The 57,671-nt window shown below is 39.2% G+C and carries 45 protein-coding genes and 1 pseudogene (1 of these 46 running past the window's edge); 22 read left to right on the forward strand and 24 right to left on the reverse strand.

What is annotated here, in order from left to right; all coding sequences use genetic code 11:
- Window positions 1-146: 146 nt before the first annotated feature.
- Window positions 147-761: a Crp/Fnr family transcriptional regulator gene (locus tag A33Q_RS07255; protein ID WP_009036318.1), complete on the reverse strand. Its 615-nt coding sequence runs from the start codon at window positions 759-761 to the stop codon at window positions 147-149.
- A gap of 107 nt (window positions 762-868) precedes the next feature.
- Here A33Q_RS07255 and A33Q_RS07260 point away from each other — a divergent pair, with 107 nt between their 5' ends.
- The 8 genes from A33Q_RS07260 (at window position 869) to A33Q_RS07295 (ending at window position 8,725) form a co-directional block, all read left to right on the forward strand.
- Window positions 869-1,132, forward strand: coding sequence for a hypothetical protein (locus A33Q_RS07260; protein ID WP_009036317.1), 264 nt, complete (start codon window positions 869-871; stop codon window positions 1,130-1,132).
- Between the two features lie 23 nt (window positions 1,133-1,155).
- The gene (locus A33Q_RS07265) at window positions 1,156-1,386 is read left to right on the forward strand and encodes a hypothetical protein (protein ID WP_152527389.1); all 231 of its coding nucleotides are present in this window, start codon (window positions 1,156-1,158) and stop codon (window positions 1,384-1,386) included.
- A 1,511-nt stretch (window positions 1,387-2,897) separates the two neighbouring features.
- Complete coding sequence (locus A33Q_RS07270; RefSeq protein ID WP_016254858.1) at window positions 2,898-3,116, forward strand: hypothetical protein; 219 nt, start codon at window positions 2,898-2,900, stop codon at window positions 3,114-3,116.
- A gap of 186 nt (window positions 3,117-3,302) precedes the next feature.
- Window positions 3,303-3,710, forward strand: a complete 408-nt coding sequence (locus tag A33Q_RS07275; protein ID WP_009036314.1) for a plasmid mobilization protein — start codon at window positions 3,303-3,305, stop codon at window positions 3,708-3,710.
- Window positions 3,695-4,969 carry a relaxase/mobilization nuclease domain-containing protein gene (locus A33Q_RS07280; protein WP_009036313.1) on the forward strand — a complete coding sequence of 425 codons (1,275 nt, stop codon included), beginning with the start codon at window positions 3,695-3,697 and terminating at the stop codon, window positions 4,967-4,969. Before A33Q_RS07275 ends, A33Q_RS07280 begins: the two co-directional genes overlap by 16 nt.
- Window positions 4,863-6,953 (forward strand): conjugal transfer protein MobC, encoded by a 2,091-nt coding sequence (mobC, locus tag A33Q_RS07285; RefSeq protein ID WP_009036312.1) that lies wholly within the window; start codon window positions 4,863-4,865, stop codon window positions 6,951-6,953. Before A33Q_RS07280 ends, mobC begins: the two co-directional genes overlap by 107 nt.
- A gap of 304 nt (window positions 6,954-7,257) precedes the next feature.
- The gene (locus tag A33Q_RS07290) at window positions 7,258-8,166 is read left to right on the forward strand and encodes an ArdC family protein (protein ID WP_016254861.1); all 909 of its coding nucleotides are present in this window, start codon (window positions 7,258-7,260) and stop codon (window positions 8,164-8,166) included.
- Between the two features lie 115 nt (window positions 8,167-8,281).
- Window positions 8,282-8,725 carry a DUF6508 domain-containing protein gene (locus tag A33Q_RS07295; RefSeq protein WP_009036310.1) on the forward strand — a complete coding sequence of 148 codons (444 nt, stop codon included), beginning with the start codon at window positions 8,282-8,284 and terminating at the stop codon, window positions 8,723-8,725.
- A gap of 17 nt (window positions 8,726-8,742) precedes the next feature.
- Here the strand turns inward: A33Q_RS07295 and A33Q_RS07300 are convergent, their stop codons facing one another.
- The 3 genes from A33Q_RS07300 to A33Q_RS07310 all read right to left on the reverse strand — a co-directional run bounded on the left by A33Q_RS07300 (window position 8,743) and on the right by A33Q_RS07310 (window position 13,950).
- A complete protein-coding gene (locus A33Q_RS07300) occupies window positions 8,743-9,087 on the reverse strand; it encodes a DUF4878 domain-containing protein (protein ID WP_009036309.1) in 345 nt (114 codons plus the stop codon).
- Between the two features lie 171 nt (window positions 9,088-9,258).
- On the reverse strand, window positions 9,259-9,702 hold the full coding sequence (locus A33Q_RS07305; protein WP_009036308.1) for a hypothetical protein: 444 nt from the start codon (window positions 9,700-9,702) through the stop codon (window positions 9,259-9,261).
- A 183-nt stretch (window positions 9,703-9,885) separates the two neighbouring features.
- Complete coding sequence (locus A33Q_RS07310; RefSeq protein WP_152527390.1) at window positions 9,886-13,950, reverse strand: hybrid sensor histidine kinase/response regulator transcription factor; 4,065 nt, start codon at window positions 13,948-13,950, stop codon at window positions 9,886-9,888.
- A 236-nt stretch (window positions 13,951-14,186) separates the two neighbouring features.
- Between A33Q_RS07310 and A33Q_RS07315 the strand changes: the two genes are divergently transcribed.
- From A33Q_RS07315 to A33Q_RS07335, 5 genes are read left to right on the forward strand one after another with little or no spacing between them, the layout of a single operon-like run.
- Window positions 14,187-15,395, forward strand: a complete 1,209-nt coding sequence (locus A33Q_RS07315; protein ID WP_009036306.1) for a glycoside hydrolase family 53 protein — start codon at window positions 14,187-14,189, stop codon at window positions 15,393-15,395.
- The gene (locus A33Q_RS07320; protein WP_009036305.1) at window positions 15,392-17,983 is read left to right on the forward strand and encodes a glycoside hydrolase 5 family protein; all 2,592 of its coding nucleotides are present in this window, start codon (window positions 15,392-15,394) and stop codon (window positions 17,981-17,983) included. Before A33Q_RS07315 ends, A33Q_RS07320 begins: the two co-directional genes overlap by 4 nt.
- A 47-nt stretch (window positions 17,984-18,030) precedes the next feature.
- Window positions 18,031-20,976, forward strand: a complete 2,946-nt coding sequence (locus tag A33Q_RS07325) for a SusC/RagA family TonB-linked outer membrane protein (protein WP_009036304.1) — start codon at window positions 18,031-18,033, stop codon at window positions 20,974-20,976.
- Window positions 20,977-21,010: 34 nt separating this feature from the next.
- Window positions 21,011-22,624 (forward strand): RagB/SusD family nutrient uptake outer membrane protein, encoded by a 1,614-nt coding sequence (locus A33Q_RS07330; RefSeq protein WP_009036303.1) that lies wholly within the window; start codon window positions 21,011-21,013, stop codon window positions 22,622-22,624.
- 15 nt (window positions 22,625-22,639) lie between these two features.
- A complete protein-coding gene (locus tag A33Q_RS07335; RefSeq protein ID WP_009036302.1) occupies window positions 22,640-23,677 on the forward strand; it encodes a SusE domain-containing protein in 1,038 nt (345 codons plus the stop codon).
- 240 nt (window positions 23,678-23,917) lie between these two features.
- Here A33Q_RS07335 and A33Q_RS07340 read toward each other — a convergent pair whose 3' ends face one another.
- The 6 genes from A33Q_RS07340 to A33Q_RS07365 form a co-directional block, all read right to left on the reverse strand.
- Complete coding sequence (locus A33Q_RS07340; protein ID WP_160169343.1) at window positions 23,918-25,312, reverse strand: alpha-amylase family glycosyl hydrolase; 1,395 nt, start codon at window positions 25,310-25,312, stop codon at window positions 23,918-23,920.
- 356 nt (window positions 25,313-25,668) lie between these two features.
- On the reverse strand, window positions 25,669-26,694 hold the full coding sequence (locus A33Q_RS07345) for a LacI family DNA-binding transcriptional regulator (protein WP_009036300.1): 1,026 nt from the start codon (window positions 26,692-26,694) through the stop codon (window positions 25,669-25,671).
- Complete coding sequence (locus tag A33Q_RS07350) at window positions 26,681-27,475, reverse strand: gluconate 5-dehydrogenase (protein ID WP_009036299.1); 795 nt, start codon at window positions 27,473-27,475, stop codon at window positions 26,681-26,683. Before A33Q_RS07350 ends, A33Q_RS07345 begins: the two co-directional genes overlap by 14 nt.
- Entirely contained in the window at window positions 27,472-28,308 is an 837-nt protein-coding gene (kduI, locus tag A33Q_RS07355; protein WP_009036298.1) for a 5-dehydro-4-deoxy-D-glucuronate isomerase, read from the reverse strand. Before kduI ends, A33Q_RS07350 begins: the two co-directional genes overlap by 4 nt.
- Before the next feature lie 266 nt (window positions 28,309-28,574).
- Window positions 28,575-29,819, reverse strand: a complete 1,245-nt coding sequence (locus A33Q_RS07360) for a DUF2264 domain-containing protein (RefSeq protein WP_016254866.1) — start codon at window positions 29,817-29,819, stop codon at window positions 28,575-28,577.
- Window positions 29,812-33,864, reverse strand: coding sequence for a hybrid sensor histidine kinase/response regulator transcription factor (locus A33Q_RS07365; protein ID WP_016254867.1), 4,053 nt, complete (start codon window positions 33,862-33,864; stop codon window positions 29,812-29,814). The genes A33Q_RS07360 and A33Q_RS07365 overlap by 8 nt, the downstream gene beginning before the upstream one ends.
- Window positions 33,865-34,161: 297 nt before the next feature.
- Between A33Q_RS07365 and A33Q_RS07370 the strand changes: the two genes are divergently transcribed.
- The 5 genes from A33Q_RS07370 (at window position 34,162) to A33Q_RS07390 (ending at window position 42,786) form a co-directional block, all read left to right on the forward strand.
- A complete protein-coding gene (locus A33Q_RS07370) occupies window positions 34,162-35,379 on the forward strand; it encodes a glycoside hydrolase family 88 protein (protein ID WP_009036269.1) in 1,218 nt (405 codons plus the stop codon).
- Window positions 35,380-35,416: 37 nt separating this feature from the next.
- Window positions 35,417-38,554, forward strand: a complete 3,138-nt coding sequence (locus A33Q_RS07375; protein ID WP_009036270.1) for a SusC/RagA family TonB-linked outer membrane protein — start codon at window positions 35,417-35,419, stop codon at window positions 38,552-38,554.
- Between the two features lie 25 nt (window positions 38,555-38,579).
- On the forward strand, window positions 38,580-40,202 hold the full coding sequence (locus A33Q_RS07380) for a RagB/SusD family nutrient uptake outer membrane protein (RefSeq protein WP_009036271.1): 1,623 nt from the start codon (window positions 38,580-38,582) through the stop codon (window positions 40,200-40,202).
- Between the two features lie 215 nt (window positions 40,203-40,417).
- Window positions 40,418-41,593: a DUF4861 family protein gene (locus tag A33Q_RS07385; protein WP_040490208.1), complete on the forward strand. Its 1,176-nt coding sequence runs from the start codon at window positions 40,418-40,420 to the stop codon at window positions 41,591-41,593.
- Window positions 41,590-42,786: a glycoside hydrolase family 88 protein gene (locus tag A33Q_RS07390; protein ID WP_009036273.1), complete on the forward strand. Its 1,197-nt coding sequence runs from the start codon at window positions 41,590-41,592 to the stop codon at window positions 42,784-42,786. The genes A33Q_RS07385 and A33Q_RS07390 overlap by 4 nt, the downstream gene beginning before the upstream one ends.
- Window positions 42,787-43,146: 360 nt before the next feature.
- On the opposite strand, the gene A33Q_RS07395 is transcribed toward A33Q_RS07390, so the two are convergent.
- The 5 genes from A33Q_RS07395 to A33Q_RS07415 all read right to left on the reverse strand — a co-directional run bounded on the left by A33Q_RS07395 (window position 43,147) and on the right by A33Q_RS07415 (window position 48,029).
- Complete coding sequence (locus tag A33Q_RS07395) at window positions 43,147-45,309, reverse strand: polysaccharide lyase 8 family protein (RefSeq protein WP_009036274.1); 2,163 nt, start codon at window positions 45,307-45,309, stop codon at window positions 43,147-43,149.
- Between the two features lie 330 nt (window positions 45,310-45,639).
- Window positions 45,640-46,218: an NAD(P)H-dependent oxidoreductase gene (locus tag A33Q_RS07400; RefSeq protein WP_009036275.1), complete on the reverse strand. Its 579-nt coding sequence runs from the start codon at window positions 46,216-46,218 to the stop codon at window positions 45,640-45,642.
- Window positions 46,219-46,223: 5 nt separating this feature from the next.
- Window positions 46,224-46,562 carry a hypothetical protein gene (locus tag A33Q_RS07405; RefSeq protein WP_009036276.1) on the reverse strand — a complete coding sequence of 113 codons (339 nt, stop codon included), beginning with the start codon at window positions 46,560-46,562 and terminating at the stop codon, window positions 46,224-46,226.
- Between the two features lie 56 nt (window positions 46,563-46,618).
- Window positions 46,619-47,257, reverse strand: a complete 639-nt coding sequence (locus A33Q_RS07410; protein WP_009036277.1) for a Crp/Fnr family transcriptional regulator — start codon at window positions 47,255-47,257, stop codon at window positions 46,619-46,621.
- A gap of 70 nt (window positions 47,258-47,327) precedes the next feature.
- Window positions 47,328-48,029 carry a DUF4386 domain-containing protein gene (locus A33Q_RS07415; RefSeq protein ID WP_009036278.1) on the reverse strand — a complete coding sequence of 234 codons (702 nt, stop codon included), beginning with the start codon at window positions 48,027-48,029 and terminating at the stop codon, window positions 47,328-47,330.
- 298 nt (window positions 48,030-48,327) lie between these two features.
- On the opposite strand from A33Q_RS07415, the gene A33Q_RS07420 reads away from it, so the two are divergent.
- A complete protein-coding gene (locus A33Q_RS07420) occupies window positions 48,328-48,513 on the forward strand; it encodes a hypothetical protein (protein ID WP_009036279.1) in 186 nt (61 codons plus the stop codon).
- A gap of 62 nt (window positions 48,514-48,575) precedes the next feature.
- On the opposite strand, the gene A33Q_RS07425 is transcribed toward A33Q_RS07420, so the two are convergent.
- From A33Q_RS07425 to A33Q_RS07445, 5 genes are all read right to left on the reverse strand, one after another.
- A complete protein-coding gene (locus A33Q_RS07425; RefSeq protein ID WP_009036280.1) occupies window positions 48,576-51,053 on the reverse strand; it encodes an ABC transporter permease in 2,478 nt (825 codons plus the stop codon).
- 908 nt (window positions 51,054-51,961) lie between these two features.
- Window positions 51,962-52,174, reverse strand: coding sequence for a DUF4287 domain-containing protein (locus A33Q_RS07430; protein ID WP_009036281.1), 213 nt, complete (start codon window positions 52,172-52,174; stop codon window positions 51,962-51,964).
- A gap of 1 nt (window position 52,175) precedes the next feature.
- The gene (locus tag A33Q_RS07435) at window positions 52,176-52,559 is read right to left on the reverse strand and encodes a DoxX family protein (protein WP_009036282.1); all 384 of its coding nucleotides are present in this window, start codon (window positions 52,557-52,559) and stop codon (window positions 52,176-52,178) included.
- Between the two features lie 5 nt (window positions 52,560-52,564).
- On the reverse strand, window positions 52,565-53,527 hold the full coding sequence (locus A33Q_RS07440; RefSeq protein ID WP_009036283.1) for an SRPBCC domain-containing protein: 963 nt from the start codon (window positions 53,525-53,527) through the stop codon (window positions 52,565-52,567).
- Window positions 53,524-53,850 carry an ArsR/SmtB family transcription factor gene (locus A33Q_RS07445; protein ID WP_009036284.1) on the reverse strand — a complete coding sequence of 109 codons (327 nt, stop codon included), beginning with the start codon at window positions 53,848-53,850 and terminating at the stop codon, window positions 53,524-53,526. The genes A33Q_RS07440 and A33Q_RS07445 overlap by 4 nt, the downstream gene beginning before the upstream one ends.
- Window positions 53,851-53,965: 115 nt before the next feature.
- Here A33Q_RS07445 and A33Q_RS22360 point away from each other — a divergent pair.
- Window positions 53,966-54,208, forward strand: a pseudogene (locus A33Q_RS22360) (rRNA adenine N-6-methyltransferase family protein); the annotation flags it as partial.
- Here the strand turns inward: A33Q_RS22360 and A33Q_RS22365 are convergent.
- The 4 genes from A33Q_RS22365 to A33Q_RS07465 all read right to left on the reverse strand — a co-directional run bounded on the left by A33Q_RS22365 (window position 54,202) and on the right by A33Q_RS07465 (window position 56,414).
- The gene (locus A33Q_RS22365) at window positions 54,202-54,744 is read right to left on the reverse strand and encodes a GNAT family N-acetyltransferase (protein ID WP_009036286.1); all 543 of its coding nucleotides are present in this window, start codon (window positions 54,742-54,744) and stop codon (window positions 54,202-54,204) included. The pseudogene A33Q_RS22360 and the gene A33Q_RS22365 sit on opposite strands and share 7 nt — an antisense overlap.
- Before the next feature lie 37 nt (window positions 54,745-54,781).
- Window positions 54,782-55,315: a dihydrofolate reductase family protein gene (locus tag A33Q_RS07455; protein ID WP_016254871.1), complete on the reverse strand. Its 534-nt coding sequence runs from the start codon at window positions 55,313-55,315 to the stop codon at window positions 54,782-54,784.
- A gap of 81 nt (window positions 55,316-55,396) precedes the next feature.
- Window positions 55,397-56,038: a YdeI/OmpD-associated family protein gene (locus tag A33Q_RS07460; RefSeq protein WP_009036287.1), complete on the reverse strand. Its 642-nt coding sequence runs from the start codon at window positions 56,036-56,038 to the stop codon at window positions 55,397-55,399.
- Window positions 56,025-56,414, reverse strand: coding sequence for a DoxX family protein (locus tag A33Q_RS07465; protein ID WP_009036288.1), 390 nt, complete (start codon window positions 56,412-56,414; stop codon window positions 56,025-56,027). Before A33Q_RS07465 ends, A33Q_RS07460 begins: the two co-directional genes overlap by 14 nt.
- Window positions 56,415-56,816: 402 nt before the next feature.
- Between A33Q_RS07465 and A33Q_RS07470 the strand changes: the two genes are divergently transcribed.
- Both A33Q_RS07470 and A33Q_RS07475 read left to right on the forward strand, forming a co-directional pair.
- A complete protein-coding gene (locus A33Q_RS07470; RefSeq protein WP_009036289.1) occupies window positions 56,817-57,398 on the forward strand; it encodes an RNA polymerase sigma-70 factor in 582 nt (193 codons plus the stop codon).
- A protein-coding gene (locus A33Q_RS07475) for a FecR family protein (RefSeq protein ID WP_009036290.1) crosses the window boundary here: on the forward strand, window positions 57,395-57,671 show its 5' portion. The gene runs 695 nt beyond the window's last position; 277 of the gene's 972 nt are visible here — the first part of the coding sequence; its start codon is at window positions 57,395-57,397; its stop codon lies off the right edge, out of view. Before A33Q_RS07470 ends, A33Q_RS07475 begins: the two co-directional genes overlap by 4 nt.

Consider the following 57,671-nt stretch of genomic DNA (forward strand, 5'->3'; position numbering starts at 1 on the left):
ATTAGATGATGCCCATGTAGGAAAAATGCAATAATCAATAGCGCTTTGGTAGACGTGATTTTTTTCATTTTTGTAACTGTTTGTTTGTCAGCTACAAAGTTGGGGCAAGATGTGGAGTGGGAAATTGACCTATGTTAAGAAGATAACTAGCGCTCCTCAAAAAGTTTTTTTCTAATTCTGCTCAGCGACTCTGGTTTGATGTTGAGATAGGATGCCAGGTATTTTAAGGGCACTTGCTCTAAATATATCGGGTACTTTTGCATCAACCTGAGATACCTTTCCTGCGCAGAATCTGTCATTAGAGAAATTTCCCTTTGTTCTCTCCATATATAATACTGTTCCACAGCAGTCCTTCCAAACTTGTTGCTTTCGGGATAGTGCTGATAAAGCTGCTGCAGGAAATCATGATGGATAGAAGCCAATACGCAATCTTCCAAAGCCTGAATGAAAAAGCGGGATGGCTCCTGTTGGATAAAACTGGAATAGGAACAGTTGAACTCGTGCTGAAATGAAAAGTCGAAAGATTTTTCTTCTCCTTTGACCATGACATAGTGCCTGGTACAACCTGCCAACACAATGGAAAGAAAACGTTCTGTTTCTCCTTCATTTAATATAAAATCTCCTTTATGGTATTTTCTGATTTTGAAACCTTGCTTGAAAACCTCCCATTGTTCATCAGTCAGAGGCAAATAATCATACAGCAACTTTCTGGCTTCATTGAGATGCTTTGAGTATGCTTCTTCTGAAAGAGTTCTATCCATGAGGTCTTGATGTAGAGTATGATTTTCAAGATAAGGATTTACTTAACATAGGTCAATTTTCGTAGGCTGTTGATCCAATACCTTTGCCAAACAAACTAAACATAAACATGATGAAAATTCAATTTACCTTCGGCAAGTTAAAAGGACTATTCAGCATTGCCTACTTATTACTTTTTGGCGGTCTCTTGAGACTGTTTTCGGGTCTCTATGATTTCTTTAAAGTACAGTCAAAGTTGGCCCTCCTAGAAAAGTTTGATTTTTTGGTTGAGAATGCCCTGTTATTTGGGCTCAACGGCTTAATCCTTTTCTTAATATTGAAGTGGATTGCAGGTAACCTGAGAGAGAAAAATTTTGAAATGAGTTTGAAATAATGATGCATCAAAGAGTTAAAATTATGAAACATTCGGAAAAAAATTCTGCCTATCCTTTAGTCAACTTCCTTTCCTACATATTTCTGTTCTGTGGGATAGTATTAATTTCCTTAGAAGTAGTATCGTACTTCAGGGCTGAAGAGTATTCCTTAGTAGAAGCTAGTGACAAATATTTCATCGCCATGATGATGTTTCTATGGTATTGGGGGCTTAGACATTTGAAAAAAAAATATATCAGAAAAGGAGAAAGTTAAGGGACTTGATCATATGGCTGGGGATTGACTACCTTATATCCAGCTACGGATAAAAAATGTCCGAATAAGAACAAGGGTTGTAGTCTCTAAAAGCCCCTTTGACCAATCCAGCCAATTCTCTAAGAAGTGAGTAATTGGCAAATCATGTTGATCCCTAATAAATAATACAAGTGTTTGTTATACTTGAAATTCTATGCATTTCATTGATATGCTAAAAACGTAAAAGCCTGTAAATCAAATGATTTAAAGGCTTTTGATGGGGTTTGAAAACCCATTTTGTCGGGGTGACAGGATTATCACCCTTTCCTGTAAATAGCTTAATATCAATTACTTGTTTGAATAAGTTTCAAGTGGTTCACCGATTAGTTCTCACTTTTATTTATCCACAAAGTTATATAATTTAATTAAATATTTAAATTTATTTCAATAATTTTTCTTGGTATTTGATCTGTTTTTTCTTCCTCTACCAAAATAATTTTTTGCTGTCTAAGGTCATTTGCATTTTGACGTTTCATTACTAAATTCTCAATAGGTTTTCAAGCTCATTTTTTGTTTTGAATTCTACTTATGCCATATGAAGTATTTCAATTTGTGAGCATTAAAACAGGTTCCCTTTATCTGAGAATTTCATAAGTTAAACATGTTTGGGAAAATTTTTAAGGATAATAAAGAGCCATTTGAACTAACATTCACCTGGTCGACTATTCTTCCTCAACAGATATTTTTTTTATTTCATAGAGTGTGAAATTCCCCATTAAGGGTGTTTTTCATCATTTTTTGATAAACTACTTTTGAGTGATTCAATGATAATAATTGCCTAAAGCGTAAATAAAATTTGATAATCCCAGTATTGACTAACTTTACTAAGATAAATATTGAATTGTTCACCCTAATACCATTCCATATTACCCTTGGCTGTATACTGCAAGAGAGGTATTCTCAAATAGGAAAATGACTCCCAATAATTTAAAACATTTGATTTAATGAACAATTAAAGGATGGCGTTTTGCGACTTCTTTTTTATTTTATAAATGCTCTGGATTGGTTTTTAATCATTAATACTATTCTTGAGTTTAGTGAAAATTTATCAAATTCCTGATTCAATTTCTATAAGAGGATAGTGATCCTAGAAGTCGATAAAGAGCTTAAGAAGTATTATCAATCAATTGTTGGTGTCAATTTATAAATGCATTTGAGAACTGTGATGATGCATTCCAAGTCTTAAAAAAAATAAGCCCAATTTAATTCTTCACTGAATTAACTTTTCCGGCGGAATGCTTGGAAAAGAGAATGTGCAAAACCTCAAGTCTGAATATCACTAGGTTGAAATTTTTATTGGTTCAGTTCATGATACTGACAAGCTTGTTTTTGAAGCTATGAGAGCTGGTAAAACAGGTTTTTTTAATGGATTAATACTTGCTCACACTTAAAAATTTCCTTACCCCATTCCTGTCTACATACTGAATAATTTTTTTGTGTGATTTTAAACTTTGGTCAAAAATGATCAAGGTATGAAAACAACAATCGCTCCCAAATCAGAAAATCTCCGGATGAATATTCCCGGAATAGAGCAAGTAAGATCCTATTTCAGTATAAAGGATTATTCAATAGAAGAAGCCGATCTGTTCTTCTTTTACTACCAGTCTTTGGGATGGAGAAATGAAAACGGTACTCCTTTACGGGATTGGAAATCTGCTGCCTCCAGCTGGATGTGGAACCTGGAAAACTGAGACTGAAATGGAAAAAAGTCATGTGTTTTTACAATTGTCATGCCCAGGAATTGGGAAAATTGGAACTGCTGTGATGCAGTTAGCTAGATGTAGTTTTGTCTACGCCAAAACCCTCCTTCAGCTCCGAAGTCGCTTTTTGAAAATCCTCGGAACTCGGATTTTCTGTTTACCTAAAAGAGAATAATCATGAGCATTAAAAATAGAGGACTAGCTAAAAATGCCCTGTCACGAAAGGTAGATTGCAGGATACCTGAAGAGAAATTTCAGGAACTTCAGGAGCTGATATCCAAAGGTCAGGGACTGACCATGAGCGAACTGGTAAGGAACATCATTTTGAATAGGAAAATCAGAATTGTCCACCATGATAACAGCCTTGACCTTATGATGGAAAAATTGTCCCAATACTGTGCTGCAATCCAGTCCATAAGCATTCAGGTCAACCAACTTCTCAGATCCTTTTTAATCAAGGAAGGGAATACGGATAATAAAGGGGGATTCCGGAAAATAGAAAATCTCCTTTCCCAGGTGGATTCCAATCAGAACCTACTCGAAGAACAAATTGCCAAATTCAGTAAAATATGGTTGCAAAAATAACAACAGGTAAATCTCTCCGGGGTCTCATCATCTACAATGAAAAAAAGGTGAAGCTTGGAGAAGCTAAAGTGCTAATGGCAAAAGGCTTTCCAAAGGGAATGGAAAGTTCTTCCACAGATTTTAAGCTTATCAGGTTTAAGAAACTCCTGGATCTGAACAGAAGGACCAAAACAAATGCGGTACATATATCTCTGAATTTTTCCCTGAAAGATAAAATAGATGACAAGCTTCTGGCATTTATAGCCAATGAATATATGGAGCGGATAGGTTTTGGTGCCCAGCCTTGGATGGTCTACAGGCACTTTGATGCAGGACACCCACATATCCATATCGTGTCAGTGAATATTAATGAGGAAGGGAAGAGGATAGAAACGCATAATCTGGGGAAGAACCAGTCGGAAAAGGCAAGGAAAGAACTTGAAATTGAACTGGGGCTAATAAAAGCTGAGGATCAGAAGAAGGATTATTTGCTGAGGGCACCACTGGAAAAGGCCGAATACGGTGTGGCAGAAACCAAATCCCTCATCTCCTCCATTGTGACAGAAGTATATAGGACTTACAGCTTTAGGTCTTTTGCCGCGTATAATGCTGCACTTTCACAGTTTAGAATTGAAGCCGTAAAGGCCGGTAAAACTGATGAATCAGGAAATCAGCATGGGCTGCTTTATTTTATCCTTGACAGCGAAGGCAAAAGATGCAGTGTTCCCGTTAAAGCCAGCTCCATACATTCAAGACCCACTCTATCAAAAATCCAAAAAAAGGCAGATCAGGAAAGAAAAGCCAAACCGGATAAAGGGCTGATCAATAGGTTGGAAGCAGTTAGGAGAAGGGTGAGTGAAAATAATGGAGACCTGGAGGCTTTTATCCTGGAACTGAAAAAGAATGCCATTGGGTTAAAGACAGCCTTCAATGGGGAAGGGAGACTTTATGGCACAACCTATATAGATAACATTCATAGAAAGGTTTATAAAGGTTCAGACCTTGGAAAAGAATATACTGCTGAAGGCTTATCGCAACTGTTTCTAAATGGCCATGACAAAGAAGGGGATGAGTGGACAGACCAAAACCGGTTGGATCATTCAGAGAAACAAACTTATACCCAGAGCAAAGGTACCCTTTCCAAACCCGAAACCGAAAGTTTGGGGCCAGACCTTGAACAAATTGCTTATATGGTTTCATGGAAGATTCCTGAAGGGAACTTTGCAACGCCTGACCCATTCAGAAGGAAGAGAAGAAGGAAAAAGAAAGGACAACTTTGACATGGCCACCGCAGACAATCAGGATGCATTGAGGAAAATACTGGAACTGACTAGAAAGTCTAGCTTAATTTTGTTGGTGCTGCACCTCTATGTAACATGCAGGGGGTTTTTTGCCTCCCTACAACTTGAACATCCCATATTTGATGCTTTGCTCCAAAAAGCGGCCTTGACGGGTATATTTATACCTCCTTTTGATGCGAAGTTTTTTTCCTTTGTCCTTTTACTGATTTCCATATTGGGAGTTCAGGGAAAGAAGTCTACAAAGCTAAAAGCATGGGTGCCCTTACTGCTTTTGATGGTAGGAGTGATGCTTTATTGGAGTGGAGAATTGGTTTACAGCACAGCTTTGGAAGCTGACATAAAGCACATGCTCTACATAATAGTGACAGTGGGTGCTTACCTAATGGTCCTTGCCGGGGCAACGCTTCTGACAAGATACCTCAATGGATATTTTGAACCGGATGTGTTCAATAAAATCAATGAAACATTCCCACAGGAAGAACGAAAGCTTGTCAGTGAATATTCAGTAAACCTTCCTGCTGTTTACAAACTGGCAGGGAAGGTGAGGAAGAGTTGGATAAACTTTATCAATCCATTCAGGGCCATCTTGGTTGTGGGTACTCCTGGTTCTGGGAAAAGTTACTTTGTCATCAGGCACATCATCACCCAGCATATAGCCAAAGGCTTCTCTATGTTTATATATGATTTCAAGTATGATGACCTGTCCAGAATTGCTTACAATGCCCTTCTAAGAAACAAAGGAGCTTATAATATTTTGCCGAAGTTCTATACCATCAATTTCGATGACCTGAACAGGAGCCACAGGTGCAATCCCTTGGAGCCATCTACTATGTTGGATATCACCGATGCGTCTGAATCTTCCAGGACCATTATGCTGGGCCTGAACCGGGAATGGATTAAAAAACAGGGTGATTTCTTTGTGGAGTCTCCCATTAATTTTCTTACGGCCGTGATGTGGTTCTTGAAAAAGTACCAGGGAGGTATCTATTGTACACTCCCTCATGTAATTGAGATGATGCAGGTAGATTACAACAGACTTTTTTCGGTGTTAAGAACTGAGCCTGAAATTGAAGTGTTGATCAACCCGTTCGTGTCTGCCTACCTTCAAGGTGCTGCCGAGCAGCTGGAAGGACAAATTGCCAGTGCCAAAATCACCATGGCAAGGCTTTCTTCTCCCCAATTGTACTATGTATTATCTGCCAGCGAATTCACCCTTGATGTCAACAATCCTATTGATCCCAAAATTGTCTGCATGGGAAATAATCCCCAAAAACAGCAGGTCTATGGGGCAGTGCTCTCGCTGTATATCTCAAGGATAACCAAGCTGGTCAACAGAAAGGGGATGATGAAATCCAGTCTGATTTTTGATGAATTTCCTACGATCTACTTCAATGGCATTGACAGCCTGATTGCTACTGCCAGAAGTAACAAAGTGGCCACTACGCTTGGGGTACAGGACTATTCCCAACTCAAAAAAGACTATGGAAGGGAGCAGGCAGAAGTGATCATGAACACTGTGGGAAATATCATTTCAGGGCAGGTGCTCGGGGAAACAGCCAAGCAGCTTTCAGACAGGTTTGGAAAGATTGTACAGAAAAGGCAGAGTCTCTCCATCAACAGCAATGATACTTCTATCAGCCATTCCAAACAGCTGGATCTGGCAGTTCCACCATCTACAATTGCAACATTGAGCTCCGGGGAGTTTGTTGGCTTGGTGGCGGATAACCCGGATCAGGAAATAGAGCTGAAGCGCTTTCATGCCAAGATTATCAATGACCATAAAGCAATAGCCTTGGAGGAAAAGGGATACCAAGAGATCCCAAAAGCCCGTGATATTCAGGAATGGGAGGTTATGGAAAATTACCAGATCATCAAGTCCCAGATAGCGGAACTCATTGAAAAAGAATTGGAAAGGATGATGGACAATCCCGGATTGGCTTCACTGATTATTCAGAAGGCTTGATCAAAGATTATTTTGCTTTTGTGTTTTGAAACCGGCATTTTTTAATTCATAAAAACAGATTCATTGTAGAAAAAATAGAGCTGTGTTCTTTGTTTGCGAAATGCGAACAGGAGCATAAACTATAATTGATTTGATTTTTATTTCTATTCCATTTTTCAGCCAAAATAGGTTTTTGAATCCCACACAGGCCAAGAGACTACGGCATAAAGCCACGATGTTTTTTATTCCGTTTCCTCTTGCCTTCAGTGTGTGCAAAAACCTGAGGATGCTTCATAATTCAATCTTTCACCAAAACGAAAATGTTATGAAGACCTCAAAGAAAAAAACAACTGGAGATATTGCGGAAATGGTAACGGCCATGATTATTGCAAAATTGGAAGAAGGGGTGATTCCTTGGAAAAAGCCCTGGAAAAACGGAGTGCTACCCCAGAATTTTCTGACAAAGAAAATATACAGGGGGATCAACCTGCTCATCCTTCACTCTTTTGGACATGAACTGCCCTATTACCTTACTTTTAAGCAAGTTCAGTCCATGGGAGGAAAAGTAAAGAAAGGGGCTACTTCCATTCCGATAACTTACTGGAACTATTACTATAAGCAGAAGGGATCAGGCAAAAGGATTTCAGATATAGAAGCTATGCAAATTGATCATGCTCTTGTGGTGAAAACTGCATTTCTCAAATACTACAGGGTTTTTAATGTTGGAGATTGCGATGAGCTTGACCTTAGCGGCTTGGAAAACACCAACCTTGGCAATAAACCTAAGATTGATCTTTGTGAGGAAATAGTTGGAACAATGCCCGACCCTCCAAAAATTTCCAATAGTGGAAGTGAAGCATATTATTCACCGCTGACTGATGAGGTTTGTATCCCTGCAATTTCCAAGTTTGATTCTTCCGAAGCTTATTACAATGTGCTTTTTCATGAACTTGTTCATGCGACAGGACATGTGTCAAGGCTGAATAGAGAAGGAGTAAGTGTTAATCAGGGTTTTGGAAGCGAAGTATATTCAAAAGAGGAACTGATAGCTGAAATAGGTGCGGGAATACTTTCAGGATATGCCGGTATATCTGATGAAAAATTGCTGAGTAACTCAGCAGCATACATACAGGCCTGGCTGGAAAAACTCCGCTCAGACAAGAACCTGATATTTGAAGCATCAGGTAAAGCACAGAAAGCAGTGGATTACATTCTGGATATATGTCCGTTTTAGAATTAAGAAAAAGGGGTTTCCCCTTTTTTAGTCATTGAAAAGATAATTATGCTAACTCATATAGTTTGTCTTAAATCAAATTTTTTACTTTTACTGTATAACTTATGGTTAATAAATGAAAGTAGCTTTTACTCCAATAGATACCATTGAAGAATTTTTAGTTTCAGAAGAGGGGGATAAGAAATTATTCGAACTGAAGGCATACCAATTACAGTTGGAAAAAATGTTTCAAAAACTTTATGACCTGCCCATAAAGCTGACCCCTGAAGCAGTCAGGACTTATTTGGACTTACGTGGCTTGGACACAGAGCTGCATAGATTTTTACTTACTTCAGGGCTCATGCCTGCATTTGATTGGGGAAATTGGCTGGAAGGAAATGAAATCATTGAGGGTATTAGGAAATCACCTTCCATTAATCGCTTAAAGGCACTGAAACTTCTGAGTCTGATTTTAAAGCTTGATCAGCAAAAAAAAGGTAGGTTTGAACAAAGCCTGTATGATGGTCAGATCTTGTGGTTATTGGAGAATGTTTTTCAAGAAAATGATTCACATGATTAGGGATCTGACATAAATCCTCACATCTGTACCAGCCATTTTCCATCCACCTTGATAAGGTAGATAACCTGTATTTGTGCGTCCGGATTTTTGGGATCCCTGAGTTTGACCCAGGCCTTGTTGTTGACAATGGAATCCTTGTAGGCTTTGTAGGTAAAGTCTGGCGTGATATGCTCACTCAGGCCCATTTTAAGGGCCATGTCTATCATGCTGCCCGTTGCCTCAGTAGCATATTTCTTGGCTTTTTCAGTGTTTCCTTTGGCCAGGTTTTCAGCAAAATTCTGGGCCACAGATTTTGGGTTGGAATTGCAGGATACAAACAATAGAAGCACCAATAAGCTGGATAATTGGAGGAGGTTTTTCATTGGTTTTGAAGGTTTTAAGATTCAAGGAAAGAAAAATATTCTACAAAAAATGTCCAGTTTTGGACTTTTTTTCTCCTAAAATTTTTGTATGAAGAAGTGCTGAACTTGGATTTTGAATCTGATTTTGATCAATTTTTCGCTTTCCTTTGTTTCGATTCTATTTTTAGAACATCAGTAAGTATGGTTCATGTTTTTAAAGAAGCCCCAAAGAACCAAAAATAAAGTGGCCAACATGGCAAAAGACAATGCCACCAACAAGAAAGATATAACACCTTCAATAAAAGGGGCTCCTTCCATACCACCTGCAATTGGCATCATTTTACCTGCTCCTGAAATAGCGGCAATGATCGCAGCCGCAATATTGGCAAAGGTTCCAAAAGCAACTAGCCAAAAAGTAATCCTGAAGAAGGTTCTGGATAAATGAAGCCTGTGCCAGATCAGCCCAAGAACTATTAGGAACATTCCATTCATAACTCCTTCCAGGTGTGCCGAAAGTCCCATTCTTGGATTGGTCATATTGTGAACAAAAAGCCCGGAAATAAGGCCTAGAAGGAAGAGTAACAGCCCTAAAAAGATCAATTGATTGGACTGATTTGATTTGAGTGATTCAGTCATGATGTAGGTTGATTTGGTGATACTTAAAGTTATGAAAAAAATTTTGAATCCTCTGAAAATGAGGTGGTTTAGCTGTACCTGATTGATCTGTGTTCCAATTATTTTGCTGAATGAACGGAGAACATAAATCGCTCTTCATGAAAAAAATCAACTGTATCCAAAATATAAATTTTTCTGTTTCACTTAAATTCTGTCAAGGGTTTTTGTTTGCTCATTTTGTGGGTTTTGTTGATAATCCCTAGGAGAAACACCATACTCCTTTTTAAAGCATTTTGCGAAATAGGAAAGGTTAGAAAAACCAACTTCATACATGATTTCGGAAATATTTCCTTCTTTATTTCTAAAAAGAATGGAGGCCTTTTTCAATCTGTATTTCCGGATGATTTCTTTTGCTGAATAATGGGTCAATGCCTTAAGTTTTCTATAGAGATGTGCAGTGCTCATGCCTATTTCCTCGCTTAGTAGCTCTACGGTAAACTCAGGGTTAGAAATATTGGCTTCTATTATGCCTACAACTTTTTTCACAAACTTATCATCTATGTTTTCACCTTCTTCTTTGAATTCCGGTTGCGTAATGATCTCGGCTTTGAAATAGTTTAGTAAAACATCTTTTCTTTTGATAAGCTGCTCAATGTTTGCTTTTAACAATTCCAGGTCAAAGGGCTTTGTTATGTAGGCATCTGCACCTGTTCTCAGCCCTTCCACTTTTTGTGAGGTAAGACTTTTTGCGGAAAGGAGTATGACACCGATATGACTTGTTTTTGGATTTTGTTTTACCTTTTTACACAAGGTCAACCCGTCCATAACGGGCATCATAATATCGCTGATAATCACTTCAGGAGTAAAGTTTCTGGTTTTATCCAATGCTTCCTGTCCATTCTGTGCCACCACAATGTGATAACTTTCCCTTAAATGTAAAAGGAGATAATCAACCATATCGGGATAATCTTCCACTACCAAGATCACAGGCTTGGAAGTGTCAAAATCATATTCGTATTCCTCAAAGTTGTCAGCGTCCTTACTCACCAAAAGATTTATGGTTTCGTCTTTTTGCTCTACCTCAACAGGGAAATGTACATTGCCCAATGGCAAGGTGACTGTAAAATAAGACCCTTCACCTGGCTGGCTCTCCACATTGACTTCTCCAAAGTGAAGTTTTGTATATTCCTTCACCATAGAAAGTCCAATGCCCGAACCTGAATCAACTTGTCTGCCTTGGGTGCCCTGATAGAAGCGGTCAAAAACCTTTGGTATCTCTTGAGGCTCTATTCCTATACCTGTATCATGGACCTGGATATCTACTGCACCGTTCTTATAGTGATCTTTATCAGGGTGTTTTCTAATACTTAACTCAACAGCCCCCTGATCTGGGGTGAATTTGAATGCATTGGACAGCAGGTTGTAAAGTACCGTCTCAAGCTTCTCACTGTCTGCCCATATTTCACAGGATTCTATTTCTGAATTAAACCGGAAATTGATATTTTTTCTTGCAGCTTTGTCTTTAAACAGCTCACACACTTCCCTACTAAAGCTGACAAGGTCAAAAACCCGTACTTTCAGTTCGAAACTATCCTGCTCAAGTTTTCTGAAATCAAGAATCTGATTGACAACCCTTAATAACCTATTGGAGTTTTTTTCAGCCAATCTAAGGAGTTCCTTGGATTTTAGGTCAAGTTCTTTTGAGCTAAGGGCCTGTTGGATAGGGGGAAGGATCAGACTGATAGGCGTCCTGAGTTCATGGGAAATGTTGGTGAAAAACTGTTGTTTGGTTTTTGCGATTTCCTCACTGTGCTGCTTCTCAATTTTGGCAAGGTTGACTTCATTTTTGAAGTGTATTCGCAAAGTGTAAAACCTGAAAGCGAAGGCCAACAATGCCAGGACAAGAAAAATATAAATGACAATGAATGGGGTGCTTAAAAAAAGTGGTGGCTTGACTTCTATGTCCAAAGTATGGATTTCATCTGACCAAATACCATGATTGTTGCTCCCTTTGAGTTTTAAGATATATTTCCCTGAAGGAAGTTTGGAATAGACAGCTGTATTTGTGGAACCTGAAGCATATGACCAATCTTCATCAAATCCTTCAAGCTTGTAGGCATAGATATTCCTTTTCGGTTGCCAATAATGCAGAGCAGAAAAATCAATTGCAAATGACCTTTGGGCATAATTCAGACTGAGCTTTTTCATGAATGCAATATCCATGGGCAGTTCAAGGCCCGAATCCGTATTTTTTCCGGGAAGAATCCTTTCATTATTGATTCTAAGATTGGAGAAAAACAGTTTTGGCTTGAAGCTGCAGGCTTCTGCATCAGTGGCTAGCCTTATAAAACCGTTGTCCCCTCCAAAAAACAGCCTTCCCTCTTTATCCTTGGAAAAGCAGCCTTCAAAGAAACTTTTGATAGGCAGTCCACTATCCAAAGGAAATAGTTCATAGGCATCCAATCCAGGCTTGAACTTAATCAAAAGCCCCGATGCGGCACCCCAAATATTTCCCTGATTGTCCTCAGTGATACTGTTAAAAAGAAAATCTGAACCCATCTGTATAGGATGGTAAACAGCTTTGTCATTCTGTGGTTGGTACTCTATAAGTCCATTGGTAGTAGCAGCCCACAAAACTCCTTTTTTGGAAAAGTAAATGGCATTTAGGCTTCTTCTGTTTGACACTTCGTTAAAAATACTGACACTACTGTTTCTGTGTGTCTGTAAATCGATCCTAAACAATTCATCATAGTTGACAGCCCATAGGGCATTGGCCCCTGTAGCTACCTTTTCAGAACCTACCTCACTGGCTTTTTCAAAATATAAACTCTCGATATCATTCAATTTGCCTGATACTTTATATAAACCGCCTTCCCATGCACTTACCCAGAAAGTCCCATCACTCGCTTTTATAAATTTTGCGATGTAATTGCTGTCAAGTCCATTTTGGTTACCAGAACTTATCGAATGCATTTTTAAGATTTTCGGATCCCAGATATTGATCCCTCCAGCTGTTCCTATCCAGATTCTTCCCAGATCATCTTCCTCTAATGCGTACACATTGTTAAGAAGGAGTTGCTTCCCCATTCCGGAGTGGATATCAAAAACTTCTTCCTTACCATCAGGACTGATTCTTATTACTCCATTAAGAGTCGCCAACCAAGTATCTCCGTTTTTGGTATGCAGGATAGACTTTACCTGGCTTCCGATTTTTTGGTTATTTTGCCTATGGTTGATCTCATGAAAGCTGTAAAAACTGTTGTTTTTGTTAGTGAAACTTAAACCGTTGGAAGTCACAAACCAAACCACCCCGCCAGAATCCTCAAAAATTTGCCAATTGACATTGCTGCCTACTGAGTAGGCCAGTTCTGGATGGTTGAAAAGCTGCTTGATGTCACCATTTTCGGGGTTTAGAATGTTTATCCCGAAATCAGTCCCCAAAGCAAGGCTGCCATCGGTGGAAGTATAAATACTTTTTATTACCTCATTGCTTAAAGCTGTGTTTGCTTCGTTATAGGTTTTCTTTTCTCCGGTATGAATATGGAAGTGTACCAGACCGGTTTCAGTTCCAACCCACAACCACTCTGGGCTGTAGTTGTCGGGCTGTATGTCCATGATCAGGTTATTTTGGAGAGAAGGCTTGTAATTTTCTTTTAATTCGAACTGCTCAAACTTTTCGCTGCCCGGACTTAGTTTATTCAACTTGTCATATGTACCCACCCAAAGGTTGTCAAAACGGTCCATAAAAACTGATCTGATCATGTTATGGCTTAACCCACTGTTTTCCCTGTCCAGTTTTCCTGTTTTTCCTTCCTTAAAGTAGAAAAGCCCCGCAGTGGTGCCTACCCAGACTGTACCCTTAGAATCCAAATAAATTGTTCTTACGGCAATGGAAGCGCCCAGCTCAACGGGAATTACCTCAAAATTGAAAATATTGATCTTCGAAAGACCTTTCCAGGTACCTATCCAAATTTCATCTCCAACAGCTTCCAGAGCACTTATTTCATTGGCTGCCAATAGTGGGAACACCTCTTTTTTGAAGTTCTGAAAACTGTTGCCATCATACCTGGAGACCCCGTTGGCAGTACCTACCCAAATAAAATCATTTTTATCCTGGGTAATCGCACTGATGGTGTTGGAAGGTAATCCGTCCTGAGTTGTTAAAGTGAAAAAATAGGGATTCTTTTGGGCATTGGCTGACCAGAAAAGAAGTAGAAAAGTACTAAATAAAAACACGAAGAACCTGTAAATCATTTTGGGTTTTGGCAAGGTTTATAAACTAAACACAGGTTTTTGGATCTTGAATTTTTCGAATTGTTCCCTCCTTGATCCAAGGTTAATAATAAGTCTTTTGAAGTGAAAAATCAGCATTTTTTTTAGCTGTGAATGATTTGTGTCATTATCTGTACGATTTGAATCGATGCTTGGTCTCAATAAAAAGTACTTTTGAGTATCTACTTTCCAAGACTATTGTCAGGAAAGCAAACCCAAAATACCCAAACCCAATGACCGGAATAAAAAAGACTTTTTATTTTGTTCTTTTTGTTGCAATGCTGTGCATGGCATGTGATCAAGATACTGGACAAACTCCTGAAGTGGAGGAACCGCATGATCAGGAAGTGGATTTTTTATTTGGCGCAGATCTTTCCTATCTCAACCAAATCCTGGATCACGGAGGAATTTACAGTGTAGGTGGAGAACAACAGGACCCCTACAGGATATTTGCTGAAGCCGGAACACAATTGGCCAGGTTTAGAATTTGGCATAATCCACTATGGACAGCTGAAATTTATGGAAGGGAAACACCTCTATATAATGACTTAGAGGATGTCGAATCGTCCATAGGTAAGGCAAAATCTGAAGGAATGGAAATTCTCCTTGATTTTCACTATTCAGATGTTTGGGCTGATCCTGGAAGACAGGAAATTCCAGCAGCATGGAGGGAAATAGAAAGTCTTGAAGTACTACAGGACTCCATTTATCAATATACCTACAAGACCTTGAAATATCTAGGATCAAAAGGCCTTTTCCCTGAATATGTTCAGATAGGTAATGAAACCAACTGTGGTATGTTCTTTACCGATGCACCGGAGAATTTCCCGAAGCTGAACGTCTGTGAGGGGAACTGGCAGAATTTTAAATCAGTAGCAAAAGCTGCTGTAAATGCAGTTCATGATGCTGCCGGTCATTCCGAAATCAAAGTTATTTTTCATGTGGCCGATCCCGAAAATCTGGACTGGTGGTTTGAAAATTTTACCGGATCGCCCAATGAAGTGGATTTTGATATTATTGGCTTTTCCTATTATCCCTTATGGCATACCGCGATTTCCCTCACCCAGTTGGAAAGTGCTGTTTCCCGTATCAAATCAAGATTCGCTAAGGATATAATGATGCTGGAAACCGCCTATCCGTGGACTTTGGAAGGTAACGATGACTATACTAATATTTTTGGGGGACAAGCTCCTCTTCCCGGCTTTCCTTATACCATTGAGGGACAAAGAGAAATCATGGTTAGTATGTCCGAAAGTATGATCAATGCAGGTGGTTTGGGTATCATCTATTGGGAGCCAGGATGGATATCTTCTGATATGAAAGATTTATGGGGAACAGGTTCTTCCTGGGAAAACTGTGCTTTTTTTGACTTTGAAGGAAATCTCCATGAAGGAGCTGATTATGTGAACTTGTTGAATAATAAATATAAAATCAATCCATGAATGATATTAAGAAGATAGTACCCATATTCTTTTTCTTACCTGCTTTGCTGTTTCAGGTTCTGCCGGGGTATTCCCAAAACCAGAATAGAATGGAGGACATTGTGCGGATAAGTGATGAGGGACTTCTTGTCTGGGAAAGTGATGGCCTGGAAGCTTCCTTCTTTGGAGTCAACTATTCCTCTCCCTTTGCTTATGGATACAGGGCCTTGACCAGGAAACAAATTAACATTGAAGAAAGTATCACCGCAGATGTTTATCATATGGCAAGGCTTGGTTTTTCAGCCTTCCGGATTCATGTTTGGGATACTGAAATTTCCGATGTCAAGGGGAACTTACTAGAGAATGAACACCTTCGCCTTTTTGATTTTCTATTGGCAGAATTAAAGAAAAGAAATATAAAGGCTATCATCACACCCATAGCATTTTGGGGTAACGGCTACCCTGAACCTAACTATGAAACTCCTGGATTTTCACATTATTATGGAAGATCCCGTCTGACCACAGATCAGGAAGCCATCAAGGCCCAAGAAAACTATTTAAAGCAGTTTTTGAACCATGTCAACCCTTATACCGGAATAGCCTACAAAGATGATCCCGCAATAATTGCTGTGGAAATCAACAATGAGCCAGCCCATAGTGGTTCAGCAGAAGGTGTTGCTTCCTACATCAACAGCCTATATCTTGCCGTCAAAGAGGCCGGTTTTGTTAAGCCGATTTTTTATAACATTGCTCAGAATCCTTCTTATGCTAATGCTGTGGCCAGATCCAAAGCTGATGGCTTTAGCTTTCAGTGGTATCCGTCCGGATTGGTTTCAGGTAGGACATTAAAGGAAAATTACCTTCATCATGTTAATGCCTACACCATTCCATTTGACTCTATTCCGGAATTTTCAGGCAAGCCACTTATGGTTTATGAATTTGATGCAGCCGATATAATGGGGCCTTATTTGTACCCTGCAATGGCCAGGAGTTTCAGGGAAGCTGGCTTCCAATGGGCAACCCAATTTGCCTATGACCCTATGCATATAGCCAATGACAATACGGAATATCAAACACATTACCTAAATCTGCTCTATACCCCTGCTAAGGCCATTAGCATGATGATAGCCGCGAAAGTATTTACACAGACTGGAATTAGGGAAAGTTTTGGGGACTACCCTGATAACAATAAGTTTGGAAACGCATCTGTAAGCTTTGAAGAAAACAGCAGTGAGTGGATATCTGATGAAGAATTTATATATACAGGCCATACCCAAAGTGTGGCCCCAAAGCCTGAGCAATTGAAGAAGATTGCAGGTACAGGATCATCCCACCTTGTCAGGTACCATGGATCTGGAGCTTACTTTCTGGATAAATTGGGAAGTGGCGCCTGGAGATTGGAGGTTTACCCTGATGCCATTCTGATAAGAGATCCCTTTGCAAGAACTTCTCCCGAAAGGGATGTAGCAGTTCTCAAATGGGATACCCATGAAATGCAATTGTCTATTGAGGAGCTAGGGCTAGATTTTCAGGTCTTACCTTTAAATGAGGGGAACAGTTTTAGCACCGAAGTCGAGGGTGGGAGGTTTAATATTAAACCGGGAACCTATTTGCTCTTAGCTCAAGGTGAAAATTTTGAATTTGAAGAAAATACCAAAATAGGAAATATTGAAATCAAGGAATTCAAAGCCCTGGATCCTGACTTTCAAAAAGTATATGTCTTCCATCAAGCACCTATAGAGGTTCTTGATTCTAGGGATCTCGATATCAAAGCCATTGTTTTTTCTAATGATCCTATGGAGGTGGTTTTGGAATATAGAAATGGACAGGGCAGGATAATGGAAACTAAAATGGAGCATGATAATGGGTATAAATATGTTGCCATGGTCAACAAAGATCAGTTTCCTTCAGGGATCTTTGAGTATAGGATTAAAGTGGAAACAGCTAATGATACCCTGATATACCCAGGAGCTGTTTCAAAACCTGATCTGGAATGGTACTCTGAAATACCTGAACCGTACAAGGTTTTTGTTTCTTCGGAAGAAGCAGATGTATTGCTTTTTGACCCAGCACATCACAAGGGTTTTCAATACCATCCTAATTATGATCCGGGGTTTGCAACTGCCTTATCAGCAGGACAAAGAACAGGAGATCTTTTGCTGGGGCTACAGGTGAAAAATCCCTCCAAAAATGATCTTATAGCAGTCCAACATTCTATCAAAGAAAGCCTTGACAACAGAGCCCCTGTTGCATCCCGGTTTGCGAAAATAATCGTGGAAGCTAAGGTGGAAGGAAAGGAAAGCAAAACCATTGAAATTGGCTTGACTGATTCTGAAGGAAGGGCATATGTGGCTGAGGTGAATCTGTCAGGGGAGCTGGAGAAGCATGAGGTATCACTGGATGATCTCAAAGAAACAAAAGCAGTATTGTTGCCAAGGCCATTCCCCGGCTTTATGCCGCTTTATACCAAAGCTAGGATATCCGGGGGATCTTTGAATTGGGATAATATTGAAAAGCTACAGATAAAATTTGACCAGACTGAAGGAGAAATGGAAAGTAACGGTGCTTACCAGATAAAAATAGGTAAGATTTGGATTCAGCCAGACTGAAGTATGTATGGAATACAATCATTACAATAACCTAAAATATACAAAATATGCGTAAAGACTTTACTGCCATCAAAATTGCAGTAATCATGCTACTGACGCTGTTTGCTCAGCAACTGAGTGCACAGCAGAGGACAGTGACAGGTAAGGTGTTTGACAGTGACTCAGGGGAAGAAATGCCCTTTGTAAATGTAACTGTTAAAGGAACTGACATAGGCGTGATTACAGACATTGACGGGGCTTTTTCCATCAATGTAAATTCATCTGAAGACATCCTCGTATTCACCTTTATAGGGTACGGGAGAAGGGAGGCTAGGGTAGGTAACCAATCGGACATTACAGTTAACATGGATCCGGAAACTGCCCAGCTGAATGAAATTGTTGTAATTGGCTACGGTACGCAAAGGAAATCCGATATTACTGGGTCTGTGGGTTCAGTGACACGTGAAGATTTCAATGTGGGACAGGTTACTAATGCCGAACAGCTCATAACAGGAAAAATTGCCGGGGTGCAGATTACTCCCAATTCCGGAGCTCCGGGAGCTGGGGGTAGGATAAGGATTCGGGGCGGCTCCTCTCTAAATGCCAATAACGATCCATTGATTGTCATTGATGGGGTACCGCTTGACAATTCTTCAGTGGCCGGTGCAGCAAATCCATTAAGTTTTCTCAACCCAAATGACATTGAAACTTTTGATGTTCTGAAAGATGCCTCTGCAACGGCTATTTACGGTTCAAGGGCTTCCAATGGCGTGATTTTGATCACTACAAGAAAAGGGAAAAAAGGTCAGGACCTCAGTCTTAATGTGAGTTCTCTGGTATCGGTTTCCCAAATTGCCAACAACATAGATGTCCTCAATGCTGATCAATATAGGGATGCGGTAGCTGCACAGGCTTCCCCTTCCCAACAAGCTTTGATCGGCTCTGAAAGTAGCAACTGGCAGGATGTAATCTTTAGGGATGCGATAAGTATTGACAATAATGTAAGCTTGAGTGGTTCCATTAACAATATCCCGTACAGACTCTCTGTAGGAAACCTGGAACAGAACGGGGTGCTAAGAAGAGATAACCTAAACAGGACAACGGCAGCCCTAAGCTTGACACCCTCATTGCTAGATGATAGGTTGAAGATCAACTTTAATGTCAGAGGTACATATTCCTACAGCCAATTTGCTGATCAGGGAGCTATAGGGGCAGCTGCAATTTTTGACCCAACACAGCCCATTTATGATCCTGAAGGTTTTGGAGGGTATTGGGAATGGTTAAATGAAGATGGCTCCCCTCAGACCTTGGCTCCAAGAAATCCACTTGGTTTGCTGGAGCAAAGGGATGACAGAGGTGAAGTAAAAAGAAGTATAGGAAACCTACAACTGGATTATGCCCTGCCATTTATTGATGGATTGCGGGCCAACTTGAACCTTGGATATGACATTAGTCAAAGTGAGGGAAGGGTAGTCATACCATCTTCATCCGCAGCAGGTGTAAATGAAGGCGGTTCGCTCTTGGACTATGCTCAAAATAAGAGAAACCTACTGGCAGATTTCTACTTGAACTATGTGAAAGACCTTGGGAGCGCAGGTAGACTCGATGCAACTGCAGGGTATTCATGGCAGGATTTCCTGATCGAAAACCCGGCATTCCCAAGAATAAATGAAGCAGGCACAGTACTTGAACCGGCTGGAGTGGAAACCAGACCCCAATATAGGCTTATTTCATTCTTTGGAAGGGTTAACTATAGCCTCAAAGATAGGTATCTCCTCACCGCGACACTAAGGACAGATGGATCTTCAAGATTCAGCCAGGAAAACAGATGGGGAGTTTTTCCATCCGTGGCAGCAGCATGGAGGGTAAGTGAGGAAGATTTTCTTATCAACAACAACGCCATCACAGACCTGAAGTTAAGGTTGGGATATGGAGTGACAGGTCAGCAGGACATTGGCTCTTTTTTCCCTTTCCTTCCCAGATATACCTTCAGTGATGATGCGGCAAGGTACAGGTTTGGGAATAACTTCTTCAACACATTAAGGCCAGAAGGGTATGATAGAAACATCAAATGGGAAGAGACCGTAACCTACAATGCCGGATTGGATTATGAATTTTTTAATGGAAAGTTTTATGGTAGCCTGGATTATTATTACCGGGTGACCAATGACCTTCTTGCCGTCATACCTGTTCCTGCAGGCACCAACCTTACCAATCAGCTTTTCACGAATGTAGGGAACATAGAAAGCTATGGTTTTGAAGCAGGTCTGACGTATAATGTCGTCCGTACAAATGAACTTAATTGGGATATAGGTGCCAACTTCACCTACAACAGGGTGAATATCCTCAGCCTGAGTAATGTGGAAGAGGATGCAGTTGGGATTCTTGTTGGTTCAATAGGAGGAGGAACCGGCAACACGATCCAGGTACAGACAGTAGGCTTTCAGCCCAATTCATTTTATGTATGGGAGCAGGTATATGGAACAGATGGTGCTCCTCTGGAAAATGTATATGTGGATCAAAATGGGGACGGAATAGTCAATGAACAGGATCTCATCAGAAGGGGATTCCCTGATCCAAGGTATTTTTTCGGGTTCAATTCCCAGCTTAGATACAGGAATTGGGATTTTGGATTTGTGCTAAGAGGCAATATAGGTCAGACAGTATACAATAATGTCAGATCTGCGAATGGTGCCTATCAAAGCCTAAGATTCCCTGATTATCTGATCAATATGACTTCGGATGTTTTGGAAACGAATTTTCAAAACTACAGGCTGAGATCCAGCCACTACCTTGAAGACGCCTCGTTTTTGAGAATGGAAAACATCAGCGTCGGGTATAACTTCGGAAATGTCTTCGCTTCAAGGGTCAACCTTCAGGTGAATGCCACGGTACAGAATGCCTTTGTGATTACTGGGTATTCGGGAATAGATCCGGAAATTCCGGGAGGGATAGACAATAATTTCTACCCTTTTCCTAGGATATTCTCTTTCGGAGTAAACTTTGGTTTTTGATTTAAACATGAAATCTAATTTGAATTAAAGATTCATGAAAAAGACAGAAAAAATGAAAAATAAATTTATCAAAAAGACAGCAATACTTCTGGTGACCATATTCGGCATCGGAGGATGTACAGATCTTGACCTTGAACCTTTCGGAGAGTTTACCTCAGTTCAGGTTTATCAGGATTTTGATAACTACATACAGGTATTGGCCAAGATGTATGCAGGGCTTGCAACCAGTGGACAATCGGGCCCTGATGGACGTGGGGATATAGGTGGACAGGATGAAGGAGCATCTACTTATTTAAGGGCTTTTTGGAAGTTGCAGGAATTGCCTACCGATGAAGCCATAATATCCTGGAACGATGAAGGGCTTCCTACTTTGAATACCCTTACCTTCTCTTCAGACAATGGCTTTATTGCTGCCATGTATTATAGGATTTTCTATCAGATTACCTTGGCCAATGAGTTTATCAGGGAGCTAAGTGATGAGAACCTTGATAGCAGAGGTATTTCTGAGGCCAACCAGCAGACAGCAAGACTGTACAGAGAGGAAGCCAGGTTTTTAAGGGCATTGAGCTATTACCATGCTTTGGATTTATTTGGCAATGTGCCATTCGTCACGGAGCAGGATGCCGTTGGATCCTTCTTTCCTGAGCAGATCAATAGGCAAGACCTGTTTTCTTACATTGAATCTGAACTGTTGGATGTCATACCCAACCTAGTGCCGGCCGGACAGAATGAGTATGCAAGAGCAGATCAGGCTGCGGCAAGAATGCTTTTGGCAAAAATGTACCTCAATGCAGAAGTATATACAGGCCAGCAAAGGTATTCTGAGGTAATTGCCCAGCTAAATGAAGTGTTAAATGCTGGATACTCACTAGAGCCGGATTACAACCACCTTTTCTTTGCAGATAATGATCAGTCTCCTGAGATCATTTTCCCCATATCATTTGATCAGGCAAGTACCATGTCTTGGGGTGGAGCAACTTTCCTGGTCAATGCAGCCATAGGAGGGACCATGCGAAACTTTTACAGCTTTGGTGTTCCAGGGGGGTGGCAGGGAATGCGGACAAGACCGGAAATCGTAAGGCTTTATCCAGGAACAGATGGTACCCCAGATGCCAGAGGTTGGTTTCATACTGATGAACAACAGATTGATATTGTTTCCATCAGCACATTTCAGGATGGGTACGGAGTCCTTAAATTCAGAAATATAACCAGAGACACGGAAGACAGGCCTGACGGTCCGGTAAGTGACCATGTCAGTGTGGACTTTCCATTATTCCGATTGGCAGATGCTTATCTCATGTATGCCGAAGCGGTTCTCCGTGGAGGCTCAGGAGGCACCGAATCACAGGCACTCGATTATATCAATGCTTTAAGAGAAAGAGCTTACGGGAATTCAGAGGGAAATATCTCTTCAGGTGACCTTAACCTTGATTTTATCTTAGATGAAAGGGCCAGAGAACTGAAATGGGAAGCTACTAGAAGAACGGATTTGATCCGTTATGGCAGGTTTACAGGTGGAGCCTATATATGGCAGTGGAAAGGTGGAGTCTTTGAAGGTACATCTGTTCCTGAATTCAGAGACCTTTATCCACTACCACAGGCAGACCTGATAGCAAATCCAACATTACAACAGAATCCAGGATATTAACAAATGGGAAATCTTATGAAAAATCTTAATATATTATTCTTACTTCTATTGGGAGCTGTAGCAGTATGGAGCTGTACAGAAGAAGAAAGGACAGTTATCTCAGATAATCCAGGTATCCCGGTTTTGAATAGTCCGGCATCAGGGCAATCAATTGTATTGTCGGAAGAAACAGGTTCCCAGGATCTGGTATTTAGTTTTGATCCAGCAGATTTCGGGTATTCCGCAGCAGTGAGCTATACCGTTCAGTTAGCTGAATCAGGCACTTCGTTCCAAAATCCTCTGGACGTGGGCACCTCCAATGGTTCGGATATAAGTATTTCTGAAGCCTCCCTGAACCAAAGGTTGATAGGAAGAGGATATGACCCTGATGAAAGTATTCAGATGGATGTCAGGGTTCGTGCCAGCGTCGGAGATGCTGTAGAGCCTGTATTTTCTTCGGTATCCAATATTTCAGTTACACCATATTCCGAAGCATTGGTATTTGCCAAAATGTTTGTGCCAGGTGATTATCAAGGTTGGTCTCCCGAGAATGAAAATACCGTGATCTATTCAGTAAATAATGATAATATCTTTGAAGGTTATGTGCATATCCTGGGAGGTTCGGGAGCTTTCAAAGTGACTGAAGAGCCCAACTGGGATATAAATTATGGTGGGGCAAACGGTACTCTGGAAAGAGACGGTCCTGACTTTGTGATTTCAGAACCTTTCGGAACATTTAGGTTAAAGGTTGACCTGAACAGCCTTACCTATGAAATCGGAACAAGAAGAAGGTGGGGAATAATAGGTGACGCTACTCCATTGGGATGGGACGGAGATACTCCTATGGATTTTGATTCTGATGAAAACGTGCTGACTATTACCATTGATCTGGTTGAAGGTAATTTTAAATTCAGAGCAGGAGACTGGGCCTTCAATTATGGAGATACCGGTCTGGATGGTATACTGGACCCGGATGGTGCTGACATTCCCATATCCGAAGATGGAAATTATACCATTACTATGGATTGGAAGGTACCAGGAGAGATCAGCTATGAAGTAGTGAAAAATGACTGATTTGCCTAAAGGAAGAAGTTTGGAAATTTCTGATGTGGCAAGAAAATCATAGACTTGGTTTGTTGAAGTGAACAGGTGGCTAAAGAGGGATATTTAAAAGGATCGTTTTCTTTCATTTACCTTTCTTGGCCTCCTGTCACTTATTTTCACTAAAAATTTTTTTGCTAAAAATATGATAGATGCGAATGTCAGATGTTCCAAATGTTACTTCCGGAATTTTGTTTTTGGATACATTCAGATTTAATCAAGGCTGGATTTAAAGATCTTAAATTCAAACCCTGAAAGTTCCAGTGCTTCATTCCCAAAAGACCCATCATCTCCATAAATTGTAGTCCAGTCCATTTGGCTGATTTCTTCTGGTATTAGGAAGTTGGAATTCCTGTCCCTTAAATTGAATACAAGAAAAAACACATCTTCTCCAAGGGTTCTGGTGAAAGATATTACGTCTTCACTTTCAGAAAGGCGCTTTAATTCACCTTTCCTCAATGCCGGATTTTGGTTTCTAAGCCTGTTGATCTCAGAATACTTCTCAAAAACATCTGGATTGATTGACCAATCTATGGTGTAAGTCTTTGGGAAGAAAAATGGAATTTGATCAGGGACATCAATTTCCTGCCCATTGTACATCATTGGTATACCGCCCATAAAAACCGTAGTTGCATATGCAGTTAATGCACCTTTACTCCCTCCGAAAATTTCCAATGGAGTGGCATCCCATCCATTGTCATCATGGTTGGTAGTAAATCGTAGAAAGTGCGCACCTTCCCTAAGGTTACTGTAATCTTCATTATGCGCTTGGAAAATACCATTGGCCGACCTTTCTTCGGTGAATACGTTTTTCAATCTGTGGTAAAAGTTCCAGCCGAAAATCATATCAAAGTCTGCATTGAATAAGCTTTTTTCAGCTCCTTCAGCAAACATTATGATCTCACGGTCTGGAATTGATCTTAAACTGCTGATCGCTTCCGTCCAAAAATCCACAGGTACACCATCAGCATAATCACACCTATACCCATCGATATTTGCTTCGAGTACCCAATATTCCATCACCTTTTTCATTTCTTCTCTTAATGATGGATTAGTGTAATCCAGCTGGGCAACATCAGTCCAGTTTTGGGGGAATTTGATTTCACCTTGTTCAGTCTGTTCATACCAGGACCTGTTTTTAGTAATCCAAGGATTATCCCATGAAGTATGGTTGGCTACCAGGTCCATAATTACTGCCATGTCCCTGCTGTGGGCTTCCTGAACCAACTTCCTCAAGTCTTCTAAGGTCCCGTATGCAGGGTTGATCCCATAGAAGTCTTTAATGGAATAGGGGGATCCGATACCTCTTTCTTCTCCGATTGGATGTATGGGCATTAGCCAAACTACATTTACTCCCAAAGCCTTGATTTCATCCAGCCTTTCGGTGACCCCGTTCAGGTTTCCCTGAGAACTAAAAACCAATGGATTGACTTCATACATGATAATGTCTTCCGTCTCAGGTACGTTCTGAAATGGTGTTCCGTATTGGGAAGAAACCTGTTCAATTGGATCTTCAATTTCTAGTAGGTCTCTATCTTGTTGACATGAAACATGACAAAAGACAAATAAACAAAAAAGTAAAAGGGAGAAGCGATTCATCTTTTTCATGGTTGAAAGGGCTTTTTGGTAACCGCTTCCTTTTTCAATGAGGAAGAAAAGAAAAAAATTGTGTTTATGGGGTGGATCAATTTTACTTTTTCCTTCAATACTGTGATCTAAAATACAGAGGCCTTCAAGGTTGTTGGTCCGAAAATTTTCGATGTCAAGGATGGGTAGTAACTTGCTTTTTTGGTTTGACTTGTCCATCTACAAATCTACACATTCTGGAATGGAGTAGAGTAGGGGTGAAGATATTCTTTCGGTCTTTAGTTAATATAAAGCAGTTGAAAATAGTTAGAAATGGGAATATGAAAAGTGCAGCCAAAGTTGTTTTTTTGGAGTCAAGCTTTTCGAACATTGGAAACTCACTTTTTTTGAGAGGATCCTCTTATGATTAATTGTGGTGAAAGGATGGTCTTTTGGGGAGTGAAATCAGACTTGTCTGCGTTTAATTGATCAAAAAAGGCTTTAGCTGTGATTCTGCCCATGGAAATACTGGTCTGATCTACTGATGAAAGTGGTGGGTCTGTGTAGGAGGTGAAAGGTTCATTGCTGAAACCTACCAATGCGACTTCTTCAGGAATGTTTATTTCATTTTCTTTCAATACCTGCATAGCACCCATCGCGCCGTAATCACTGGAGGAAAATACGGCATCAGGCCTCTGCTTTAATGCAAGTAATTGCTCCATACATATTCTCCCATCTTCTAACTGAAGGTCACTTTCAATAATCAGTTCTTCTTGAATATCGATTCCTGCATCTCTTAAAGCATCAGTGTATCCCCGCAACCTATCTTTATAGATGCTTATCTTATTGACACTGGTAAAGTGAGCAATCCTTTTGCAACCTTGTTCTATTAGATGTTTTACGGCCTGATATGCTCCCTGGTAATCATCTATAAGGACTTGGCTCACCTTCAGTTCAGGGTTTCCTCTGTCAAAAAGTATCAAAGGAATTCCCTTTTCAATTACTTTTCGGTAATGATCAAAAACCAAGGTCTTTTTACCGGTAGATGCTATAATTCCATCAACTCTTGCACTGAAAAGGGCATCAATAGTTTCTTCTTCTTTTTTCGGATCATCATAGGACTGACTGATAATAACCCTATAATTATGCTGTATTGCGACTTCTTCTATTCCCCTTACAACTGTGGAAAAGAAAGCCCTGTTTGCAGTTGGTACAATTACCCCAATAAGTTTGCTTTTTCCACTCCTTAATGCAGAGGCGATGTTATTGGGCTGATAGTTGAGCTCAAATGCCATTTTTTTTACAGCCTCCTTTGTAGCTTTACTGATTCTGGGATGGTCATTTAATGCCCTGGAAACAGTCGCAGCAGTTGTATTTAGTCTTTTGGCTATATCCTGAATGGTAGTTTTATCATTTCTTGTCATTTTCAAGTGGCTTTCCGATCGTGGCCAATATACCACCATCTACATAGATTATTTGTCCATTGATGAAATCACTAGCCTTTGAAGATAAAAAAACCGTTGTTCCGGCCAGGTCTTCGGGATCCCCCCACTTTCCCGCCGGGGTTCTTTGGATGATGAATTCATTGAGTGGATTACCATCTACGCGGATTGGAGCTGTCTGCTCTGTGGCAAAATAGCCAGGACCGATACCGTTTACCTGAATGTTATATTTTGCCCATTCTGTGGCAAGATTTCGGGTAAGCATTTTTAAACCGCCTTTTGCAGCAGCATATGCAGATACAGTGTCTCTTCCCAATTCACTCATCATTGAGCAGATATTGATTATTTTTCCGCCTCCTCTTTCAACCATTGTTTTGGCTACTCTCTTAGACATGATAAACGGAGACACCAGATCCACATCAACAACTTGTCTGAATTCTGAAATATCCATCTCAAGGGCAGGGACTCTTTTGATCATCCCGGCATTATTTACAAGAATATCAATAGGTCCAATTGTATTTTCAATTTCAGTTATGGATTGATCTACTTCGGTTTCGTTGGTGACATTAAATAGGAATCCCTTAGTATTTATTCCATTGTCCTGATAAGTCTTTAAAGCCTTTTCCATCTTGGAGGGCGTGTGGCCATTCACAATCAAGGTAGCCCCATTTTTGGCAAGAGCACTTGCCATAGCCATACCTAGTCCATGCGTTGCGCCGGTTACCAGAGCTACCTTTCCACTGAGGTCGAATAAATTTTTCATTTGAGGTCTTTTGGTTTGATGCTGTCCATGTCTCCGTAGTCAAGATTTTCTCCGGCCATGCCCCAGATAAAGGTATAGTTTGAGGTCCCAACGCCGCTGTGTATAGACCATGGAGGAGAAATCACAGCCTGTTCACCTTGCAGCCAGATATGCCTTGTTTCTTGTGGTTGTCCCATAAAATGGCAAACAGTCTGTCCTTCTTCAAGATCAAAGTAAAAATAGGCTTCCATTCTCCTGTCGTGGGTATGTGCAGGCATGGTGTTCCACACGGAGCCTGGATGCAATTCAGTCATTCCCATTTGTAGCTGGCAAGTTGTAACTACAGAATTGACTAGGAGTTTATATATTGTTCTTTTATTGGCATTTTCCATGCTTCCAAGCTCTACCACCTCAGCATCTTCTTTAGTCACTTTTTTTGTAGGATAACTACAGTGTGCAGGTGCTGAATTGAAATATAGTTTTGTTTCCCCTTCTTCATTGGGTAGAAATTTGACTTCCTGGATTCCTCTTCCAATATAAAGAGCCTCTTTTGGCAGTAAAGTATACAACTCACTGTCCACCATGATATTTGCTTTCCACTTCCCCACATTTATCAGACCTATTTCTCTTCTCTCCAGAAAGACTTCACTTTTTAACTGCTCAAAGGTTTCCAGTATTAAAGTTTTGTGTTTGAGTTGTATGCCACCGATTATCAGCCTGTCTTCGAGTGAATAAACCAGCTTTATTTGCTCAGGCTCGAAAAGGTTTTCAATTAAGAAATGCTCTCGTAACTCTTCGGTTCCATAATTCTTTACATCATTCGGATGTGTTGAGTACCTAGTATAATTATTCATAATGTAATCGTTTGCACAATATTAATTATATTTAATACGAAAAGAAAGTATAATTAAAGATAATGATTCTAATATCTACTTTAATCAAATTATTTGCTCTTATATAAATTATCTAATCTTGCGCAATCAATTGCGCAATTGATACATTTTCTACCTGATTTAGTCCGGTGAGTTTGGGTTCTGGAATGTTTTCATAGACTTTTTATCTGCAAACCTGACTTCTCTCGATACAAAGGGAATTCGATTTTTAAACCAATATCGAAGAATCAAAGCTTAAGCGCTTTGTCTTTTGGAATTTCCTTACCCGACCAAGCTTTTTTTGAAGACCATTCTTGAGCAGGGTTTTTCCAAAAGAGATGCTTTTCGGGAAGTCCCAAAGGAAGAAATCCAGTTGAACACAAGTACAAGCTTCCAGTGCAAATATACTCGTCTCCCATATCTGGTTGGTGGCCACAGAACCCAATTTTCAACCAACCTTCTGCGTCAAAAGTACCTTCTGCTTCAAATTGACGGTATAAGACAGCTGATAGAGCTCCTTTGACTTGGCCTAAAAAATCATCAGGAAGATAATTACGGAGGACAGCATCTGCCAAGGTCTGAAAAGCTCCTATTCTGTATATGATTGATCTTCCCAAAGGAGGATAAGTTCCTTCCGGTGATATGAATCTTTCTTGTTGAAATGCATGTCGGGTCATAATTTTTACTGCCTGGTTATAGTCATTTTCATATGCTGGGTTAACCTTTTTCGCTGTTTCCAATACCTGCACTAACATTGATTGAATGACATAGCCGTTGTAATAGTCTAAGTGAAATTCCTGTCCGTCACCATACCAGCCGTCACCCAAGTACCATTCTTGGTGTTTTTTGATGGCAAAATCCATTCTCATCAAGTCTCCTTGTTCTCCTATTTCAAACAAAAAGGCATCAATCATTGCTCCAAATAATAGCCAATTATTATACCATGGCTTAATTTTGACTTTTAATTCCATCAATGCATCGATGAGTTGATTTTTAGCCTTAATGCTAAGGCTATCCCAGATTCTTCCTTTGCTCCTTAAAATTCCATGTACTAAAAATGCCGCATCTACCAAAGGCTGGGTACCGGAAGACCAATTCATGAAGTCTTTGGATTTTGGATCAGTTGCATTTTCAATTCCTAATGCCGTCTTTAATAAAATATCCTGTTGAATGGTTTTTTCATTGACAGGTAGATCTGTTAAAGCCATCCAGGGTCCTATACCGGCCAAGGTTCTTCCAAAAGCCTCAAGATGGGCGAATTCCCTTCGGTCTCCATATACATTGGAGGGTGTTTCAACAGGCATTTTTCTCTTTAGATTTCTCTCTGCAAGATTGTTAAGGACAGGGGTGCAAATTCTCAGCATCATTTCTAACCAATATGATCTGCTAACAGACTCTTTCTGTGCCTCCTGAGTGATGTTAAACTGTCCGGCGTGAATCTTAGGTAAGGCTAAAACTGCCGGGCTTGCTTTTAAAAAAGTTCTCCTATTCATTGAATTCATCTTTGTTTTTTGACTGGAAGTATTGTGAAGGGCTTACTCCAAAATAGTTTTTGAAACACTGACTGAAATACCTTGCAGTGCTGAAACCGCTTTGGTTGGCGATGTCGGCAATACTCTTGTTGGGCTGTTTGAGAATTAGCTTGGCCGCTTTGTTCAATTTGATGTCAAGGATAAAGTCATTGGGTGTTTTGTTTGTTGTGGATTTCAATGTTGCATAAAACTTTGTTCTGCTCATACCAAGCTCCTGGGCCATTACATCGACATTGAAGTTTTCATTGGGGATGTTTTCCTCGACAATTCTCTTTGCTTTGCTTATAAATTGAGAATCTTCCTTGGATAATGAAGCCTGTTTGATTTTCAATTTCTTTTTTTCTTTTAGGTTGTCATGGACAAGTTTTCTGTTGTTGAGAATGTTAAAGATTTTTGTTTTCAGGACTTTTGGGTTGACAGGCTTGGCCATATAGTCGTCAGCTCCATGTTCTAGGCCTTCTATCCGCATCTCTGTTTCGATTTTTGCAGTTAGAAGGATTACAGGAATGTGTGCAGTTTGTACATTCCGTTTAAGTTTGTCAAGCATTTGAGTACCTGTCATGATAGGCATTATAATGTCGCTTATGATCAAGTCAGGTTGCAACTGAATTGCTTTTTCAAAGCCGTCCAGACCATTGGAGGCTTCAATAATATAAAAATATTCATATAGAAAACTCCGGATATGCATTCTGAAATCATCGCTGTCATCTATTAGAAGTATTGTTGGTGCATTCTTTAAAATGCTGGGGCCATTATCCGGATGTAATCTTGTATTAGAAACTAATGGAAGAGCTTTCTTTACATATAATCCCGGATGATCATCCACAAGTTGCTTGGATTCAAAATGACTTTTCCCTTTATGAAGTTTGATATGAAAAGTAGAGCCCATTCCCCTTGTACTTTCCACCCATATTTTTCCGTGGTGGGCATCAATAATGCCTTTGGATAGTGCGAGACCTATGCCTGTACCATAAATTTTGTCTTTTTTATGAATATTCTCTATCTGGTAAAAACGATCAAAAATTTTGTTGGCATCCTGTTCAGGAATACCTTGCCCATTATCCATTATTTTTAACTCAATGTGAGTCTGGAATTCTTTTAATTCTAAAGAAATCTCTCCGTCCCTCTCAGGTATATGCTTGAAGGAATTTGATAGTAGATTGAACAGGACTTTTTCAAGTTGTTCCGGGTCAAAAGTGAGGTAAATACTTTTTCCAGGGATTTTCAATGTGTAACTGATATGTTTGTCCTCAGCTATTTTTTCATAAGATTTAAAGATTGTTTGTAGGAATTCACTGAAATTGTTGTCATACGCCTTGATATTAAAATGGCCATTTTCCATTTTTCTAAAATCCAGCAGTTCCTTTGCAAGTTTCTTTAATCTATCAGAGCTTTTATGTGCAATCTGGATCCTGTTGAATACTGAGTCTGGCAAACGCTTTTTGTCCATCAAACCTTCCAGAGTCCCCGTTATGATTGAAAGAGGCGTGATGAATTCATGAGAAACGTCCGTGAAAAATTCTAGTTTTTGGTTGTTAGCTTTAACCATTTGTTCTTTTGATTTCTTTTCCAGCTCCAATTGGTCCAATAACCTTGTACGGTACAAATAGATGTAATTAATCATGGCCATAAGGACAATTATTACCACTGCATATAGAAAATAGGCCAGATTAGTTTTGTAAAAGGGAGGCTCTACTATAAGTTTTAGGGATGTTTCCAAATAATTATCCTGATACTGAGGATCAATAGATCTCACCATAAAGCTATATGTCCCTGGGGATAGATTAGTATAGTAAGCTGTATTTTGGTTGTTGGATTCAACCCACTCCTCGTCAAAGCCCTTTAATTTATAGGCATATTTGTTCTTGAAAGATCTGAGATGATTTCCTGAAGTAAAGCTGATTGCCAAAGATGTATGGATTGGCTTCAGGTTGATCTTATCTACTATTGAGATGTCTTTTTCTAGGATTCCTCCAGGTTCAGGAAATAAGGCTTTGTTATTGACCAAAATTTCAGAAAAAAAAGGTTTTTCAATAGGGATTCTTTTTAGGCTGGACTTTTCGTCGAAGGATACAAGGCCTTCATTTCCCCCTACAAAAACCTGTGCCTGTGAAGTTAAAAACAGGGAAGACTGGTTGATTTCTGACAGCGGAAATCCTGTACTTTTGTCGAACTTGTAAAAGAGCTCTTTGCCAAAGTCAAACCTAAGTAATCCTTTGCTAGTGCCTATCCAGAAGTTATCAAAATTAGTCTCTTGGATCCCATGAATGATGTTGCTAGGCAGGTTATGACTAGCTTGGGTAAAAGACTTAAAGGAGTCTTTTGAAACATCATATACACTCAGTCCACCCCCATAAGTGCCAATCCAAATTCGGTTTTGACTGTCCTCGTATATTTTGAAAATATCATTGCTATGAATATTGGAATTATGCTTGAAATAATGTTTGATTTTTTTTTCAGATAAATCAGCTACAAAAATCCCGTCATTTTTAGTTCCGATCCAAACCTTTTTATCTTTTGTAACAAGGATGGTGTTACATCCAGGAGGGATTTTATTTTCAGAAACCCAACCCTCAAAGAAATCAATAAACTCCCCAGTACTGGGTAAAAAAAGTTTAACACCTCTTGATGTGGCTAATAGCAGATTTTGTTGAATTGGTTTGATGTCATTAATGGATAATCTAGAGAAAGCCTTATTTGGAATTTTGTCTAACGCTAAGGTTTGCGTATTCAGTTTGAACAATCCTCCCTCATGAGTGCCGATGTATAGCGTTTTGGACTTGTCTAACCAAAGAGACTTAATGTTTTTTCCATTGAAATCGGGATCATTAAACCATCCGTAATTTTTTAAGCGGTCTTCTTTTTTATCGTAAAATTCCAATCCATTTCCCTCTGTTGCAATCCAAAGGTTTTGTTCTTCATCTTCCAGAATTTCACCTAATACATATTTTCCATTTTGTTCACTGGCAATCCGTTTACCCTCAAAAGTCCTGTATAAATTTTGGGATTTATTAGTAAAATTTACACCGCCATAATAGGTAGCCACCCAAATGGAATTTTGATGGTCTTCAACAATATCCCAAACAGATTGATGTGAAAGAGCTTTTACATTGTCTGTTTTAGGGATATAAAGGTCGTTTCTGTTTTCAAGGGGGTTATAATTGTGTAGTCCTAAAAATGTTCCTATCCAAACCATGCCTGAAGAATCAATTTTAACTGATCTAACACTGTTATTGACCAATTTTAATGGGCCTTCGGCTTTTTCATGGAAATGCCTTACGATGTTCAAGTCTTCATCCAATTCAAATAAACCTTCAGAATAACTTGCTATCCAAATTGTCCTGTCTTTTTCATAGATACTATTGACATTTCCGATTTGGGGCAAATGTTTTTTTCGTATTTTCCCTGAAGCTTTTTCATAAATTACGACCCACTGTTTGAAAGTAGAGGTAAACAATCCTTCTTTGTTTTCATGAAATGCAGATATGTTCTGGTATTCTATTGGCAATAAATTATTGTCTCTTATTATTCCTGCCTTCTCGTCAATTTCTTTTAATCCATTATTTGTGGAAAGTATAATTTTATCATTGAAAGAGGTTAATGCGCTCACGCCAACGATGGGATATTGGGTGAATTTGAAGTTATGAAGATCAAGAGAGCTTATTCCAGAGGTTGTAAGCACCCAAAGTGTATTTTCTTTCTGAATAATATCTTTGACATGATGGCCAAGAAGAGAGTTTGGATTGACCTCTGAAGGTTGGAAAATTTTCACTTTTTGCCCATCATATAAATTCAATCCGTCCATAGTGCCTACCCAAATTCGATTAAAATGATCTACATGTAAGCACAACGTATTGCTTGAACTCAACCCATCTTCTACACTAATTTTTTGAAAAGCTAATCTGTCATCCTGACCGAAAAGGGATTTTATAGCGAAATTCCCAAATGTGAGAATAATGGTAATAGCTATAAAAGTAAACTGGCTTTTAAACTTGAGGAGCTTCATAGTGTGGGAAATGCAAATATTTTGTACACTGTCGTTTTAACCAAAATTGGTTTTATATGTAATGTGTTAAGCCAACGGTTTGCTTGTATTTGATGATGCAAAGTTAATCTTCTGCCGTAAACTGATTTCAAATTTCGTACTTTATTGTTCCAATATAATCCATAATTATTGCCCCGAAAAGGGACTTTTTAGGCTTTGTGACTCATTTTTTAACGCCTTACGTCTTCAGGACGATTTTGGATTTATTATGCTAAATAATATAAAATAGGGGAGTTGGGTCTCGATTAATTTAGCAACATGGAAGTAAAAAAAACAATTAAAAAATGGCCCAACTTTAAAGTTCTGTCTTTTTCACTTTTTATACTGATAATGACAGGTGCTTGGTTTGAGTTCAAAGTCCGGGCTCAGGTTCCTAAAGAAGATGTCATAAGGCATGCTTCAAATCAATACCAGCAGCTTACTAGGTGGGCAAAAGAGAACGGGAAAATTCCAAGGTCTGTAGAAAATGGGATAATTAGGCCAATTTACAAGGGTTTTGACTGGACGGCTGGTTTTTTTCCAGGGAGTCTTTGGTATTTGTATGAGTTGACAAGGGATGACAAATGGGCTGAAGATGCGAGATATTTCAAGGACATGCTGTCGGATATGAGGTTTTTCTCTGGCTCACATGACCTGGGTTTTATTTTTAACAATTCATATGGGCATGCTTACAGACTGCACAATAGGTCTGAAGATCTTGATGTTCTTTTGGATGCCGGGAATACACTTATTCAAAGGTTCAACCCTACTGTTGGGGCAATCCAGTCTTGGGATATTGACAGAGGATGGCAAAGTCAAAGAGGTTGGTCATTCCCGGTCATTATTGACAATATGATGAATCTTGAATTGCTGTTCCGCCTTTCAGAGTGGACTGGTGACTCCAAGTATGCTGAGGTGGCAATTGCGCATGCGAATACCACCATGGATAATTTTTTCAGAAACGATTATAGCTCCTACCATGTGGTAGACTTTGATCCAAGTACCGGAAAGCCACTTGCATTTCAGACTGCGCAGGGGTACTCAGATGATTCCAGCTGGGCCAGAGGGCAGGCATGGGGGCTATATGGCTTCATCTCTGTATATGCTTTTACTTTCGATAAAAAGTATCTTGAGCTCGCAGAGAAAATAGCTCAATATTACCTGAATCACACACATATTCCTGAAGATAATATTCCCCACTGGGACATGAGTCTTTATCCATCTTCGGAAGTACCAAGAGATGCTTCTGCCGCTGCTATTGTCGCATCCGCACTTTTTCAACTTGACAATTTCTCAACAATAGACTACAGAAAGAAGGCAGAAGAAATTCTAGAAAGCCTAAGTTCAGAAAAGTACTTGGCTGAAAATGGAGCTAATCACAATTTCCTTATTAAGCATTGTACAGGTAGTATACCGCATAATGAGGAGATCGATGTCCCACTAAATTATGCTGACTACTATTTTCTGGAAGCTCTCTACAGACATAAAAAACTTTGATTATAACCTAATTCAATAACAATAAACAAAACCTAAAATGATGAAACATTACTTCAAATTTCTTAGCTGGCTGGGCTTACTGGTCATGCTAGGCGTCTATTACCCAAGCGATCTCTCTGCTCAATCCGGAAGGACAGTGCAGGGGGTTGTTCGTGACAGCAATACCTCAGAAGGTATTCCAGGTGTAAATGTGATAGAAAAAGGAACCTCAAATGGAACTATCACTGATTTAGATGGGAGCTTTAGTCTTACAGTAAGTTCTGAAAATTCCACATTGGAAATAAGCTTTATCGGCTATACCAAAAGAGAGATTCTTGTGGGAAATCAGACTCAAATAAATGTCAATCTGGATGAAGATATGTCAGATTTAGGAGAGGTGGTTGTAGTCGGCTATGGAGTACAGCAAAAGGCTAACCTTACCGGTGCAGTGTCTACTGTAGGAAAGGAGCTTTTGGAAAACAGGCCAGTAGCCAACGTGGCAAATGCCCTGCAGGGTACGACACCTGGATTGAACATTACCAGAAGCTCGGGGCAACCAGGATCAGAGGGTATCAATATTCAGGTAAGGGGAGCAACTTCTGCAAATGGAAATGTCAACCCTTTGCTGATGGTAGATGGAGTCCCTGCACCGCTTTTCACTATGCAGACATTGAACCCTAATGATATTGAATCGGTAACGGTTCTTAAAGATGCAGCAGCAGCTGCCATCTATGGTGCACAGGCATCCGGAGGGGTTATTTTGGTCACTACCAAGGCCGGACAATCAGGTAAAACCGTTTTTGAGTACTCCAATATGATCGGAACAGAATGGGCTCTGAACATACCTGAACGTATGTCTCTACTTGAAGAAGCCCAGTTTTCTAATTTAGCCCGTGCTAATAGGGGGCTGGCACCTGAATATAACGACGAAGCTCTTCAGTATATTCGTGATGGGGTGGAATTTGTTGAAGATCCAAATGACCCTAACAGATGGATTACTTTTAACCAACAAAGTATCCGAAATCAGGTATTAAGGAGAAATTCCCCTATGCAGACTCATAATTTCAGCGCTAGGGGAGGGAATGATAGAACCGATTTTTTGGTTTCTTTAGGTTATTTCGAAAAGGCAGGTGTATTTAAACTTGGCCCGGATAGCTTTGATAGATACAATGTTAGGATTAATCTTGGTTCCCAGTTGACTAAACACATCCGTTTGGACTCAAGAGTAGCTTATTCAAGACACAATACTGAAGCCCCATCTGTCGGTGCAGGAGGCTACGGGTTGCTTCAACAGGTATATCAGGCAAGAACTAGGTTCCCTATTTTTATGCCAGATGGAAGACTTTTTGGTGGTGCAGGCACTTCAGGAAACAATGCTTATGCAATCCTTAGTCAGGGTGGATACGATAATACTACCAGAAATGATTTTGATGGAGTATTTACAGCTACTGCAAAAGATTTTGTCAAGGGTTTGCAAGTTAGGGCAATATATGGTCAACAATATAGAAATACAGCTCGCAACCGCTTTGCAAGAACGGTAGATCTTTGGAACAAGGGAGGCGACGATCCTGCCTTTATCCTCAATAATCCCAATGTGTATGAAATCACAAACCAGTTGTTGTTAAATACCAGCTTCCAGTTTTTGGTAGACTATGATCTCGAAATAAATGATAAAAATAAAATTCACTTTCTAGGTGGATATCAATATGAGGATTATAGGTTCACATCTCAATTTTCGCAGGCAAGAGATCTCATTAGCAATGATTTACCATCCCTAAACCTGAGTGATGAAAACTCAAGAATTACCAATGAGAGTATTAATACCTATGCAAACCAATCTTTTTTTGCCAGACTGAATTACAGCTATGCTGGTAAATACCTCTTGGAGGCAACTGTTAGAAGTGACGAAAGCTCAAGGTTGGCTCCGGGAATGAGAACTCAGGTTTTTCCATCAGCTTCCATTGGTTGGAATATTCATAGAGAGAACTTCCTTCAGGATAATTTAGGATTTCTTTCAGAATTGAAGCTTAGAGCATCTTGGGGTAGGCTTGGTAGTGCATTGGGAATTGGATTCTATGATTATTTGAGCCTATTGGCCCGAAACTCAAATTTAATTTTGGGAGCTCCAGGTCAGAGGGCCACCTATTTTTGGCAGAATGTAGTTCCTTCCAGCACCTTGTCATGGGAAAATATTGAAACGGTTAATTTCGGTACGGATTTAGGATTCTTTGACAATAAGCTTCAGGCTAGCTTTGATTACTATATTAAGCATAATAGAAATATGCTTACTCCTTTGCAGTTACCAGGGACTTTTGGTGTAGGTACACCTAGGGTGAACGAGGGTGTTTTGAAGTCATGGGGCTGGGAACTTGAATTAAGGTACAGGGACAAAATAGGGGAGAATTTTAACTATAATGTAGCTCTAAACCTTTCTGACAATCAAAACATTTTGATGGAATTTGCAGGAAGAAATGTGGTAGGGCTGGGATTAAATAATATAGTAGAAGGCTACCCATTGGGGACAATCTGGGGCTATCAGACTGCTCCGGGTTACTTCAGTACTATCGAAGAAGTTCAGAATGCCCCTTTTCAGGATAATAATACAGGTGTAGGTGATATCCGGTACATCAATCAGGATGGGGATGAAAGAATAACTCCTGGAAGGGGAACCACTGAAGATCCGGGAGATATGGTACTTTTGGGAACGAATCAGGAGAGACTGCTTTTTGGTATCAATTTGTCTGCAAACTACAAGAATTTTGATTTTGTGGTGTTTTTCCAAGGTGTAGGTAGAAGAAGCTTCCTTCCTACTAGGGATATGCTGGCCCCAATGATGCAAGGTTGGTTTATGCCTATGGCGCATCACAGTGATTATTGGACTCCTGAAAATCCCAATGCGGCTTTTCCTAGACCCTTTTTGAATGGGTTCCACAACTACCTTCCTTCTGACAGGTGGGTTCTTGATGGTAGTTATATCAGGCTGAAGAACATTCAGGTCGGTTACTCATTTTCTCCCTCACTACTTAAAAGAGCAAATATCAATCGTGCGAGAATATTTGTATCAGGTCAGGATATCTGGACCAGAACAAGCATGGGGGTATTTAATGGTGTCTTTGACCCTGAAAACAATAACAATGTCAGAGCAGATTATCCATTCTTTGGCACCGTTGCAGGAGGTATCAATCTGACTTTCTAAGTGAAACTAAAAAATGAATCTAATTATGAAAATTCAATATAAAATACTTCCATTGGTCTTCATTTTGACTTTTGGGTTTTATGCCTGTGATGTGGAAAGGCTACCTGAAACCCAGATAACAGACCCAACATTCTGGAGGAGCGAAAATGACCTAAGGATGGCTGCAAATTATCTTTATACATTTTTGCCGGGTTTACCGGTCACAAGTGATGTATGGTCAGACGACGCATTTGCAATTGGGCCAAATCCGATTAGTGACGGGACAAGGCTCCCTCCAGCTACAGACGGGAACTATAATAACAATTACAATCTGATCAGGGCAGCCAATAATATCATGGAAAAAGCACCCAATGCTCTTGAAACAGGGGTGGATCAAGAGACAGTTGACTTGTATATTGGCGAAGCTAGATTCTTCAGGGCATGGGCATATTTCAACTTGGTCCAGCGTTATGGAAATGTTCCTTTGATACTCACCACCCTAACTGAAAATGATGAAAAACTCTTTGCTCCCGCAGATTCAAGAGAAAATATTGTTAATACGATCTATGATGATCTTGATTTTGCCATAACTAGTTTGAGATCACCTTCAAGACTTGGAGCATCAGGTTATGGAAGAATATCTTCTACTGCTGCTATGGCATTCAAGTCCAGAGTAGCATTATTTGAAGGAACATTTGCTAAATACCATCAGAAAGGGGATGCCAATAAGCACCTCAATATTGCAGTTTCTGCGGCTAAGGCATGTATGGAGTCCGGAGAACATGACCTTTTCCATTCATACTTTGATTTGTACCAATACGGTGGTGAAGGCCCTTCAAACCGGGAAAACATTCTGGTAAGACAATATGGAGTTTCTATAGCTGAAAGTGTCTTGTTCCATAATGCGCAACGAACTTTGGAAACTGGAGCCGCCAATCCTACAAAAGCGCTGGTCGATTCTTATCTTATGGTAGATGGCCTTCCAATCAATAAATCACCTCTTTACAAAAAGCCTTCAAGCATCCTTGAGGATTTTGAGGACAGGGATCAAAGAATGTTGGCTACCTTATTTAAACAAGGGGATTCATACATAGCGACACAGCCAACATTCAATGTACCTAACCTTTCATTCCAGAGGACAGGTTATGCCAACCGCAGGTATGCCAATATCACGGATTGGCAAAACTCAAGGTCTTTTATAGACTATACCATCATTAGGTATGCAGAGGTCTTACTGAATTATGTTGAAGCTAAATTTGAGCTTGAAGGAACCATTTCTGATGAGGATCTCGACATTACGATCAACAGGTTAAGAACAAGGGCAGGAATATCCCATTTGACAATAGCTTTCGCTGCCCAGAATGACCTTGACTTATTGGAAGAAATAAGAAGAGAGAGAAGGGTAGAGCTGGCCTTGGAAGGCTTCAGATATTGGGATTTGATTAGATGGAAAATTGCTGAGGTTGAACTTCCGAAAGCAGTTTTGGGAAATTATTATTTCGAAGAAGAGTTCGGATCTGCTGTTACACCTGAGGTAAATGAAGATAACTATATAGTATTACAAAGGGCGGAGAACAGAAGTTTTAATCCTTCCAGAGATTATTTATGGCCGCTGCCAATAAATGAACTCGGCCTGAACCCAAGCTTGGAACAAAATCCAAACTGGTAAATTTTCAAGTCCTCACTCTCAACGTGACCAATCTGCTGTCAGACTGGGAGTGGGGACTTATTTTCTTGCTTAAAAAGTTATAGATAAGGCTTTGCTCGGATTATGTATCTTTTCAAAATGGAGAAAAGGTTCAACTGAAAAAATTAACCTTTGAATTTATGGTTTTCCCCCTAAAAGCGAGCTGTCCTTTAAAATGATAAATCAATAATTAAAAGATGAAATTAAAGCGACTAATTGCTCTGTTCGGAATGGCTATCATTTTGACCGCTTGTTCGGACAGAGAAAATAAGGCCGTCATAACAATCAGTTCTGATGTGGATCATCCCATGGCTGTAATTGGCTTAAATGAAAGAGATTTCCCCGAAATCCTACAGGCTTATTCTAAAGAAAACCTTGAGGTTTTGGATGTGGAAAGTGGTGAACTGGTTTTATACCAATGGCTGGAAGATGAATTACTACTGGCAATTGAATTAAAAGGAGGTAAGTCTCGAACGCTATCAATCACTCGATCCAATACCAAGCCAGGAAACCCGGAGGAAAGAACTTTTGCTAGGTTTGTTCCTGAACGCACAGATGATTTTGCTTGGGAAAATGATAAGGTGGCTTTCAGGACTTTTGGGCCAGATGCCAAAAAGAGGGTAATAGAGGGAAGAAGTGGTGGCACATTATCTTCCGGAATCGACGTCTGGCATAAAAAAGTCAAATATCCCATTATTGATAAATGGTATCATAAGGAACTACAAACAAAAGGAACCTATCACGAAGATGATGGAGAGGGTGCCGATTATTATCATGTCGGCACAAGCAGAGGTGTCGGAGGTACTGGATTTTGGGACAAAGACACGCTTTATGCTTCTGAAAATTTTATCCGATACGAGCAAATTGCTGAGGGACCTGTCAGGACAGTCTTTAAACTTTACTACGAGCCATATCAGGTAGGAGATAGGCTTGTTTCGGAAACCAAAACTATAAGTCTTGATTTAGGTAGTCATCTTTCCAGATATGAGGTAGAAGCAGTTTGTGAAAATACTGGGACATTACCCTACCTAACTGCAGGGATTACACTCCATGAAAATAAAGGGACTACAATTGTAAACCAGTCTAATGGTATTTATGCGGTGTGGGAACCCATGGAAGGCACCCATCTTGGTACCGCTATTTTAACACCTCAAGAAGTGGAGAATTATCTTAAACACATTTCCACTCATAGAGATCAGAGTCAATTACTAGCCAATATAAAAACAGAGCAAAATAAAGTTACTTTCTATGCAGGTTTTGCGTGGGATCAGGCTGGTGAAATCACTGATATTGAAATGTGGGAGACATACCTGAATGATTTTGCAAAGAGACTGAGAAATCAACCTAAAGTAACATTAACTCAAAAACCATGAAATCTAAATATCTGAATTATTCACTTTTGATTATTGTCATCAGTCTGCTTTCATTTACCAATATAAACCAGGAAGATGATTGGAAAAGACTAATTGAAAGGGAGGCGAAATTAGCGGCAGAGCAATATAAAATACTATATGCCAAGACCCCAAAGGACAGGATGCCCAAAACTTATTACAGTGATAAAAATGAATGGGAAACATCATCTACATCCTGGTGGACTTCTGGGTTCTTCCCTGGGACTTTGTTTTACCTATATGAGCTTACCGGAGAACAAGAGCTTTTGGATTTGGGTATGGATAAACTTGAAATACTTGAAAAAGAAAAGCACAATAAGGGTACCCATGATCTGGGTTTTATGCTCTATTGCAGTTTTGGACATGCAGAAAGACTTAGGCCTAATGAAAGGTTTAAGCAAATCATGCTGACAGGTGCTGAGTCACTATCTTCCAGATTTAATGAATCTGCAGGAGTGATAAGGTCTTGGGATCATGGTAATTGGAAGTTTCCGGTCATTATAGATAACATGATGAATCTGGAGTTTTTGTTTTGGGCGAGTGAGTACTCTGGAAATAGTAAGTTCAGAGACTTATCTATTACTCATGCAGACAACACCATCAAAAACCATTTCAGGGATGATTTCAGCAGTTATCATGTGATTGATTATGACCCTAGGACAGGAGAGGTTATTGGCAAAGAGACAGCTCAAGGTCTACATGATAATTCATCTTGGGCCAGAGGACAATCTTGGGCTTTGTATGGATATACAGTCATGTACAGACTTACAAAGGATGAAAAATACCTTGAACAGGCCATTGGTATTGCTGACTTTATCTTCAATCATCCAAATCTGCCTGAAGATCTGATTCCATACTGGGATTTTGATATAACAGAAGAGGAACAAATGCACAGGGATGTTTCTGCAGCCGCCATCAATGCTTCAGCACTTTTGGAACTGGCCAAATATTCCAGTGAAAAAAGGTCTGCTGATTTTGTCAAAAAAGCTGAGCTTATTTTAAAGAATCTTGTCTCCGACCAATACCGGGCAAAAGGTGATGAAGAAGGAGGTTTTTTATTAAAATACTCTGTAGGGCATTTTAAAGCAAATTCAGAGGTTGATGTCCCTCTTACTTATGCAGATTATTATTTTGTTGAAGCTTTGGTCCGTTATCGGGATTGGTACCTGAATTAAAAATTTGTATATAAGACAGTTTAGTTGATAGATTGATAGGGTTTCTTGTATATAATCCCCTCTTAGCATTGCTGATTGGGGATTTTTTCATGAGGCGTTCTTTAAACTCAAGTGTACTACTCCTTTTCAAAGGGAGCTTCCTTTCATGGAAAAAATTGATTGTGATTTATGAATTTCCTAGGCTAGCAAATATGACAAACATGTGCAAATAAGATCTTTCCAAGAATACTTATGTAAAAATGTTAACAAGGTGCAAACAGTTTTTTGAATTTGGCCTATTAATTCTGTACCTGTAATATGTTTAGTTCAGTTTAGGATGTTTTCAGGCCAGCTAATTCTAAGTGGCGAGATTAAAATGACTCAGAAATTTCCAAAATCCGGGGAATCCATGTCAATAATTGAACTGACACTACTTCCTGCCAGATCTCCTTCTGGGAGTTTCAAGTTAGCTATTTTGAACCTGTCCATACCGGGAAACCGGAATCCAATCCTTAAATTATTTTGTAAAAGCTGTGTTGGGTCTGAGGCTGTCACTTTAACTGATTGATTGTCTATTGATTTTAATATAAGAACACAGGGATGAGAAACTTTGAGCTCAAAATTATCAAATAGAAGTGTTCCCGCTTGGTGAAAAACGGCCTGTACTATATCTAAATCCAAATGCCGTATGGCTTGGATACTGTCATTATTGCTTAATATCTGGATCTTTTGTGTATCATAATCAGCCATTTCTGAAGGATTTTCCACTCCTGGAACCACTATATATGCGTATTTTGCATTGTTTGGCTGTTTTCCATGATCTATCCAAAGCTTAAACACTTCTGAATTTATTGTTTCGGAAGATTGAGATATATTGATGGCATTCCAAGAACCAGACTGGATTTGGTTGCTCAACTTTAAATTTTGATGATCGGGAAAGATATAACCGATCTTTGAATGCCAGACCCAGTCCAAATTATTGTTGAATTGGTGTACACCTGAAGAAAGTGTTTGTTCTTGCTGATTTATGGAGGTGATCACAGGACCTTTGAGATGAGATTGATTAACGCTCGTATTGAGGGTTTGAAGGGAGGTTGAATTTACCCCTGAACCCAATGCAACGACCTCATCGTCAAAAAAGAACCAAGATTTTTTAGCTGTGGTTTGATAGTCATTCATTTGGTACGTACTTACACCATATAACCCATCAGAAACCCCGCCTACAAATGCCGTTTTTCCGTAATTAAAACCCCAGGAGGGCCTCTGTGGATAGTTTTCGTCTTCTGGGATAGTAATTCCTGGAATTTTGTTCCAGTCCCAAACAGGGAAGATGTTATAATATTCATCCCCTGTAACAGCGATAAAGTTCGAACCATCAGCCAGGTAATGACCTTTGATATTTTCACCGTTTCCCATTTCTGTTTTTACGGTTCGGCTTGAAACAGAATTGACTGAAAACAAATATTTGGGTCTATGATGTACTGTATAATCAGACCTCCAAAATTGGGTGTTATCAGGATTTACAGATGATTCAAGAGGGACTTGTCCACGCATGCCTTTGATAGCGAGCTCGTATTCATCTTGATGTATTTCCAGATCAAAGCTTTTTATCTGTTCTACCAAATCCACATCTGTACGCGTGGCATCGGCTCTGCTTATACCTCTTCCAAATGCGTTGAAATCAGAGTAAGCACCTCTTGCTGTTTTGATAAATCCTTTTCTTGTGAAACCCGAGATAATCGCTGTTTTTTCTGGTGCAATGGCATACTCAGTATTTGCGGTGTACACTGCGATGTTTCGGACTCCAGAGAGGTACTCTCGTCCATATCCATAAATGTAAAGTTGGGGCCCATGTGCTCTAAATGAATAATCACTTTGAATCCCTTCACCAGTTGTGATGAAAATCGAATTCGTAGATTGTGAGACAGCAAAGCTTAATAGATCACTGTCTTGAATTAGACATGCACGCATGATCATGTGTTGGCAAATGTCGGTAAGATTAGATCCATCTTTTCCGGGACTGGTATTGATAGGGACGCTTTTATCCATCCATCTTACCATTTCTTCCTCTAGCTGTTGATTTATATTCTTTTTGCTGAACCTCATGCTTATCAATATTCTTCCTATCTCTTGAGGTACGCTGATGCTTTTGTACCACCAATTGGAAGATTTTGGTTCGGGGCTCAAGTTTGTCCAGTATTGCATTGATTGAATGATAATGTCGTACAAAGATTCATCTTCAAAAAAAATACTCGAACTTCGTGTATAAGCTTTTACCAAACTGCCTAATCTTTTAAGATGGGTATCAGGTGACCAGTTCGTTTGGGAGTTGTCACTATAATTGATATCAGGCCAGGCCCCAATTGGCAGGATACTATTAAGTAACTCTTTTACATTTTGATCCAAAGTAGCTGTGTTTGGTGTATTTTGATAATCTTTATGAATTCTCTCCATAATTATTTCAAAATCTCCGGGAGTTGAAGCAAAAGAGAGGAGTTGGGGGATTATCAAAACACTTAGAAATAAAAAGTAGTATTTTTTCATGTCCAAAGAGTTTAGTAATTAGAAGATTATCCGATTATTTATAGGATAAATCTAGAAAAACTAAGGTTGTTTCTATGGTTTAAATTGACATTAATCATCCAAAATCGTTTGGTTTCTGATTACCATGCTTAGAATCAACTATGAAGTCAAACAACGAAGGTAAAATGTGGGATCTTGGAAATGTTTTGAACAATATTTGAATTGGAATCTAAAGTTTATTGCAGTTTGAAATTTTTACAGATTCTATTAGAAATCCAAATGACTTATAGATCATTCAAATACAATGTGACTTTAAGCAAGAGTATATCTTCTGAGCAAATATCTATCTTATTATCTGTTCAATTGGCCAAGTCTTTCTACCTTCCTCAACCATTTCATCCTATATTCTCCTTTGGAAAGCCTGACAGGGCCGATAGTTGTGATCTTGACCTTTTTTACTCCTATAAAATTCAGTGTGCCTTTTTTGAGGGCATTATGGCTCGGATTTCCATATACCCATCTGTAATACCAGGCAGGCTGGTCTAGGGTGCAGATGATCCTTGCTGTTTTGCCAACTAACAATTTGTCGCTGAATAAGGAATTCTGTCTTTTTTGAAATGCAAAACCGGGAAGTAAAACCCTATCGAGAAACCCTTTCATGATGGCAGGGAAAGAACTCCACCAAACCGGGTAGATCCACACCATGTGTTCAGCCCATTTAATTTTTTCCTGAGCGTCCAAAAGGTCCGGCTCCAGATCTGTCCTCTTGCGGTATCCAAATTTCAGGTTTGGGTCAAAATTCAAGTCCCTAATGTTTATTTCATTGATTTCGGCACAGGATTGTTCGGCACCTTTTTTATAGGCATCTGAAAGGGCAAAACTGAAGCTCTCCTTATCCGGGTGGCCATTGATGATTAAAATCTTTTTCATATAGCTTACAGGTTTTTTTTCAGTTTCAGTTCGAACTTAGATTTCGTCAAGTTTCCTCTTTTAAAGAATAAAAAAAGTATGTAGCAAGCAGGAACGGTCAAATAGACAAAACAAATGGCAAAAGCAATGAAAGCACAGATACCTGCAGTGATATGGGACAGAGTTAGGTTTATGTCAGGGAATATAAATTCCTGATTTTTCAAAATATAATGGTAAATGTCCAAAGCGTATCCATAAAAACGCATGGAGAGTTCATAGAGAAGCCAAGCTGGGTAAAACCATATTCTGATCGGCAACCACCACTTGCCGAAGATTGATTGGGGTTGATTTTGTAATTCTTCCATTTATGATCCTTTTGGACAAAAGTCCAACAAACGGAAGCGTCATCATTTGATTTAGATCAAATTCGGTTTTTGGGATTCCGGATTCTGCTAAGGGTTTCCAAAGTCACTCCCAAATAGGAGGCTATATGAGTCAGAGGAACCCTTTCGGTAATCTTGGGATAAATATTTAAAAGGTGGCGGTACCTATGGGAAGCTTTGTTAAACTGAATGGTGTAAAGCCTTTCACATAATCCCAGCATCGTTTCGGTGACCACCCTGCTGATAAATCTTTCGAAATCATGGTGCTTATCAGAAAGACTGTCCATAATTTCTTTGGAAAATTCCAATACAGTTGAATCTTCCAAAAACTCTAGATAATGTGGACTCGGCCTGTCGCTGAAAAAGCTGACTATGGAAGCCATGAACTGGTTCTCAAAAGTGAACCAATCCGTAATGTCCTTACGCTCTTTCAGGTAAAAAGCTCTAGAACAACCTGATACTATCATATAAGCTTTTTTGGCAAATTGTCCTTCACGGACAACCAGATCGCCTCTTTGGAATTTCCGTATGCTCAAATTGACAATAAAATCCTGTCTACACTCAGCTGACAATTGGGAATAAGCAGCACTGGTTTCAATTAAGACTTTTTCAATGTTGATTTTTTGGAGATCTTTAGATTTAAAGAACATGCCCCCGATGCCCGTTACTTTTTTCATCTTTAAGTCTTTTAACTTTTATATGATCCACGCCACCTGCTTTTCTGATTGATTTTCAAACCTAAACAGACTAATCGCCATCCTTTTTACCTTTCTCATTTGCAGGACGTATTCCAAACCACAGCAGGTAACCTATCATCCAGAATTCTCCGATTGTTGCAGGAATTGTCAAGAAATCAATGAATGCAAATTTGAGATCCAAGTATCCTAAAAATGTGCTGAGAATATAGCCCATACCGCCAATGATGATGATTCTGCCCAGCCAAATAGGCATTCTCCTTGAACTGTGAATGATGAAACCCATGGGGATAAGCCATAACCCAAAAAAGAGGCTTCCTACTCCCCAAGCATTGGAACTTACATGGTTTAAAAGTTCAATTAAATTTTTTTTCTGTTCTAGGCCTAAGGTAACAGATTCGGCGATCCTTATTGCTGTAGCCATTGAAATAGCACTTACCATGATGACTACAGAGTTTACAGTTCCCCATATAGCTAATGTCCAGGCTCCCCATTCGTTGATAGACCTGAAAAGTTTGTAAAACCATACAGCTGTCAGAGCTTGTGAAATGATGATAGCAAATTCGAGCAAAAGCCGGATTCTTGCAAGGTTTGTATTTTGTGTAATGTTCTCCAGGGTTTTTGTAGGGTCATCAGCTATAAAAACTTGAGGATGAATAACCAAAAAGCCGAGCACTCCTGAAATTGCCAAAGCCAAATACCAGATGCCGGTTATCCTGGCTGTTTTTATCATATTTTGAGGGGCTGTTTGCATGAAATTGGTTTTTAGATTGGAGAAATTAGATGTTTCAAGGGATAAAGTGAGAGGTTGTCTTTAAAAAACATCCTTTTGTAAGTTATTGATATTTAGTTCATTTTTAGACCAGTTTTTATAATTCTTTCAGTACCAAATAAATTGTCTAGATGAGATAAAACCAACAAGTGCAAACTCAAGGACTATAATATTTCGGAAATTTTCTCAATCTAAACCAAGATTTTCAAGAGGACATAAAATCTAGCATTAGATTTGATCATTAATGTAAGTCCGGTTTGGACTATAAACTAATAAAAAAATGAAACAGAAATTAGCTTTGATGCTTGTGACCGGAATGACACTATTAGCATCTTGCGGTAACAAATCTACAGAAGACGCTGTGCAGGAACCTGTAGAGACTGAGCAAACAGAACATCCTGAAGTAATTGAAGAAATTACTACGGAGGACAGTGTTCTGGAAGTTGAAAGCGATACTTTGAGTTAAATTTAAAAGGATTTATCAAAGATTTAAGGCCTGCATTTTTGCAGGCCTTTTCAGTATTAATTCTAATCCATATGTAAGGCATCAACTGGATTTGAGGTAGCAGCTTTCCAGGTTTGGATAAGTATGAAGGGGACAGAAAACCCTATTCCGATTAAGAATGCTGTTAGGAAATATCCGATATGGACATCAATACGGTATGCAAACTGTTCAAGCCAAAAACCTATTGACCAAGTGGCCAAAGGGATTGCAATTATAAAAGCAATAACAATAAGCTTGAAATATGAGCCCGACAACATCTGAACCAAATTCAGTGATGAAGCTCCAAGTACTTTTCTAACTCCTAATTCTCTTACTCTTTGTTGTATAGTGGCAGTGACAAGACCGAATAAGCCTATACCTCCTATAAGAATTGCCAGTAAGGTGAAAACCCAAAAAGTAATACCGGATCTTTTATCAGATTGGTACATGGCCTCAATGTCTTCTTCTACAAAGGATGATTCGTAAATTACTTCAGGCTCCAGGCTTAACCAAAGTTTTTCGATACCTGCCATGGTCTGCTCAATGTTTTCTTTATCCAGCCTTATGCTGATGTATAATTGTTGAGGGTAATAGCTTTGCGAAGTGAAATGGAAAAGTGCAAAAGGGATGATCTCTGTATGGATAGATTCCACATGAAAGTCCTTTAAGATTCCTATGACTTCAAATTGTTGGTTGCCCCGACCAGGATATCGGATAAAATTTCCAATAGCCTCCTCGTTGGACCATCCGATCAGTCTCGCAGCTTTCTCATTTAAGAGTACAGAGGTGGAATCATTGAAATTCCGGGAGAAATTCCTGCCGGAAATGAGCTCTATTCCCATGGTGTTAAGGTATTCTTCATCTACCATGTAGGAAGCCAATGCCAGATCCTTTAACAAATTGGATTCTTCCCAGGTATTGACAGGAACATAAAAATCACCAAAAGCATTTTTTCCTGGCACTCCGGTATTAAGACTTGCCGATTGCACCCCGGGCAACTTTCTCAGCTCTTCTGTAATAGTTTTTTGGTCTTTGCCTGATTTTTCTACATGATTGATCAAAAGCACATGTTCTTTGTCAAAACCCATATTGATTTCACCAGCATATTTGATCTGTTGGAATACAACAATGGAAGATAAAATGAGTGCTGCTGAAATGACAAATTGAAATACGATAAGAAAGTTTCTGGTTAGATGTTCACTGAATATACTCTTTGGATTGGCATTCCTTTTTATAATGGATAAGGAGCGGAAATTGCTCAGATAAAAGGCAGGATAAAGGCCGGCAAATAAGGTGGTGAAGATTATCAGAATAAAAAAAACTCCGATAAAAGATGCATTAAAAAGACCGGACATTTGAAGGAATTTTCCCGTCAGTTTGTTGAAATAAGGTAAGAGAACTGATATGCCGGCAAGAGCCAAGATGGCCGCAATGGTATTGGAAAGAGCTGATTCCGTCAAAAATTGAATAATCAGTTGCCTTTTTCCAGTGCCAAGGACTTTCTTTACGCCGATTTCTTTACTCCTTCTCAAAGAGTAGGCTGTGGTAAGGTTCATGCAGTTGATGCAGGCCATTGCCAAAATCATGATGGCAGTAAAGAAAAAGGCATTGACAGTAGTGGGATTACCGTGAGAGATATGGCTACTATAGATACCCTTCGAGCCAAGGTGAATTTCTGACATTGGTTGTAGGGACAGATTCCATCTACCGCCATCTTCCAGAAACTGATCCAATGGTTTTCCGATCCTATGAAAAGCTTCCGCTGCCTGAGTTTTTACCAGAGAGGGCATTTTATCCTCCAATTGTTTGAGTGAATGGCTAGAAGTTGCTCCTAAATGTAATTTTACGAAAGTATTCATCTGCAACCAGACCCAACTCCATTCAAAGCGTTTGACAGCAGGATTGGATTCATTGGGGATTAATATGTCAAACTGGATAGAAGAATTCGATGGTAGATCTTTCAATACCGCACTGACAACAAATGGATTCGTCCACTCATCCAATTGCAATTGTTTCCCTATCGGGGATTCATCTCCAAAGTACTTTTTACCAGTGGATTCTGTCAAAACCAATGAATAGCGGTCCTTTAATGCAGTTCGGCCATCTCCTTCAAGTAGAGGAAAGTCGAAAAATGAAACAAAGTTAGAATCAACCGTAAAGAGTCTGGTTTCTTTAAATACCTTTTTTTCAGCATCACCTATATGGCTTACAAAACCTGGAGAATTGCGGTACATCCTAGTGTATTCCTTCACCTCAGGGAAGTTGTCCAACAATGCCTGTCCGACCGGAGGAGGGGTGTTGCCACTTAAAAATTCCTCTGGTCCCATTTTGCCATCCAAGTTGACCCGATGTATCAATTCCAGTTCTGGTAAGAAGCTGTCAAAAGATTTTTCATGGTAAACATAAATGCCAATAAAAATTACAGAAAGCAGAGCCAAGCTCAAACCTGTAATATACAGAAAACTTGAAAGTTTATGGCGGAATAGTGTTCTCCAGGCAATTTTTAAGTAGTTGAAGAGCATTCTGGTGTTTTTGATTCTTTGATATTCTATTTTTATGCCATATTTAATATGTTTATAATCAAAGGTTTATGCACGTAAAGACTGGGTTTATAATGGGATTTCGGACAAAAATGACCGCATGCGGTCGGGGTTTTGTTTTTGAGTTTGTAAAATAATTGAATGATCTTGAGGTGAATATTAAATTTATCCCTGATGTGATAATGCTTAGAGTCACTGCGAATCTATCCCTTTAAATCTTTTCCAAATAGACCGGACGGGCAGTTACTGTCATTAACAATAAGATTGAATTTTCAATATCAGTAGATGTATAACACTCCTTTGTCAACTGGGAATGGGTGGCCGTTACCATTGCTTCTTTGTTTTTTAATTCCAGTAGAAATTGAACATTTGCAAAAGTTGTAGAATATCATGATTGGTTTAGTGAGTATTATAAGCTTTCAACCTTTATATTTTATTCTTAAGTGGATGTATGCCAGTCAAGGAGTCATCGCGTCGTTGATGTTCCACTTGTCTGGATAAATGCGGACATGCATCAAGTGCTTCAGTAGTTTTAGTTTCCATACATATGCCAGGATATATGCAGGGAGGTTATTTTGTAGTGTATTGATGTAAGTCAATCGTTCATTTCCAAGCGCTATACCTGCAACATTTGATAAAATTCCCTAGTGAAGTTATTATTGTTCAAAAACAATGTAACTATTAAATAGAGCTCAGGGTCTTGATTAGGGTCTCAAGCATCAAACAAAAATTCAGCGTAATGTTTTTGAAAAAGACTCTCTTTTCCACAATTGCCTGGCGATGTTTTGAAATTTAAGTTTGTTAGTAGGTCTAAATAACGCCTGTTGGTTATTTTTTGCCTCGACGCTCGATTTAAAGAATTTCAGGATAACCTTTTCAATGTTTTTCTTTCATTCTGTTTTCCCTTTCAATGAGGCGTATATCGCCATTGCGTGTCCGTGTCCCAATTCAAATTCTTCTTTTAGCCAGTCGGTAATTTGAGTTGCCTTTACGGTTAGTTCCCCATTTTTCAAGAAACCTTTTTCTTCTGCCAAATTTTTAAAGTCGTCAGGTGATTTGCCTGTTTTCTTTTGGATGTTGTCTATATAAGCTTGAAATGACATATTATTTAGTTATATGATTGTTCATAATTCTGTTTTTGTAAAAATACGAAACCATTAAAATAGCAAGTATTGTTAAAGGGAAGATTGCAAGGCTACCAAATCCGTCAACGACCCTATGGCTTATAAAAGCGAAAATCAGATTAAAAGTTAACCCGGCATACGCCCATTCTTTCAATTTGGTTGGAGTTTTAGGATGTATGATTGTGAATGCTCCCAATACTTTAAAGATGATTAGGGTATAGGCAAAATAGTCTGGGTAGCCCAAAGGTTTTGTACCTGCATTTACAAACTCAGGTACAAAAAGTAATGTGCTCAATGGCATAAGGCCTTCCCAAAAGAAGATAATACTTGTTGCAATCCAAAATATTATCTTATCACGTTTCATACTTTTTATTTCGGTTGATAGTTAATCATCCAATTAATCCCATACTTATCTTGGAAGCTACCGTAATATGCACCCCAAAACATATCCTGAATGGGCATTTCTACTTTACCACCTTCTGAAAGTTCGTCAAAAAGTCGCTTGGCTTCTTCTCTTGATTCGGGTTCTAAATTGATGTGCATATTATTGCCTCTATTCACGGTCATCCCAAACTCTTTGGGAGCATCTGTTCCCATTAGAATATGTCCACCAAGAATGGGCAGCTCAATGTGCAAGACCATTTTTTTAACTTCTTCTGCCATGGGTGGTTGGTTGGGGTCAGCAGGTACTTCTCCAAATCGTTGAATGCCGTTGATAAACTCTGACTTAAACACTTTTTTGTAAAAGTTAAAAGCTTCTTCTGTGTTGCCGGGGAAGTTAAGGTAGCTGGATACCCGCGCCATATTGCTTGTTTTATTTTGTTTGCGTAATCTAAATTGCGATTCAATGTATTGGTCAAGGTTTTCAAGACCTGCGGTAAAGCCTTCCTTGAAGCCCATTTCAATGATTATTTCAAGGTCTTCTAAGGTGTCAAAACTTAGCAGGATATTGACTAACGTTTTCTCCCCTTGACCTGAAAAGCTGTTTTCCCATTTATTCCTAGGTAGAGAAGTGTTAGGATTTCCGTTTTCATCACAAAAACCGTCATTCGCTGAAAAAAATGCTTGTGGGATGATTTTTAAGTAATCTACTCTTGACCAATGCTTTTCACCATTCGGGCCCACCATTGCATAATGCCAATGCCCACCTTCGCTGAAATCCATTGATTTGGTCTCTGCTCTCCAGGGTTTTGGAGCCCACCATTGGTCGAGGATCTCTGCTTCTGTCCAAGCAGACCAGACCATGTCAAGTGGTGCATTGAACGAACGTTCTACCTTGATTTGGTTTTTTGGTCTGTCCACCTCGAAATTGAATAAAATTGCCTTGTTCATTTTCTATTTAGTTTTAATTGTTCCAATACATTATCAAGTTGATTGAATTTTTTAGTGAGCAGTTGTTTGAATTGCTCCAACCATTTTTCTATTTCTTTCATCTTATCTGCGTTTAAATGGTAGTGGATTTCCCTGCCTTGCTGCTCTTGCCTTACAATTTCACATTCAGAAAGTATTTGCAAATGTTTTGAAACCGCTTGCCTGCTTGAGTTGAAATGTTCTGCGATGGCATTAGGGGTCAAAGCACCAACAGTCAATAGCATAATTATAGCCCTTCGTGTTGGGTCGGCAATGGCTTGAAATACGTCTCTTCTTGTTTTCATTCTTACAATGTGCTACTATATGGTTGCGAATATATACGCAATTATTTGGTTGCGCAAATTATTGTAATTTTTTCTTAGGAAAATCAATCAGGGTTAGAAAAAAGCAACTTTACTTTTATTTTCAAAAGCCCGAAATGTTCAAATAGTCTGCTGTGAATTTAGGAAATTTGTAGTGCCGAAGTTTCCATTCAAGGTGTTGTCAAATATTCCGTATGGCATTACTTCCAATGTTTTCAAGATACTAATGTTTGAGGGACTTGAAAAATTTCTAGGAGGTTCTATTGTGCTTCAGTTTGAGGCCGCAAAAAAGATGTTTTCAGCTAAAATCCATAATCCTTATACTGTATTCTATCATACTGTTTCGAATTCTTTTGGGTAAATGACTGTTCCGGATATGTTTTTAAGTCCATCTACAACTAACTCAATTGCCATAAAAACATTTGAAGGAACCTGAAAAGGTGCCAAAATCTTCCATTTGTCAGCTGATTGAAATCCAAATTTCGGGTAATAGTTTTCGTGCCCCAACACTATGATGGATTTAAAACCCAATCTTTTTGCCACTTCAAACCCTTTTTTGATCATTTGGCCTCCTATTCCTTTTTTTTGCAGTTCTGGTCTAACAGCCATTGGCGCAAGGCCTAAACTTTCGTTCAGGTTTCCGTCGGCGTCTTTAATCTGAATTTTAGTAAATAAAATATGGCCAATTATTTGGTTATTTTCAGTGGCAACAATTGAAAGTTCAGGAACAAAAATTGAGTGATTCTTTCTTAATGCTTCTACCAATTCAGCTTCATCATTCCTTCCGAATGCCGTGACATTTAGTTTATATACATCATTGTAATCTCCAGGGACTTCTTGCCGGATAGTAACTTGATATGGTATTTTATTTTCCATCTGTATTATGTAGTGGTTATAGAATGAAGAAATTACTTTACCTTTTTCTTCTGTAGAACAATTGCGTTAATCCTGTTTCAAATGACTTTGCATCCACGAACTCCAGCATTTGTTCAGGTCTTCCATCTTTAAAAAGTCTTGTGCCTTGGCCTAAGAGTATAGGAATAATTGAGATGATAAATTCATCAATCAAATCATGTCTCAAAAGTTCATTGATGACTTCAGCCCCACCATCACAATAAATATTTTTACCTTTTTCAGATTTCAATTTTTCAATCAAATCTGGCAAGCTGCCAGTGTAAAAAATTGTTTTCCCGGTATTTGGTCTGCCATTTCGCGTGATTACATAAACATCCCGTTGCCCATTGTCGTAGTGTGATGTGCCGATTTCTTTTATTACATAATCGTAGGTTTTTCTTCCTAGAATTATGGTGTCGATGTTAGCAGTAAATTCTTTATACCCATAATCTTCGCCTTCTTTTTCAACTAATTTTAAAAAGCTTAGGTCATCATTGGGTTTTGCTATGTAACCATCTAAACTTATGGCTATAAAAAGGGAAACTTTACGCATTTGATTTCAATTAATAGCATTCCTGAAACTGTCTTTGAAATATAAACTTATTGAATTTAATGTCGGTTTAGCCAATACTCCTTAACTTTTGTATTCATCATGTAGCCCTATTCCGTTTATAATCTGCTCTTTGTATTTCAATATTCGTCTAATTCTAGTTTGCGATTGCTTGGGTTGTGAAAAGTGAATGATATAACCTCTTCGCCTACCTGGTGTCAAGTCGTAAAATGCTTTCTTGAATGCAGGTTCTTGTTCAAATACTTCAAGTAGTTCATCAGGTATTGGTTCAGGGTTTTTCTTGAATTCTACTTTTTTCCCGCTTTCCTCAATGGCTACTGCCTCCAAAATGTATGATTTCAAAATAGCTTTAACTTTTTGGATGTCTTCTGTATTTGTGAATTTTATAATTCTGGCCGACTGTATATTCCCTTGTTGTTGGAGTATTTTGTACTTGTCAGCCAATAATACTCCTTTGAAAAAACCAATAGTTGCGGATTCTTTTAATGCACCGACTGAAACAATGTTTTTCCCATTATGAGTATACACTGGTGCTCCCCACTTTATTTCTTCAGTTAACCCGGTTGCTAAAACTATTTGTCTTAGTGATTCTAATTCTTTACGCCAATTATTGACTTTACATTGGGGTGTTGCGCCATATTTACAACGCATGCAGCCGTCAAGCAAATATTTGTCAACATGGGGGTTAAATTCAAATTTCATCATTAGCTTTTGTTAGTTTTCTGTCTGCTGGTCTAAAATACCATGACACTATAGTTAAAACAAGCAATAGGGCAGGACCAAAATATTCCACCAATTCATCTCTGACAGCAAGATGTGTGAAAATTGCCCCCGACATCAAAAAGAAAAATCCTGCATAAGCCCATTCTTTAATTAATGGCATTTTAGGAGCCAGAACTACAATTACACCCAATATTTTCCAGACACCTATGATTGTCAGGAAATAATCAGGGTAGCCTAAGGTATTCATTTTTTGAACTTCCTCTTCCAATTGGACGAGTTGAACTATTCCTGTAGAAATCATTCCCAAACAGAGCCAAATGGTTGCTACCCAATAAGTGATTTTATCTCTTTTTTTCATGGCATGTTATTTTAATTTACTTATAATTTTTTCGAGTTGGTTATGAGCCATATTGATGCCTTGTGCAAAAGGGAGTTTGAGCATTTTGTCTCTGTCTTCCACAGATTTAAAAATGATTTTCTTTTTTTGTATTCATTATATTTCTTTAATATAAATTATGGTAAAAGTGGATTTTTAAAAATGGTCTTGAGAATTTATGCAATTAGATGTGAACAGTAAGGAGATATCAAAGCTGATTTATGTGCTCCTTAAAGGATTGATTGTAACGCCGTGGTTCAGTCCTAAATTTTAGCATTTCACTCACTAATTTTTCTATTAAGATAGGGGTAAATGGCTTTTCAGTTTTCTTAATTAAAAAGCAAAACCAAAATCTTATCTTGTGGGGGAATATAAAGGAATCTCATGCAGGCTTTAGATCAAAAGGTTTTCACTGACATACTCCAAGGAGATGTAGCTGCATTTGAAATATTGTTCAAAAGCCATTATTCAGCACTCTGCCGTTTTGCGTATCAATATCTTTCCGATAAGGATGCCGCGGAAGAAGTCGTTCAATCTGCTTTTATTGGGTTTTGGGAAAAAAAGGAAAGCATTCACATAGATGCTTCCTTAAAATCCTATTTGTATAGTTCAGTACGCAATGCTTGTCTCAATGAACTCAAGCGACTCAAAGTGAGACAAGTGCATGCTGAAGCTGTGGTAGCAGATGGAGAACGATATACACATGCTGCTGATCACCAGGCAATCAAAAATGAACTTGAATCCAAGATTCAAGAGGCCATAGAAGCTTTGCCCGACCAATGCCAGCTGATCTTCAGAATGAGTAGGTTTGAGGATCTTAAGTACCAGGAAATTGCAGATGCTTTACAGATTTCCATCAAAACAGTCGAAAACCAAATGGGAAAAGCCCTAAAATTGATGCGTTTAAAATTGAAAGACTATTTACCTTTCATAGTAATCTTTTCTGCACAGCTGTTAAAACTATGAGTCAGGAACCAGAACATATAGAAATATTGATCGGAAAGTTCCTGGTTGGTGAAGCCTCAGAAGAGGAAATGAGTGAGCTCAAGGAATGGACTGCCCAATCCTATGAAAACCAAAAATACTTGGAGGATGCACAACTGATTTTTGAAAAAGCTCAACTGTCAGACATGCCAGAGTTTGATGCTGATAAAGCTTGGAAAAAAATTGAATTGGATGTAGAGACCTCTAAAAGAACCATTTCTTTGTTTCCGGTGGTTTGGAAAATAGCTGCTGGGC

This window comes from Indibacter alkaliphilus LW1 (assembly GCF_000295935.2).
In the GTDB taxonomy this organism is placed as follows: Bacteria; Bacteroidota; Bacteroidia; order Cytophagales; family Cyclobacteriaceae; genus Indibacter; species Indibacter alkaliphilus.

Excerpts from the sequence above, each read along its gene's own strand:
- A33Q_RS07255 (WP_009036318.1), bottom strand. The coding sequence starts at position 761 with ATGGATAGAACTCTTTCAGAAGAAGCATACTCAAAGCATCTCAATGAA.
- A33Q_RS07260 (WP_009036317.1), top strand. The coding sequence starts at position 869 with ATGATGAAAATTCAATTTACCTTCGGCAAGTTAAAAGGACTATTCAGC.
- A33Q_RS07265 (WP_152527389.1), top strand. The coding sequence starts at position 1,156 with ATGAAACATTCGGAAAAAAATTCTGCCTATCCTTTAGTCAACTTCCTT.
- A33Q_RS07270 (WP_016254858.1), top strand. The coding sequence starts at position 2,898 with ATGAAAACAACAATCGCTCCCAAATCAGAAAATCTCCGGATGAATATT.
- A33Q_RS07275 (WP_009036314.1), top strand. The coding sequence starts at position 3,303 with ATGAGCATTAAAAATAGAGGACTAGCTAAAAATGCCCTGTCACGAAAG.
- A33Q_RS07280 (WP_009036313.1), top strand. The coding sequence starts at position 3,695 with ATGGTTGCAAAAATAACAACAGGTAAATCTCTCCGGGGTCTCATCATC.
- A33Q_RS07290 (WP_016254861.1), top strand. The coding sequence starts at position 7,258 with ATGAAGACCTCAAAGAAAAAAACAACTGGAGATATTGCGGAAATGGTA.
- A33Q_RS07295 (WP_009036310.1), top strand. The coding sequence starts at position 8,282 with ATGAAAGTAGCTTTTACTCCAATAGATACCATTGAAGAATTTTTAGTT.
- A33Q_RS07300 (WP_009036309.1), bottom strand. The coding sequence starts at position 9,087 with ATGAAAAACCTCCTCCAATTATCCAGCTTATTGGTGCTTCTATTGTTT.
- A33Q_RS07305 (WP_009036308.1), bottom strand. The coding sequence starts at position 9,702 with ATGACTGAATCACTCAAATCAAATCAGTCCAATCAATTGATCTTTTTA.
- A33Q_RS07315 (WP_009036306.1), top strand. The coding sequence starts at position 14,187 with ATGACCGGAATAAAAAAGACTTTTTATTTTGTTCTTTTTGTTGCAATG.
- A33Q_RS07320 (WP_009036305.1), top strand. The coding sequence starts at position 15,392 with ATGAATGATATTAAGAAGATAGTACCCATATTCTTTTTCTTACCTGCT.
- A33Q_RS07325 (WP_009036304.1), top strand. The coding sequence starts at position 18,031 with ATGCGTAAAGACTTTACTGCCATCAAAATTGCAGTAATCATGCTACTG.
- A33Q_RS07330 (WP_009036303.1), top strand. The coding sequence starts at position 21,011 with ATGAAAAAGACAGAAAAAATGAAAAATAAATTTATCAAAAAGACAGCA.
- A33Q_RS07335 (WP_009036302.1), top strand. The coding sequence starts at position 22,640 with ATGAAAAATCTTAATATATTATTCTTACTTCTATTGGGAGCTGTAGCA.
- A33Q_RS07340 (WP_160169343.1), bottom strand. The coding sequence starts at position 25,312 with ATGAAAAAGATGAATCGCTTCTCCCTTTTACTTTTTTGTTTATTTGTC.
- A33Q_RS07345 (WP_009036300.1), bottom strand. The coding sequence starts at position 26,694 with ATGACAAGAAATGATAAAACTACCATTCAGGATATAGCCAAAAGACTA.
- A33Q_RS07350 (WP_009036299.1), bottom strand. The coding sequence starts at position 27,475 with ATGAAAAATTTATTCGACCTCAGTGGAAAGGTAGCTCTGGTAACCGGC.
- kduI (WP_009036298.1), bottom strand. The coding sequence starts at position 28,308 with ATGAATAATTATACTAGGTACTCAACACATCCGAATGATGTAAAGAAT.
- A33Q_RS07360 (WP_016254866.1), bottom strand. The coding sequence starts at position 29,819 with ATGAATAGGAGAACTTTTTTAAAAGCAAGCCCGGCAGTTTTAGCCTTA.
- A33Q_RS07365 (WP_016254867.1), bottom strand. The coding sequence starts at position 33,864 with ATGAAGCTCCTCAAGTTTAAAAGCCAGTTTACTTTTATAGCTATTACC.
- A33Q_RS07370 (WP_009036269.1), top strand. The coding sequence starts at position 34,162 with ATGGAAGTAAAAAAAACAATTAAAAAATGGCCCAACTTTAAAGTTCTG.
- A33Q_RS07375 (WP_009036270.1), top strand. The coding sequence starts at position 35,417 with ATGATGAAACATTACTTCAAATTTCTTAGCTGGCTGGGCTTACTGGTC.
- A33Q_RS07380 (WP_009036271.1), top strand. The coding sequence starts at position 38,580 with ATGAAAATTCAATATAAAATACTTCCATTGGTCTTCATTTTGACTTTT.
- A33Q_RS07385 (WP_040490208.1), top strand. The coding sequence starts at position 40,418 with ATGAAATTAAAGCGACTAATTGCTCTGTTCGGAATGGCTATCATTTTG.
- A33Q_RS07390 (WP_009036273.1), top strand. The coding sequence starts at position 41,590 with ATGAAATCTAAATATCTGAATTATTCACTTTTGATTATTGTCATCAGT.
- A33Q_RS07395 (WP_009036274.1), bottom strand. The coding sequence starts at position 45,309 with ATGAAAAAATACTACTTTTTATTTCTAAGTGTTTTGATAATCCCCCAA.
- A33Q_RS07400 (WP_009036275.1), bottom strand. The coding sequence starts at position 46,218 with ATGAAAAAGATTTTAATCATCAATGGCCACCCGGATAAGGAGAGCTTC.
- A33Q_RS07405 (WP_009036276.1), bottom strand. The coding sequence starts at position 46,562 with ATGGAAGAATTACAAAATCAACCCCAATCAATCTTCGGCAAGTGGTGG.
- A33Q_RS07410 (WP_009036277.1), bottom strand. The coding sequence starts at position 47,257 with ATGAAAAAAGTAACGGGCATCGGGGGCATGTTCTTTAAATCTAAAGAT.
- A33Q_RS07415 (WP_009036278.1), bottom strand. The coding sequence starts at position 48,029 with ATGCAAACAGCCCCTCAAAATATGATAAAAACAGCCAGGATAACCGGC.
- A33Q_RS07420 (WP_009036279.1), top strand. The coding sequence starts at position 48,328 with ATGAAACAGAAATTAGCTTTGATGCTTGTGACCGGAATGACACTATTA.
- A33Q_RS07425 (WP_009036280.1), bottom strand. The coding sequence starts at position 51,053 with ATGCTCTTCAACTACTTAAAAATTGCCTGGAGAACACTATTCCGCCAT.
- A33Q_RS07430 (WP_009036281.1), bottom strand. The coding sequence starts at position 52,174 with ATGTCATTTCAAGCTTATATAGACAACATCCAAAAGAAAACAGGCAAA.
- A33Q_RS07435 (WP_009036282.1), bottom strand. The coding sequence starts at position 52,559 with ATGAAACGTGATAAGATAATATTTTGGATTGCAACAAGTATTATCTTC.
- A33Q_RS07440 (WP_009036283.1), bottom strand. The coding sequence starts at position 53,527 with ATGAACAAGGCAATTTTATTCAATTTCGAGGTGGACAGACCAAAAAAC.
- A33Q_RS07445 (WP_009036284.1), bottom strand. The coding sequence starts at position 53,850 with ATGAAAACAAGAAGAGACGTATTTCAAGCCATTGCCGACCCAACACGA.
- A33Q_RS22365 (WP_009036286.1), bottom strand. The coding sequence starts at position 54,744 with ATGGAAAATAAAATACCATATCAAGTTACTATCCGGCAAGAAGTCCCT.
- A33Q_RS07455 (WP_016254871.1), bottom strand. The coding sequence starts at position 55,315 with ATGCGTAAAGTTTCCCTTTTTATAGCCATAAGTTTAGATGGTTACATA.
- A33Q_RS07460 (WP_009036287.1), bottom strand. The coding sequence starts at position 56,038 with ATGATGAAATTTGAATTTAACCCCCATGTTGACAAATATTTGCTTGAC.
- A33Q_RS07465 (WP_009036288.1), bottom strand. The coding sequence starts at position 56,414 with ATGAAAAAAAGAGATAAAATCACTTATTGGGTAGCAACCATTTGGCTC.
- A33Q_RS07470 (WP_009036289.1), top strand. The coding sequence starts at position 56,817 with ATGCAGGCTTTAGATCAAAAGGTTTTCACTGACATACTCCAAGGAGAT.